The sequence below is a fragment of the Rhodoferax ferrireducens genome (assembly GCF_031458075.1).
Lineage (GTDB): Bacteria > Pseudomonadota > Gammaproteobacteria > Burkholderiales > Burkholderiaceae_C > Rhodoferax_B > Rhodoferax_B ferrireducens_A.
The window spans coordinates 225,635-279,949 of sequence record NZ_JAVDXT010000004.1; the positions used below are offsets into that span (position 1 = coordinate 225,635).

The window sequence follows — 54,315 nt, forward strand, 5'->3', positions numbered from 1 at the left end:
GGATGGAAAACCCGGCCTGGCCGCTGCGTGTGGGCAGCAGATTGCGCTCGCCAAACACCTGCAGCGCTATCGCCGTGCTGGACAAAGCCAGGCCCAGCGCCGCCACCAGAGCGATGCGCCAGGGCGCGCCGGCCGCCATGCCGACCACCAGGATCACCGCCGCGCAGCCCAGCACCTGGGCCGAGCCCCAGCCGAAGATCGGCCGGCGCAGGCTCCAGAGTCGCTTGGGCTCCAGCTCCAGGCCGATCAAAAACAGCATCAGCACCACGCCGAATTCGGCGAAATGCAGGATGTCCTGCACCTCGGTGACCAGGCCCAGGCCCCAGGGGCCGATGACGATGCCGGCCGCCAGGTAGCCGATGATGGAGCCCAGGCCCAGGGCTTTGCTCAGCGGCACGGCGATCACCGCGGCGCTGAGGTAGATGAAGCTGTTGGTCAGCCAGGTGGGTGCGTGTTCCATGCGGTCAGGTGCTCAGGTGTTCAGTTCGGGCCAATGGGGGTAGCTCTGCAGCCGCTGGCGAAAGCTGTCGATGTGGGTGGTGACCTCCTGCTTGCCCGCGCTGTGCGCGGCGTGCAGCACCAGCGGCGGCAAGAAGCGCATGCCGCACAGCGCGGCGGTCTGCTCGTAGGGCGGCAGGAAGTTGTCGAACGGGTGCCGGTGGTCGTTGCCCGGCTGGTACGAGCCCTCTTGCCCGCCGGTGGTCAGCACCAGCCACAGCGCCTTGCCGCGCAGCGCCGTGCCGGGCGTGCCGGCCGGGGCCACATCCAGGCCCTCGGCCGATACCGCGCCGTAGGCCCAGCCGTAGGTCAGCACCTCGTCGAACCAGAGCTTTTGCAGCGCCGGCATCGCGTACCACTGGATGGGGTGCAGCAGCACCAACAGGTCGGCGGCCTCCACCCGGGCCTGCTCGGCGGCCACGTCGATGTCGTAGTCGGGGTAGTTGGCGTACAGGTCTTGCACCTCGATCTGCGGACCGTCGGCGCTGGCGGTGAGGGCCCGGGCGGCGGCCAGCAGGCGTTGGTTGACGAGGGAGGCGCGCCAGTTGGGATGGGCGGCTAGAAGGTAAATGCGGGGTGGGGAAGTTGGGGAAGGTGTGGGAGGACTCGGATCGTGCATGCCGCTAACATAGCAAAATTTTCCGCAGTTTCCTCATTTAGGAGCCATCTATGCCCATCGTCGTTGTTGCCAGCCCCAAAGGCGGTGTCGGCAAGTCCACGCTGTCGACCCAGATCGCCGGCTATTACGCCTCGCGGGGTCACCACGTGGTGCTGGGCGATGCGGACCCGCAGCAGTCTTCGGGCCTGTGGCTGAGCCTGCGCCCGACCTCGGCCGCGCCCATCGGTGCCTGGGACGTGGAGGCCGACGAGATCGACAAGCCGCCCAAAGCCGGCAAGGACACCACGTACGCGGTGCTGGACACCCCGGCCGGCCTGGAGGGCAAGCGCTTCAAGGACGTGATGAAGCTGGCCGACAAGATCATCGTGCCGCTGCAGCCCAGCGTGTTCGACATCTTCGCCACGCGCAAGTTTCTGGACCGGCTGGCCGAGCACCGCCGCATCGACAAGATGCAGGTGGGCCTGGTCGGCATGCGGGTCGACGAGCGCACCCTGGCCGCCGAGCGCCTGCACGATTACCTGGAAGGCCTGGAGCTGCCGGTGCTGACCTATCTGCGCAACACCCAGAACTATGTGCACCTGGCCGCCAGCGGGCTCAGCCTGTTCGACGTGCACACCAGCCGGGTCGAGAAAGACCTGGAGCAATGGCAGCCGCTGAGCGCCTGGCTGGATGCCTGAAGCCGTGCGCAGCTTCGACCGCTTTGCCGACCTGGCCGCGGCCGTGGGCAGCGAGATCGCCGTCAGCGACTGGACCCTGATCACCCAGCAGCAGGTCAACCAGTTCGCCGACGCCACCGGCGACCACCAGTGGATCCATGTGGATGTGGAGCGGGCCAAAACCGGGCCGTTCGGTGGGCCGATTGCCCACGGCTTCCTCACGCTGTCGCTGCTGCCGCGGCTGTTCGATGCCTCGTTCGGCATAGTCGAGTCGCGCATGGCGGTGAACTATGGGCTGAACAAGCTGCGCTTCATCAGCCCGGTGCCGGTGGGCAGCCGGGTGCGCGCGCGGCTCAAGCTGCTGGCCTGCACGCCGCTGCCGCCAGACACACCCGGCGTGCAGCTCACGCTGGAGGCGACGATGGAGCTGGAAGGCCAGGCCAAACCGGCCTGCGTCGCCGAGTCCTTGGTCCGGCATTACGCCTGAATTTACAAGAAATCAGGCTCTAGCGCATATTCCACCTGCGCAAGCAGCTATTAATTCAGTAGCTATTCAAAACCGCACTGGCGCCAGGCTTCGAACACCGTCACTGCTACTGCATTCGACAGGTTCAGGCTGCGCTGCCCGGCTCGCATCGGCAGCTTGAGGCAGCGCTCGGGCGTGAAGTCGGCGCGCACGCGGTCCGACAACCCCTTGGTTTCCGAGCCGAACACCAGCCAGTCGCCGGCGGCGAAGTCGGTGTGGAACACATTGCCGGTGCCGCGCGTGGTCAGGGCGAACATGCGCTGCGGGTCGGGCAGGGCGCTGGTCAGAAAGCTGGGCCAGTCGGCATGCCGGGTCAGCGTGGCGTACTCGTGGTAGTCCAGGCCGGCGCGGCGCATGTGCTTGTCGTCCATGGAGAAGCCCAGCGGCTCCACCAGGTGCAGATGGCAGCCGGTGTTGGCCGCCAGGCGGATGACGTTGCCGGTGTTCGGCGGGATTTCGGGTTCGACCAGGACGATGTGAAACATGGGCGGGATTATCCGGGATGCGCTGTAGGCCGCTGCCGACGCGGCGGCGCGGCCTGGTCCGGGTGACATCGCCGGCCAGCGGGGCCAAGATGGCAACGTCCACCAGGAGCCACCATGTCCATCCATTTGCACAAACCCCACCGCCCGCACGACGATGTGCCGGACGGCCCGGAACCCGGCGGCTTGCCGGTCGAGCCCGATGCCGGCGCGCCGCAACCGGCTGCGCCACAAGACCCGGGAGACGGCGGCTTGCCAGACCCCGCGCCCTGACGGACCACGCAAAGCCGGCTCTAATAGCGGCTGTTTTCACTTCCTGTGTTTCCATGAAAACCATAGACCTGCGCAGCGACACCGTGACCCGCCCCAGCCCCGCCATGCAAGCCGCCATGGCCGCAGCCCCGCTGGGCGACGACGTATATGGCGACGACCCCACGGTGAACCGGTTGCAGGCCACGCTGGCCGAGCGCCTGGGTTTTGCCGCCGGGCTGTTCTGCCCCAGCGGCACCCAGAGCAATCTGCTGGCGCTGATGGCGCACTGCCAGCGCGGCGACGAGTACATCGTCGGTCAGGAGGCGCATTGCTACAAATGGGAGGCCGGCGGCGCCGCCGTGCTGGCCAGCATCCAGCCCCAGCCGCTGGACCACGCGGCCGACGGCTCGCTGCCGCTGGAGCGCATCGCCGCGGCCATCAAGGCCGATGACTTCCACCATGCGCGCACCCGTTTGCTGGCGCTGGAGAACACGATTGGCGGCAAGGTCCTGCCGCAAGACTATGTGGAAGCCGCCACCGCGCTGGCCCATGGCCGGGGGCTGCAATGCCATCTGGATGGCGCGCGCTTTTTCAATGCAGCGGTGGCCTCGCAGCGGCCCCGCGAGTCGCTGGCCCAGGCCGAGCGCCGGCTGGTCGCTGGTTTCGACTCGGTCAGCATCTGCCTGAGCAAGGGCCTGGGCGCGCCCGTGGGTTCGGTGCTGCTGGGTAGCCAGAGTCTGATCGCCGATGCGCGGCGCTGGCGCAAGATGCTGGGCGGCGGCATGCGCCAGGCGGGTGTGCTGGCCGCGGCCGGCCTGTATGCGCTGGAGCACAACGTGGCGCGCCTGGCCGACGACCATGCCAACGCCCGCTTGCTGGCCGAGCTGCTGGCCGGCGTGCCGGGACTGCGGGTCGACCTGGGGCCGACGAATATGCTGTTCATGCAGATCGCGCCCGAGCAGGCCGATGGCTTCATGGCCCATTTGCAGGCGCAGCAGGTGCTGGCCTCCGGCCGCTACACGCTGCGCCTGGTCACCCACCTGGACGTCAGCGAGGCCGACGTGCGGCGCGTGGCCCAGACCATCCGCGCGTTCTTCTAGCCGTCGATCTTGATGCCCTTCTGGGCGATCAGGTTGCGGTAGACCGCGGTGTCGGCCTGGATGCGCTGGGTCAGCGCGGTGGGCGATGGGTCCTGGTCCTTCCAGCCTTGCAGTAGCAGTTTTTGCCGGATCTCGCGGCTGCCGAGGATCTTGGCCAGCTCGCTGGCCAGCCGCGCCTGGTGGGCAGCCGGCATGCGGGCCGGGGCCATCACCGCGTTCCAGACTTCGATGTTCACGCCCTTGGCGCCCAGTTCGTCCATGCTGGGCAGCTCCGGTGCCAGCGGGCTGCGCTGCGCCGAGGTCACGGCCACGGCGGCCAGCTTGCCGGCCTGCACCAGCGGCATCACGGTGGCCGCGGGCAGCAGGGTCAGCTGCACCTGGCCGCCCATCATGGCGTTCAGGATCGGCGGGCCGCCGTTGAACGGCACGTGCAGCGCCTTGAAGCCCAGTGCCTGCTTCACCAGCTCCATGCCCAAGTGCCCGCCCGAGCCCGGGCCAATCGAGCCGTAGGCCAGGCGCTCGCCATCGGCGTGCACGGCCTTCAGGTAGGCGGCGGTGCTGCCCGGGTATTCGGCCTTGGGCACCACCCAAACCAGGGGCGCGCTGCCGATCAGGGCGATGGGGGCGAAGTCTTTGTGCGGCTGGTAGGGCAGCTTGGCGTAGAGAAACGGCGAGCTGGTCAGCGGCCCGTTGCCGATCACGCCGATGGTGTGGCCGTCGTCGGCCTTGGCCAGCGCGTCGGCGCCGATGTTGCCGCTGGCGCCGGGCTTGTTCTCCACGACCACCGCCTGGCCCAGGGCCTTGGACAGCGGCTCGGCCAGCATGCGCGCCTGGATGTCGGGCGAGGAGCCGCTGGGGTAGCCCACGATGATGCGCAGCGGCTTGCTGGGCCAGGCGTCGGCCGCCTGGGCCTGTAGCGCCAGGCCGCTGGCGAATACGAGGGCGGTGTGGATAAATCTGCGTTTGTTCATTTTGTGTCTCCGTTGGGGTGGAATTGTGCGAATACATCCATGCGCGGCGCCAGCCGGGGGGGGGTGTCCAGCGCGTCGTGGCGGGTGTGGCTGAGCAGGCCGAAGGCCTCGGGGGCGATGACTGTGCTGCTGTAAGGGGCCAGCTCGGCGCCGAGCTGCTGGGCCTGTTCCAGCAGCCGGGGCGGGTCCACGCCTTGCAGCATCAGCACATGGCGGTGCGCGCCCTGGGCCAGGGCGTTGGAGGCCTGGTTGCCCAGGCCGGCCACCGGGTAGGTGCCCATGTCGGCCAGCTGGCCCCAGTGGGCGCAGACTATGTGGTGATTCAGGGCTCTGGCGCTTATTCTTCCTGCGCAGGCAGCTATGTTTTCAGGAGTAATGTCCAAGACTGTGACCACCAGCTGGCTAGCGCTGGAGACACCCGCCGCGCCGCGCAGCGTGCATGGCAGACGCACAAAGTCGCGCAGCGCCGGGCGCATGCGGGCCGACCAGGGGCTGGGCTGGGCCATCACCTCGTGATAGCCGGGCGTGTCCAGCGCGGCCAGGCCATCCAGCGCATAGCAGGTGAAGTAGCGCAGCGGGTCGTGCAGCGCGCGGTAGCGCCAGGCCTCGACAAAGCCGGGCAGGGCGGTGCGCTCGGGCACGTGCTCCAGGCTGTGCCATGCCTCGTACTCGGCCTGCACCTCGGGGGCCACGCTGTTCCACAGGGCCAGAAAGGCTTGCATCATGCGGCCTCGGCCTGCGGCTGGATCAGCACCTTGGTGGCGGCCTTGTTGTGCGCCAGCGCAAAACCGTCCAGCGCCTGCGCCAGTGGGAAGCGGTGGGTGATCATGTGTTGCAGCAACGCGTGGTGCGTGCGCATGAAGTCCATCACCAGCGGCCAGTGCGCCTCGGGCGCGCGGTAGCTGCCGCGCAGCTGCTGGTGATTCCGCACCAGGGCCGTCAGGTCGATGGGCACGGGCTGGGCGTGGATGCCGGTGATGACCAGCACGCCGTGGGTCTTGAGCGCGGCCAGTGCGGGGTTGATGACAGCGGCAGCACCGGTGGCCTCGATCACCACGTCGAACTTGCCCTGGGCCAGGTAGGGAGCGAGGGCTTGGGCCATGGGCTGCTCGGCAAAGTCCAGCAGGTCGGTAAAGCCCATGGTCCGCAGCACGGCAAAGCGCGCCGCATCGTCATAGCCAGCCACCACCACCTGGGCGGCGCCCGCGGCGCGGGCGAACAAGGCGATGCCCTGGCCGATATTGCCCGGCCCCAGCACCAGCACCCGGTCGCCGGGCTGCACGCCGCCCATGCGCACGGCTTCGTGGCTGACGGTCAGCGGCTCGGCCAGCGCCGCCACATCGGCGGGCACCTCGGCAGGTACGGCCACGCAGTTGCGCGCCGGCACCACGACCCAGGGCGCAAAGCCGCCGTCGCGCAGCACGCCGATGCCGCGCCGCTGAGTGCAGGCGTCGAAGTCGCTCTTTTGGCAGGCCGGGCATTGGCCGCAGACGGTGGATGGTCGCACCGCCACCCGGGTGCCGGGCGGCAGGTCGGTCACCGCGCTGCCGCAGGCTGCGACCTCGCCGCTGAATTCGTGGCCCACGGTGACTGGCAGTGCAGCGGCCAGAAAGTGGTAGCTGGCGGTCCAGGCGTCGATGTGCAGGTCGGTGCCGCAGACGCCGGCGGCCTGCACCTGGAGCAGCACCTCGTGCGGGCCGGGAGCGGGTGGCGGGGCGACGGTCTGGAGCTCCAGGCCGGGGCCGGTATGGGTTTTTTGCAGTGCTTGCATGGTCATGCTTTTGGTGGGGATGGCTGGCAGTGTGCCGCCGGCTGTGCCATACGTCCAAGACCGATGGAGTATGTGCGGCATACTTGAAAGTTATAGATGGAGGCGGCGATGGAACTACGGCATCTTCGATATTTCGTGGCGGTGGCCGAGCAGGGCAATGTGAGCCGGGCCGCGCAAAAGCTGTTCATTGCGCAGCCCGCGCTGTCCACCCAGATCCGCCAGCTGGAGGAGGAGGTCGGCGCGCCGCTGCTGGTGCGCGTGCCGCGCGGCGTGCAGCTGACAGCGGCGGGCACGGCGTTTCTGGAGGACGCGCGGGCGATCCTGGCGCGGGTGCAGCAGGCCACCGTGCATGCGCGCGCCCATGGCGTACAGGAGCGTAGCGTGCGCATCGGCCTGGTGCCGTCGGCCACGCATTCGCTGCTGCCGGGCCTGTTGCAGCGCCTGCAGCAGGCCGGTACCGGCACCCAGCTGCAGGTGCGCGAGATGATCAGCTCGCAGCAGCTCAAGGCCATGCAGAACGACGAGATCGACATCGGCCTGGCCCGGCCGGCCGAGCCGCTGCAGGATGATGCCTATGTGCACATGGCTGCGCAGATCACCGACCCGTACTGCCTAGCCCTGCCCGCGCAGCATCCGCTGGCGGCAAAGTCGGGCGTCGTGGCCTTGAAACAAGTCGCGCATGCGGAGTTCGTGGCGTTCTCGCGCTACCAGGACCCGGCCTACTTCGACCGCACGGTGGCGTTGTGCATGGAGGCGGGTTTCAGCCCGCACATGCGGCACGAGGCGGGGCAGTTCATCAGCGTGCTGGCGCTGGTGGGCAGCGGCCTGGGGGTGGCGATCGTGCCGGCCTCGCTGGCGGGGCTGGTACATCCGCAGGTGGTGTTTCGGCAGCTTGCGGCCTCTGGCTACACCAGCCGCCTGGCCGTGGTGTGCCGCAAGGCCTGGCTGCAGACCGAGGGCGCGGCAGCGGTGCTGGCGCTGGCTGTGCAGGAGCTGCAGCTGCTGGGCCAGCGTTTGTCGGTTTAGTCCGCCGGGGTGCGCGCCACCACCAGGCCGGTGATGTGTGCGGCGCCGGCCTGGCGCAGCACGGCGGCCGCGGCAAACAGCGAGGCGCCGCTGGTCATCACGTCGTCGACCAGCACCAGGCGCTGGCCGCGCAGGCTGGCGGCCCGCAGGGGCTCGACGGCAAACGCGCCCTGCACATTGCGCAGGCGCTCGGCCCGTTTCAAGCTGGGCTGGGGCGCGGTATGCCGGGTGCGCAGCAGCAGTTGGGCCTGGGTTTTGTGCGGCGCCAGCTGGCGGGCCAGCTCCAGCGCCTGGTTGTAGCCGCGTTCGCGCAGCCGTTCTGGCGACAAGGGCATGGGCAGCACGGCGTCGCATTGCTCCAGCGCCGGTTCGACCCAGGGGCTGTGGCGAAGCAGCTCTGCCAGGGTGGCGGCCCAGCCCACCTGCTGGCGGAATTTGTACTGGGCGATGCACTGCGACCAGGGGTAGGCGTAGGGCACAGCGGCGAAGCAGGCGTCTAGTGCCGGCGGGTTCAGCAGGCAAGTACCGCACTGCGCCACGCCATCGGGCAAGGGCAGGGCGCAGGTGCGGCAGCGTGGCACCGGTTGGGCAAAGCGGCTCACGCAAGCGCCGCACACCGGCTGGCTGGGCCAGGCACGGCAGACCGCGCACTGGCTGGGTAGCAGGGTTGTAGCCTTGTGCAAGAGCGCGCGGAACATGGGCTCAATATACTCGTGGGCTAGCCTATGACGACCCAACTCCCGCCCACTATCGACCCCGTTGCCGCCGCCCATTGGGCTCAGCGGCGCACCGCCACCTCACCCTGGCTGCACGAAGAAGTCGCTCGGCGTATGGAGGACCGTCTGCAGTGGATCAAGCTGCAGCCCCAGGCCTGGGCCCATTGGGAGCCGGTGCGCGGCGGCCAGGAAGCCCATGCCAAGCTCACGGCGCGCTATCCCAATTCTGAGTGTTATGTGGTTGAAGCGCATGCAGAACAAGCGCAGGCAGCTATTCAATCTGTAGCAAAGCCGTGGTGGAGCCCGGGCCGTTGGAGCGCTGCTGCCCAGCACGCCCAGCTGCCGCCCGACGGCAGCGTGCAAATGCTGTGGGCGAACATGCTGTTGCATTCGGCCGCCGATCCGCAGGCGCTGATCGCCCAGTGGTACCGGGCGCTGGCGGTGGACGGGTTTCTGATGTTCTCCTGTCTGGGGCCGGACACGGTGCAGGAGCTGCGCGGCGTCTACCAGGCGCAGGGTTGGCCGGTCCCCGGCCACCAGTTCACCGATATGCACGACTGGGGCGATATGCTGGTGCATGCGGGGTTTGCCGAGCCGGTGATGGACATGGAGCGCATCCGCCTGACCTACGAGAGTCCCGCGCGTCTGCTGCAAGACCTGCGCGAGGTCGGCCGCAACCTGCATCCGCAGCGCTTTGCGGGCCTGCGCGGCCGGCAGTGGCGGGCCCGGCTGGAGCAGGCGCTGGCCACGCAACTGGCCGATGCCGCGGAAAACGGGCGCCTGCCGCTGACCTTTGAGCTGATTTACGGCCATGCGCTCAAGCCCCAGCCCAAACTGCGCGTCAGCGCCCATAGCGCGGTATCGCTGCGCGATATGCGGGACATGCTGCAGCGTGGTAAACAGGGTGGTGTTTGACAGTCTTTACGGGTTAACGCGTGGTAAAGCCCGGCTACAATTCGCGGTTAGAAAAACATATGGGTATCTCCCCACGCAGTAAGGCAGATCGGTAGGCGACAAGCGCGTTGGCTGGTGTGCTGAATTTTGTGAGTGCCATTCGTGTCGAACCTGGTATTTCGCTTCGCCACAGTTTCGGGCCAGAACATCCACTGGTTTCTGAAGCGCAACTGCTCGGTCACGCCGGCCCAGTTGGGTTGGATGTATGCATCGATCTGTGTGGTGTCTCTTGCTATTGCGACGTTTTTCTGGGCCCAGGGTGCGACTTTGGTGCTGGGGTTTGCCTGGCTGGAGTTGGCGGCGGTAGGGACCGCCTTCCTGGTCTACGCCCGCCACGCGAGTGACGGCGAAAGAATTTCGCTGCAGGGCACGCAGCTGGTGGTCGAGCTGGAAAACGGTGGGCACCTGGAGCGGGCCGAGTTTCGCCGTGAATGGGTTCGTATCGAGCCCAAGACCGGTGACCGGTCTTTGATCGAGGTGTCGGGCCAGGGGCGGTCAGTTGAGGTGGGACGGTATGTGAGTCCAGAGCTACGGTCGGCTCTGGCACGTGAGATCCGAATGGCGTTGCGCAGTGCGTAGCGCGTGCCCATGGGCGCACTGGATGGCACGGCAAGATTGGTTCAATTGAGGTGTTGAATAAGTGAAAACGATGAAGATGATTCCTAACAAATTGGCTTCACTGCTGCCCGCGCTCGGCATCTGGGCGGGCGCATGGCTCAGCACCACGGCGCATGCCGTCAATGATCTTCCCGGAGGCCCTGCCGTACGGCAGCTGAATCTGCCACCGGCCGTCACCAAAATCGCCGCCGAGCAGCAGTCGCTGCACTGGTTCATGCTGATCGTCTGCACCGTCATCTTCCTGGCGGTGTTCAGCGTGATGTTCTATTCCATCTGGAAGCACCGCAAGTCCAAGGGCTACAAAGCGGCCAACTTCCACGAGTCCGTCACCGTTGAAGTGATCTGGACGATTGTTCCGTTCGTGATCGTGATCCTGATGGCTTTGCCCGCAACCAAGGTCGTGGTCGCCATGAAGGACACCACCAACGCCGACCTGACTATCAAGGCCACGGGGATGCAGTGGAAATGGGGTTACGACTACATCAAGGGCGAGGGCGAAGGCATTGGCTTTGTCTCCACCCTCGACAGCAGCCAGCGCGCCATGTCCAACAGCGGCGATGTGAGCAAGGCGAGCGACGACTACCTGTTGAAGGTCGACAACGCACTGGTAGTGCCGGTCAACAAGAAGATCCGCATCATCACCACGGCCGATGACGTGATCCACGCTTTCATGGTGCCGGCTTTCGGTATCAAGCAAGATGCGATTCCTGGTTTTGTGCGCGACACCTGGTTCCGCGCCGAAAAAGTGGGCAGCTACTACGGCCAATGCGCCGAGCTCTGCGGTAAAGAGCATGCCTACATGCCCATCCACGTGAAAGTGGTGTCGGCCGAGGACTATTCCAAGTGGGTCGATGGCGAGAAGAAAAAAATGGCCGCCAAGCTGGACGATCCCTCCAAGGTCTGGACCCTGGACGACATCCTGAAGCGCGGCGAAAAGGTCTATGCAGCCAACTGCGCAGCCTGCCACCAGGCCAACGGCAAGGGCGCTGGCCCGATCAAGCCATTGGATGGCTCGGCCACCGTGCTGGATGCCGACAAGAACAAGCAGATCCATGTATTGCTGAATGGTCAGAACAACGGTGCCATGCCCGCATGGAAGCAGCTGAGCGATACCGATATTGCGTCGGTGATCAGCTACACCAAGAACAACTGGTCGAACAAGACAGGTCAGCTGGTGCAGCCGGCCGATGTCTTGGCCCAGCGCGGCAAGTAAGCTGGCCTCGTAACGTACAGATCCCCTAGGAATAAAGATGAGTGCAGTTCTCCATCCCCACGACCACGACCACGCGCACGATGGGCACGACCACCACGCCCCTACCGGCTGGCGCCGCTGGGTGTTTGCCACCAACCACAAGGACATCGGTACCTTGTACCTGCTGTTCAGCTTCACCATGCTGATGGTCGGTGGCATTTTGGCGCTGTTGATCCGGGCCGAGCTGTTCCAGCCGGGCCTGCAGCTGATCAACCCCGAGCTGTTCAACTCCCTGACCACCATGCACGGCCTGATCATGGTGTTCGGCGCCATCATGCCGGCCTTTGTGGGCTTTGCGAACTGGATGATTCCGCTGCAGATCGGCGCGTCCGACATGGCTTTTGCCCGCATGAACAACTTCAGCTTCTGGCTGATGATTCCTGCGGCGCTGATGCTGGTGTCTTCGTTCTTCATGCCAGGCGGCGCACCGGCTGCCGGCTGGACGCTGTACGCACCGCTGACGCTGCAAATGGGCCCCTCCATGGATGCCGGCATTTTTGCGATGCACATCCTGGGCGCCTCGTCGATCATGGGTTCGATCAACATCATCGTGACCATCCTGAACATGCGCGCTCCCGGCATGACCTTGATGAAGATGCCGATGTTCTGCTGGACCTGGCTGATCACCGCCTACCTGCTGATCGCCGTGATGCCCGTGCTGGCCGGCGCCATCACCATGACGCTGACCGACCGCCATTTTGGTACCAGCTTCTTCAACCCCGCCGGTGGTGGTGACCCGGTGATGTACCAGCACATCTTCTGGTTCTTCGGCCACCCTGAGGTGTACATCATGATCTTGCCGGCCTTCGGCATCATCAGCCACATCGTGCCGGCGTTTGCGCGCAAGAAGCTGTTCGGCTATGCCTCCATGGTCTACGCCACGTCTTCCATCGCCATCCTGTCGTTCATCGTCTGGGCCCACCACATGTTCACCACCGGTATGCCGGTGACGGGCCAGCTGTTCTTCATGTACGCGACCATGCTGATCGCCGTGCCCACCGCTGTGAAGATCTTCAACTGGATCGCCACCATGTGGCAGGGTTCGATGACCTTTGAAACCCCGATGCTGTTCGCCGTGGGCTTCATCTTCGTGTTCACCATGGGGGGCTTCACCGGTCTGATTCTGGCGGTTGCGCCTATCGACATCCAGCTGCAGGACACTTACTACGTGGTGGCGCATTTCCACTATGTGCTGGTGGCCGGCTCCTTGTACGCGATGTTCGCCGGCTTCTACTACTGGTGCCCCAAGTGGACCGGCGTGATGTACAGCGAAACCCGCGGCAAGATCCACTTCTGGTGGTCGCTGATTGCGTTCAACGTGACCTTCTTCCCCATGCACTTCCTGGGTCTGGCCGGTATGCCACGCCGCTATGCCGACTACCCCATGCAGTTCGCCGACTTCAATGCGATCGCCTCGGTAGGCGCATTTGCCTTCGGTATTGCCCAGGTGTACTTCTTCCTGTTCATCGTGGTGCCCGCCATGCGCGGCATCGGTGAAAAAGCCTCTGCCAAGCCTTGGGAAGCTGCCGAAGGCCTGGAGTGGGAAGTTCCGTCGCCTGCGCCTTTCCACACCTTCGAGAATCCTCCCAAGCTGGATAGCACGGCCACCCGTGTCATCGGCTAAGGCGCGGCCATGCTGACGCCCGCCCAAAAGAAAAACAATCTGCGTACCGGCCTGATTCTGGCGTCGGTCGCAGTGGCTTTTTTTGTCGGATTCCTGGTCAAGATGGTTGTGCTGAGCCGGCACTGAGCCGGTTCTAGTCTTCATGCAAGTGCGCAGCGAAAATATCAAAATGGTGGGCAAGCTGGCCGTCGTGGCCTTTGGCATGTTCGCCTTTGGCTACGCACTGGTGCCGCTGTACAAGGCCATCTGCGAAATGACAGGCATCAACATTCTGGCGCTGGCCGAGCGCCAGGTGCCGGGTGTGGGTTCGGCCGGCGTGGATGCCAAGCTGCCGGCGAATACACAGGTCGACATGAGCCGTACCATCACGGTCGAGTTTGACGCCAATGCCCGTGGGCCCTGGGAGTTCAAGCCGGCCAAGAGCTCTGTGCAAGTACACCCTGGCGAGCTGACCACGGTGATGTACGAGTTCCAGAATACGCAAAACCGGCGCATGGCGGCGCAGGCCATACCGAGCTACGCACCGCGCCAGGCGCAGGCGCATTTCAACAAGCTGGAATGCTTTTGCTTTAACCAGTACACGCTGGACCCGGGCGAGAAGAAGCAATGGCCGGTCGCCTTCGTGATCGACCCCAAGCTGTCGAAAGACGTTACGACGATTACCTTGTCGTACACCTTCTTCGAAGTGGGTGGCAAGACGCCGCCCGCGCCGACCTCGACGGTCGATGCGGGTCGTCTGGTCGGCACCGGTCAGGGTTCATGAGCGCGCCGGCCAAAAGCTCGTTTTTGCGCACGGTGAAGGCCGTCGCCTGGTCGTTTGTAGGTATCCGCAAGCGGAGTGGTTTTGAAGACGACCTGGCCAAGATCAGCCCGCTGCATGTGATTGCAGTCGGCCTGGTAGCGGTATTGCTGATCGTGCTGGGTTTGGTGGTTTTTGTTAATTGGGTGGTGGCAAAGTGAGCTGTTTTTGCCATGTTGGGTTCAAGAAAATGAGAAGAGAGTAAGGAGCTGAAATGAGTTCAACTGCACACGCTGCGACACCGTACTATTTTGTACCGGGCCCATCGCGCCATCCGGCCATGGCCGCCTTGGGTTTGTTCTTCGTCATCCTGGGTGCCGGCCAGTGGGTCAATGGCGCTGACTGGGGCAAGTACTCTCTGGCTTTCGGCATGCTGTTCTGGTGGGGCGTGCTGTTCCAGTGGTTCCGCGATGCCATCAACGAAAGCGAAGGCGGCCTGTACAGCTACAAGATTGACCTGTCGTACCGCTGGAGCATGAGCTGGTTCATCTTCTCCGAAGTGATGTTTTTCGGCGCGTTCTTCACCGCTTTGTGGTGGGCGCGTGCGCACTCCGTGCCAGCCCTGGGCAGCTTGGAAAATGCTTTGCTCTGGCCCGATTTCAAAGCAGTCTGGCCTAGCCTGGCGGCCGGTGTAACCGCATCGCCCGCGAACATCATCGAGCCGTTCACGACCATGACGCCGTTCTGGTTGCCCACCATCAACACCGGCTTGCTGCTGAGCTCGGGCGTGACCCTGACCATTGCCCACCATGCGTTGGTCAAGGGCGAACGCGGCAAGACCATCGCCTTCATGTGGGTGACGGTTTTGCTGGGCACGGTATTCCTGTTCGTGCAAGGCTATGAATACGCCCATGCTTACAGCGAAATGAACCTGAAGCTGAGCTCGGGTGTCTACGGCTCCACCTTCTATATGCTGACCGGTTTCCACGGTTTCCACGTGCTGGTCGGCATGCTGATGCTGTTGTTCATCACCCTGCGTTTGATGAAGGGCCACTTCACCCCTAGCAAGCACTTTGGCTTTGAAGGCGCGGCCTGGTACTGGCACTTTGTCGACGTGGTCTGGCTGGGCCTTTACGTCATCGTGTACTGGATGTGATGGCGTAGTGCAGAATCCGCCCATAAAAAAGCGCCTACTGGCGCTTTTTTATTGTGAGTCGCTGTTTACTTGCCTGCTGGGATGCCTGTGGGATGCAAATAGCCGAGTTTCCAGCCCACCAGAATGCAGATGAACAGCAATACCGAAAACCCGATCCGAAACGCCAGCGCCTTGGCCATGCGTCCGGCCCGGGGCGCATTGTCGGTATCGGACTTGCCGCCCTTCAGCATGAAGTACAGGGCGGCACCGAGGCTGGCGAGTATGGCCGCAAAAGCGGCGAGGGCGAGGTAGGTCATGGACGGCATTATCCCGTGAGCCCGAAAACCCGTTTTGGCCTGTTGACGCTGGCGGCGCTGCTGGGCGTGGCCCTGACTTTCTCGCTGGGGCGCTGGCAGCTATCGCGTGCCGCGCAAAAGGAAGCCTTGCATGCGGCTATCGAGTCCCAGCATCTGCGCCCCCCTATCGGCCCCGCAGACCTGCTGGGGACGAGCTTGCCCGACGATCTGGTGCACCGCCAGGTGCGCCTGCAGGGACGCTGGCTGCCGGAGCGAACCGTTTTTCTGGACAACCGCCAGATGCACGGGCAGACCGGCTTCTTTGTGGTCACGCCCTTGCAGCTGGCCGACAGCCAGGCGGTGATTTTGGTGCAGCGGGGCTGGGTGGCGCGCAATTTTCTGGACCGTACCCAGCTGCCGCAGGTTGACAGCCCGGCGGGCCTGGTCGAGGTACAAGGGCGTATGGCCCCGCCACCGTCCAAACTTTATGCGTTCCAGGCCGCCGAGCAAGGCCCCATCCGGCAGAATCTCGACCTGGCGGCTTTTGCTGCGGAGACGGGCTTGGCCCTGCTACCCCTGTCGGTGCTGCAAACCGGGCCCGCCGTGAGCACTTCCGGCAACCCTCTCCAGCGCGATTGGCCTCCCGCCAATACCGGTGTGGAAAAACACTATGGCTACGCATTCCAATGGTTTGGGCTCAGCGCCCTGATCGCAATTCTTTATGTCTGGTTCCAAATTGTCCGACGCTTCTTCCTTCCGCCAAAACGGCAGTCTTGATGACCACCCGCTGGGTTTGACCGTGCACACTCTGCCCACGCCCCAGGAGGCTGTGGATGGATCGGCCCGCCGTACGGTGCTGGGGCGCTGGAAGATGCTGGCGGTGTTGCTGACCTGCGCCGCGCCGGTGATCGCCTCGTATTTCACCTACTACGTGGTACGCCCCGAGGGCCGCCGCAACTTTGGCGAGCTGGTGGACCCGCAGCGCCCCTTGCCGGACCAGGCCGTGGTGGGCGTGGACGGCACACCGGGCAATCTGCGCAACCTCAAAGGCCAGTGGCTGCTGGTCAGCGCGGCGGGCGGTGCCTGTGACGATGCCTGCCAGAAGCACCTGTACCTGCAGCGCCAGCTGCGCGAAACCCTGGGCAAGGAAAAAGACCGCGTCGACTGGGTCTGGCTGGTGACCGACGACGCACCGATTCCCGACGCCCTGCGCCCGGCCTTGAAGGGCGCGACCGTGCTGCGCGTGGGCGAGCTGCAGCTCTCCCAGTGGCTGTCGCCGGCCGTCGGCCAGCTGCTGCAAGACCATTTGTACGTGGTGGACCCGATCGGCAACTGGATGCTGCGCTTCCCGGCGCAGCTGGACCTGGCCAATGCGGCCAGCGCCAAGCGCGACCTGGACCGCCTGCTGCGCGCCTCGTCGTCCTGGGATGAAGCAGGCCGCTGATGGAGCCGCAAGCCTTGTACGACCTGTCGCCCGCGCTGCAGATGATGCTGGTGGGCACGGTGATTGCCTTGGGCCCGCTGGCCTGGGTCTGGCTGCGCAATGCCAAGGCATCCACCCCGCGCCGCTTGCAGGCGCTGACGGTGCTGACCCTGTTCCTGACCTTTGACCTGGTGCTGTTCGGCGCCTTCACCCGGCTGACCGATTCCGGCCTGGGCTGCCCGGATTGGCCGGGTTGCTACGGCAACGCCAGCCCGCTCGGGGCGGCCGCCGAGATCACCCATGCCCAGACCACCATGCCCAGCGGCCCCGTGACCCATAGCAAGGCCTGGGTGGAGATGGTGCACCGCTACCTGGCGACGGCAGTTGGTGTGTTGATCCTGACGCTGACTGCGGGCAGCTGGTGGGCGCGCAAACGCGGCCTGGCCGATATCCCGGTCAACCCCTGGTGGCCCACCGCCACCCTGGTGTGGGTCTGCCTGCAGGGCGCCTTTGGCGCGCTGACGGTGACCATGAAGCTGTTCCCGGCCATCGTCACCCTGCACCTGGTTGGTGGCCTGGTGTTGCTGGCTTTGCTCTGTGCCCAGGCCGTGGGCTATTCGCGCTGGGGGCGTGAACATGCGGCGCTGCAGCTGTCACCGGCGGTCCGCCGCTGGGTGCTGGCGGTGTTCGCCCTGCTGGTGCTGCAGATTGTGCTGGGCGGCTGGGTGAGCACCAATTACGCGGTGCTGGCCTGCGATACCTTTCCGCTGTGCCAGAACAGCTGGTGGCCGGTGATGGACTTTCGCCAGGCGTTCCAGATCTGGCGTCCGTTGGGCCAGCTGCAGGACGGCAGCTACCTGGGTTTTGCCGCGCTGACCACCATCCACTACAGCCATCGCCTGGTCGCCTATGTGGTGCTGCTGGCCCTGCTGGCTCTGGCCTGGCGCTTGTACCGCCACCCGGCCACCCGGCGCCAGGCCCGCTGGCTGGCCGCCTTGACCCTATTACAGTTCGCTACCGGCCTGAGCAATGTGGTGCTGGGCTGGCCGCTGCTGGCCGCCGTATCCCATACCGGTGGCGCAGCCGCACTGGTGGTGGTGATGACCTGGACGGTCTGCGCCCAGCGCCACGCCCGTCCCTCTTCTAGACCGAGATTGCCTGCATGAGTGTTGTTGAATCCCTATCCCCCCCGACTGCTTCCATGCCGTCGCGCCTGCGCCAGTTCAATGCGCTGACCAAGCCGCGTGTGATCCAGCTGATCGTGTTCTGTGCGCTGATCGGCATGGTGCTGGCCGTGCCCGGCGTGCCCTCCTGGGCCGAGGTGCGCCTGGGGCTGATCGCCTGCCTGGGCATCTGGCTGGTGGCCGGTGCCGCCGCCGCCTTCAACTGCCTGGTCGAGAAGGGCATAGACGCCAAGATGAAGCGCACTTCCTGGCGGCCCACGGCGCGCAACCAGCTGCAGGACTGGCAGACCCTGCTGTTCTCCGGCCTGCTATGCACGGCCGGCTCGGTGCTGCTGTATGTGTGGGTGAACCCGCTGACCATGTGGCTGACCTTTGCCACCTTTGTCGGCTACGCCGTGGTCTACACCGTGATCCTCAAGCCGCTGACGCCGCAGAACATCGTCATCGGTGGCGCTTCCGGCGCCATGCCGCCGGTGCTCGGCTGGGCCGCCATGACCGGCGACGTAGCGCCCGAGGCCTTGATCCTGTTCCTGATCATCTTCCTGTGGACTCCGCCGCACTTCTGGGCGCTGGCGCTGTACCGGGTCGAGGACTACCGCAAGTCCGGCCTGCCCATGCTGCCCGTGACCCACGGCAACGAATTCACCCGGCTGCAGGTGCTGCTGTACACCCTGGTGCTGTTTGCCGCCTGCCTGATGCCCTTCATCTACGGCATGAGTTCCTGGTTGTACCTGGTCGTGGCGATTGCCCTGAGCATAGGCTTCTGCGGCTACGGCTTTGCGCTGTGGCGCAACTACTCGGACGCGCTGGCGCGCAAGACCTTCCGCTTTTCACTCATCCACCTGAGCGTGCTGTTTGCCGCGCTGCTGGTCGACCACTACCTGATTTGACCCCATGCATAAACGTGATGCTATTAAAAAAATAGCTGCCAGCGCTCTAGTCATAAGCGCTAGCGGCCTGTTTGTTGCCTGTTCCGAGCCCGCGCCCAAGTTTGCCGCGGTGGACGTGACCGGCGCCGACTACGCCAAGGACTTCCAGCTCAGCGACCACAACGGCCAGCCGCGCAGCCTGAAGGACTTTGCCGGCAAGCTGGTGGTGGTGTTCTTTGGCTACACCCAGTGCCCGGATGTCTGCCCGACCTCGATGGCCGAGCTGGCCGAGGTCAAGAAGACCCTGGGCGCCGATGGCGACAAGCTGCAAGGCATCTTCATCACCGTTGATCCGCAGCGCGATACGCCGGAGATCCTGAAGGCCTATATGGGCAACTTCGACCCCAGTTTCCTGGCCCTGGTGCCCACGCCCGAGCAGCTGGCGGCCCTGGCCAAGGACTACAAGGTCTACTACAAGAAGGTCGACGGCAGCACGCCCACCAGCTACACCATGGACCACTCGGCCGGCAGCTATGTCTACGACACCCAGGGCCGGCTGCGCCTGTACGCGCGCTACGGCAGCGGCGCGCCGGCGCTGGCCGGCGATCTGAAGCTGCTACTCAAGCAGAAGACGTAAAAAAGGGACCGCGAGGTCCCTTTTGTATAGCTGCGTACCGCCCACTTATGCGTAGTCGGTTAGCGCCTTTTTCATCTTCTTCATGGCCGCGGTTTCGATCTGGCGGATCCGCTCGGCGCTGACGCCGTAGTCGGCTGCCAGCTCGTGCAGCGTCATGCCGCCAGAGCCGTCGTCCTGCACCTTCAGCCAGCGCTCTTCCACGATACGGCGGCTGCGGTCATCCAGGCCGTCCAGCGCGGTCCGGATACCGTCGCTGGCCATGGTGTCGCGGGCGCGGGCTTCCAGCAGGGCGGTGGGCTCCTGGTGGGTGTCGGCCAGGTAGGCGATGGGGCCAAAGCTGTCTTCGCCGTCGTCGCTTGGGCCGGGGTCCAGCATCACGTCGCCACCCGACAAGCGGGTTTCCATCTCGATCACGTCTTCGCGCTTGACCTTCAGCTGGGTCGCCATGGAGTCGATTTCTGCCGCGCTCAGCGTATCGCGGTGGGTATCACCGTCAATGGCTGCCGAATCGGACTTGAAACCTTGCTTCATGGACCGCAGGTTAAAGAACAGCTTGCGTTGGGCCTTGGTGGTCGCTACCTTGACCATGCGGCAGTTCTTCAGGATGTACTCATGCATTTCGGCCTTGATCCAGTGCAGCGCATAGCTGACCAGGCGCACGCCCTGGTCGGGGTCGAAGCGCTTCACGGCCTTCATCAGGCCGACATTGCCTTCCTGGATCAGGTCGCCGTGCGGCAGGCCGTAACCCAGGTATTGGCGGGCCACGGAGACCACCAGGCGCAGATGCGACATCACCAGCTTACCGGCGGCGTCCACATCGTTGTCGTTCTTGAGTTGGCGGGCAAACTGCTGCTCTTGCTCCAGCGTGAGCATAGGCATGCGGTTGACCGCGGAAATATATGCGTCGAGGTTGCCCAGCGGCGGCACCAGCGACCAAGGATTCGGAGCGGCAAGCGCTGTAGACATCGTTCCAGTTTGAATATTCATACCAGATTCCTTTTCTCTAAGCTTGAATATTAGCACTCTACAAAGAAGAGTGCTAAGACCTGGCCAGTTCAAGCCTACTGTGCCTGGGGTGTTGGTAGGAGTCGGCTATGGGCACACAAGTTCCTGCTAGGAGTCTGGGCGGCAGAAGGCATCGAAGCGAAAAGCGACCCCGGCGAGGACAGTTTTTGCCGGATTTGCAGGCCCATAGCCGTAGCTATGGGGCAAAAAGGCGGTGAAAAATGGACCGCTGCGGTTGTTTTGCAGCCGATGCATCTTCTGCCGCCCAGGCTCCTAGTGCCTGGTCGGGCCATTTCCCTGGGATACAGTGCGTTTTCTCGCATTTTTGAGGAATTCCATGCCCATCCAAGCCCGCCTGCACCGCGCCCACGGCGCCTTGACCAGCCTGAGTAACGGCCGCCACGCCTGGAGCGCCGACGTGGACAAAACCCTGGGCTCGGACGATCTGGCGCCCGATCCGCATGATTTATTGGACTCGGCGCTGGCGGCCTGCACCACCCTGACCCTGGAGATGTACATCCGCCGCCGCAAGCTGGCCGTGACCGGCCTGCGGGTGGAGATCAGCCACACCGAGAGCAAGACCGAGGACGGCAAGGTCCGTTACGCGTTGCAGCGCAATTTACATATCGAGGGTGATATCACGCCCGAGGACCGGGCCAAGCTGCTGGAGATTGCCAACAAATGCCCGGTGCACCGGGTACTGACCGGCGAAATCAGCGTCGCCACGACGCTGGCCGATTGATACTATTGTTTTTATAGCTGCTAGCGCAGGTAGTATCTGCGCTAGAGGCTTATTTCATGCATAAACCATGGCGGTGTCCAGTACTTCCACCCAGTGCTTGACCGGCGTGGCCGTGCCGCTCTGCAGATGCTGGATGCAGCCAATGTTCGCCGAGACGATGGTCTGTGCGCCCAGCGGTTCCAGGTTTTGCAGCTTGCGATCCCGCAGCTGGTAGGCCAGCGTGGGCTGCAGCACCGAATAGGTGCCGGCCGAGCCGCAGCACAGATGGCTTTCGCTGCCGGCCACCTGTACCTTGAAACCCAGCGCACCCAGGTGCATCTCGACCCCGCCGCGCAGCTGCTGGCCGTGCTGCAGCGTGCAGGGCGGGTGGAAGGCCAGATGGCTGGCGGCGCCGGGCCGCACCTTGCCCTGCAGCTTGTCCACCAGCTCGGGCAGTAGCTCACTCAGGTCGCGGGTCAGGTCGCTGATGCGCGCCGCCTTGGCCGCATAGGCCGGGTCGGCGGCCAGCGCGTGGCCGTAGTCCTTGACCATCACGCCGCAGCCCGAGGCGTTCATCACGATGGCCTCGACCGCGTTTGCCTGGACCAGCGGCCACCAGGCGTCGATGTTGCGGCGCATATCGGCCAGGCCGCCCTCGTGGTCGCCCAGGTGGCTACGCAATGCGCCGCAGCAGCCGGCGCTGGCAGCGACCAGGGTCTGGATGCCGGCGGCGTCCAGCACCCGGGCGGTGGCGCTGTTGATGTTGGGCATCATGGCCGGCTGCACGCAGCCGGTCAGCATCAGCACCTTGCGCGCGTGTTCGCGCGTTGGCCAGGGCTTGGCAGGCGTGGTGGCGGGCACCTTGTTCTTCAGCGTCTTGGGCAGCAGCGGGCGCAGTGCCTGGCCGAGCTGCATGGCCGGGGCGAACAGCGGCGAGGTCAGGCCTTCCTTCAGTAGCCAGCGGGCGGCCTTTTCGGTGGCCGGGCGCTCCACCCGGGCGTCGACGATGCGCCGGCCGATGTCCACCAGCGCGCCGTATTCCACGCCGCTGGGGCAGGTGGATTCGCAGTTGCGGCAGGTCAGGCAGCGGTCCAGGTGCTGCTGGGTGCTGCGCGTGACTTCCGCGCCCTCCAGCACCTGCTTCATCAGGTAGATGCGGCCACGCGGGCCGTCCAGTTCGTCGCCCAGCAGCTGGTAGGTGGGGCAGGTGGCGGTGCAGAAGCCGCAGTGCACGCATTTGCGCAGAATCGCCTCGGCGGCCTGGCCGTCGGCGGTGTGCTGGAATTCGGGGGCGAGATGGGTTTGCATGGTTCAGAAATCTCGGTACAGGCGGCCGGGGTTGAAAAGGCCCTTGGGGTCGAAGGCGTGCTTCAAGGCCTTCTGGATGCGCAGCAGCGGGGCCGACAACGGTGTAAATACCTCGCTGCGCGGCGTGCCGGCGCGGAACAGCGTGGCGTGGCCGCCGGCCTGGGCCGCAGCGGCGCGCACCTGCTTGGCCGGCGCATGGCCGCGCAGCCAGCGCTGGGCACCGCCCCATTCGATAAACAGGTTGCCCGGCAGGTCCAGCGGGGCGGCGGTGGCCGGCAGCGAGAGGCGCCACAGTGTCTCACCGCGGGCCAGCTGGCTGCTGTCGAAGTGGAAGAACGCATGCTGGTGGTCGCGCACGCTGTCCCACCAACTGGCGGCGATTTCCGGCTCGACCAGGCTACCGCCGAGCTTGCTGCATGCCGCCTGCACCGCCGCCTGGGCTCCCGCCAGCCGCAAATGCAGCTGGCCGTGGTACCAGGCGCTGGCGTTGATCGGCAGCGGCTGGCCGGTCCAGGCGTTCAGCTGCTGCAGCGCCTGGGCCTGGTCCACGGCAAACACCAGGGTGGCGCTGGCCGGCGCGCTGGGCAGCACCTTCAGCGACACCTCGCAGATCACGCCCAGCACGCCCAGCGAGCCGGCCATGACCCGCGACACGTCGTAGCCGGCCACGTTCTTGATCACCTGGCCGCCAAAGCTCAGCAGCTCGCCCTGGCCGTTCAGCAGGGTGGTGCCCAGCACGTAGTCGCGCACCATGCCCACGCTGGCGCGCGACGGGCCGCTGAGCCCGGAGGCCACCATGCCGCCAACCGTGCCACCGGCGGCGAAACGCGGCGGCTCGAACGGCAGGCACTGGCCTTTGTCCGCCAGCACGGCTTCCAGCTCGGCCAGCGGCGTGCCGGCGCGTACCGTGACCACCAGCTCGCTGGGCTCGTAGCTGCTGATGCCGGCCAGCGGCCGCAGGTCCAGCACGTCGCCATGCGGCATTTCGCCGTAGAAGCGCTTGGTGTTGCCGGCCTGGATGTCGAAGGGCTTGTGGGCGCTGCGCACCTGGTCGATCAGGCGCTGCAGCACAGGGTCTTTGGATGGCATCAAAACCTCGGCAAATGGGGGAAGGGCAGCATGCCGCGCAGCACGGTCAGCTTGCCGTATTCGGCGCAGCGCTGCAGGCTGGGAATGACCTTGCCGGGGTTCAGCAGCTCGGCCGGGTCGAAGGCCCGCTTGACGGCAAACATCTGTTCGCGCTCCGGCGCGCTGAACTGCACGCACATGGAGTTCAGCTTCTCCACGCCCACGCCGTGCTCGCCGGTGACGGTACCGCCCAGGTGCACACTGGTTTCCAGAATGTCGGCCCCAAACAGTTCGCAGCGGTGCATCTGGTCGGGGTCGTTGGCATCGAACAGGATCAGCGGGTGCAGGTTGCCGTCGCCGGCGTGGAACACATTGGCGCAGGCCAGGCCGTATTGCTGCTCCATGGCTTCGATGGCGCGCAGGATCTCGGCCAGCTTCTTGCGCGGAATCGTCGAGTCCATGCACATGTAGTCGGGGCTGATCCGGCCGGATGCGGGGAAGGCGTTCTTGCGGCCGCTCCAGAACTTCAGGCGCTGGGCTTCGTCGCGGCTGACGGTGCAGCGGGTGGCGCCGTTGGCCTGCAGCACGGCCTCCATGCGGGCGATTTCTTCCTCCACCTCTTCGGGTGTGCCGTCGCTTTCGCACAGCAGGATGGCGGCGGCGTCCAGGTCGTAGCCGGCGTGGACGAAGTCTTCTACCGCGGCGGTCATGCGCTTGTCCATCAGCTCCAGCCCGGCGGGGATGATGCCGGCGGCAATCACGCCGGCCACCGCGTTGCCGGCAGCCTCTACCGTGGCGAAGCTGGCCATGATGCAGCGCGCCAGCTGGGGCTTGGGGATCAGCTTGACGGTGACTTCAATGGTCACGGCCAGCATGCCTTCGCTGCCGATGACCAGGGGCAGCAGGTCCAGGCCGGGTGTGTCCAGGGCTTCCGAGCCGAACTCCACTTCTTCGCCCTCCACGGTGTAGCCGCGCACGCGCAGCACGTTGTGCAGGGTCAGGCCGTATTTCAGGCAGTGCACGCCGCCCGAGTTCTCGGCCACGTTGCCACCTATGGTGCAGGCGATCTGGCTGCTGGGGTCGGGCGCGTAGTACAGGCCGTGGGGCGCGGCGGCCTCGCTGATGGCCAGGTTGCGCACGCCGCACTGTACGGTGGCAGTGCAGGCCAATGGGTCGATCTGCAGGATGCGGTTGAACTTGGCCAGCGACAGGGTCACGCCCAGGCGGTGCGGCATGGCACCGCCGGACAGGCCGGTGCCAGCGCCGCGGGCCACGATGGGCACTTGCAGGGCGTGGCAGATCCTCAGCACCGCGGCGACCTGGGCCTCGGTCTCGGGTAGCACCACCACCAGCGGCTGGGCGCGGTAGGCGGTCAGGCCGTCGCATTCATAGGGCGTGGTGTCTTCGGGGCGTGACAGGATGGCGTGGCGGGGCAGGGCGGCAGCCAAGGCGGCGGCGACCTCGGCGCGGCGGGCCAGCAGCTGCGGGCGGTCTTCGGTGTGGGCAGTGTTCATCGTGGGGCAGAGCGGCGAATCGCTCACTATAAGCAGCTGCCGGCCTGGCCGGGCGTGAAATTTCCGGTGCCGTTGCGTGCAGAAATCTACGCCACTGCCTTGGCTGAGCCCCACCAAGCCGGAGCATGCATACCCAGCTTTTACTCCTGAATTGCTAGCTGCTCCCGCAGGATATATATGCGCTAGCCACTATTTTTATGCGTAGTTTTTACTGCAAAAAGCAGAGCAAACCCGAATCAGCTGCCGTTGGACGCGCTGGGCTGCGCGCTGGGGGCTGCAGGCGCTGATGTGCTGGCGCCGGGGTGGCCCCACCAGTCGCGGGCGTCGGTAAACGTGACCCGGCAGCCGGTGCAGCGGTAGACCCCGGTGGGCATCAATGCGCCGGTGGCATCGCGGCCGATCACGGGTTGGTAACTGGTCGCCCCACATCTACCGCATTTGTAAATTGTTTTGTACTGAGTCATGTTCCGGGTAATGTAAATGCATACAAGCTGACTCGTCCTAGTGCAGTTGTAAATCCTTGTTCAGCCAGGCAGTACCGGTACGAAGGGGGCAAACTTGGCGCGTTTCAGGCTGAAGAAGGCCTTGACGTTGCGCACATTGGCGTCGCTGGTGAATAGCCGTTGCGCTAGCGCCAGGTAGCCGGGCATGTCGCGCGCAAACACCACTAGGCAGAAGTCCGGCCCCGGTGACACGCGGTAACACTGCTGCACCGCGTCATCGGCGGCCACCCGCAGTTCGAAGGCGGCCAGCCGTTCTTCGTCCTGCCGGTCCAGGGTGATTTCCACGATGGCGGTCAGGCCGTGGCCTTGTTTTTCGGCCAGTTTGTCGGCATTCAGCACCGCGATCTGCCGCTCGATCAGGCCCGCATCGACCAGCCGCTTGACCCGCCGCAAGCAGGTCGGCGCCGATACATGGACCAGCTCGGCCAGCGCCTGGTTGCTGAGCGAGGCGTCGTGCTGCAGCTGGGTGAGCAGGCGCAGGTCGGTGGCATCAAGATCTATTTGTTCCATATATTTATTTTAAATGAAATATTATTTCTTGGTATTTTTTCAAAGAAATAATATTTCAAATAGTGTGAAATATTGAAGCACTTTGCGCGAATCACAGGCTTAACATCCGGGCACAAACAACCCCTCTGGAGTTTTCTATGTGTGGCATCGTCGGCGCAGTCTCTACCCGCAATATCGTTCCCATCCTGGTCCAGGGCCTGCAGCGGCTGGAGTACCGGGGCTACGACTCCTGCGGCGTGGCCATCCAGGCTAACGGGCCGGATGCCCAGCACACCGGCGCCCTGCGCCGCGCCCGCAGCACCTCGCGTGTTGCCGAGCTGATGGCCCAGGTCACCGAAGACAAGATCGAAGGCGGCACCGGCATCGCCCATACCCGCTGGGCTACCCACGGCGCGCCAGCCGTGCACAACGCGCATCCGCACTTCAGCCACGGCCCGGGCGCGGATGCGGCCGAACGTGCTGGCCGTATCGCCCTGGTGCACAACGGCATCATCGAAAACCACGACGAGCTGCGCGCCCAGTTGCAGGCCAAGGGCTATGTGTTCAGCAGCCAGACCGATACCGAAGTCATTGCCCACCTGGTCGACAGCCTGTACAACGGCGACCTGTTTGAAGCCGTCAAGGCCACCGTGCTGCAGCTGCGCGGCGGCTATGCGATTGCGGTGTTCTGCAAGGACGAACCGCACCGCGTGATCGGCGCGCGTGCCGGCTCGCCGCTGATCCTGGGCGTGGGCCAGGGCGAAACCTTTCTGGCCAGCGACGCCATGGCCCTGGCCGGCGTGACCGACCAGATCGTCTATCTGGAAGAGGGCGATGTGGTCGATGTGCAAATGGGCAAGTACTGGATCGTCGACAAGGCGCACAAGCCGGTTACCCGTATGGTCAAGACCGTGCACGCCCACAGCGGCGCCGCCGAGCTGGGCCCGTACCGCCATTACATGCAGAAGGAAATCTTTGAGCAGCCGCGCGCCATCGGTGACACGCTGGAAGGCGTGACCGCCATCGTGTCCGGCCTGTTCGACGGCCCGAACAACCCGGAGGGCGGCGCTGCCGACAAAGTGTTTGCCGAGATCGACTCGGTGCTGATCCTGGCCTGCGGCACCAGCTACTACAGCGGCTGCACCGCCAAGTACTGGCTGGAGAGCATCGCTAAGATTCCAACCCAGGTGGAGATTGCCAGCGAATACCGTTACCGCGACTCGGTGCCGAATCCCAAGACCCTCGTGGTCACCATCACCCAGTCCGGCGAAACAGCAGACACCCTGGCTGCTCTGCGCCACGCCCAGAGCCTGGGTATGCCGCACACGCTGACGGTGTGCAATGTGTCGACCTCGGCCATGGTGCGCGAGTGCAGCCTGGCCTACATCACGCGCGCCGGTGTGGAGATCGGCGTGGCATCCACCAAGGCCTTCACCACCCAGTTGGGCGGCCTGTTCCTGCTGACTTTGGCGTTGGCCAAAACCAAGGGCCGCCTGACCGCCGAAGAAGAAGCTGGCCACCTCAAAGCCATGCGCCACCTGCCCGCCGCCCTGCAAGCCGTGCTGGCGCTGGAGCCGCAAATCATCGCCTGGGCCGAAGACTTCGCACCCAAGGAAAACGCGCTGTTCCTGGGCCGCGGCCTGCACTACCCGATCGCTCTGGAAGGTGCGCTCAAGCTCAAGGAAATCACCTACATCCATGCCGAAGCCTACGCCGCCGGCGAGCTCAAGCACGGCCCGCTGGCCCTGGTCACCAGCGAGATGCCAGTGGTCGCCGTAGCCCCGAACGACACCCTGATCGAGAAGCTGAAAAGCAATCTGCAGGAAGTCCGCGCCCGCGGTGGCGTGCTGTACGTGCTGGCCGATGCCGATTCCCACATCACCAGCGGCGAAGGCCTGCACGTGATCCGCATGCCCGAACACTACGGCGCGCTGTCGCCCCTGCTGCACGTGGTGCCGTTGCAATTGCTGGCGTACCACACGGCATGTGCGCGGGGGACGGATGTAGACAAACCTCGGAACCTCGCAAAAAGCGTCACTGTGGAGTGAGTGTTGACGCCAACTGCAGATATTTATTATTCCGTGCAATTAAAGTCGTAAACTGTTTAATAAAGTCGTAAACAGCGCCCCAGCATTCATGCGGGCTTGCGGGGTGTTGGATTTTAGAGACGGTTTTTTAAAGTCGTAAACACTCGGGTAAACCGTTGTTGCGACAGGTCGCTATGCAGCGGTTGCCTTCAGCCGAGTCCACAGCTTGAACTCACGCTGTCGGCCACCTTGCAGTCGTTCAGACTCTCCGCGCGACGGCTGCTCGACGTCCGGTGATGGATGAGCTGCTGACATAAGCTGCTGCGGCGACTACAGGCCCATGTCGACCAGTCGGATGTCCCCTGCTCTTGCCGACGACTTCACGCATCCGCCCCGATGGAGACATCACTCATCATCCTTGTCCTCAACGACAGGAAGCAGGACCAAACGCCAGGAGAACTCCATTTCTGGCTTGACGTCTCGCTGAAATTCTCTCAAAGCCGCAAACTCGGGAAAGTTTTCGCAGGCCATTGCCAAGTAGGTCAACGCCTTTGTCCAATCGTCACCCCGACGATATCGTTCGGCCAGCTCCATTAGCATTGCAGCGTCAAGCCGCCGCGGAAGGCGCAATCCATTCTTCTTTGCTCGCCTCTGCAAGTGATCCAGCAGCGTCTTCGTTTGCTGCTCGATGCTCCATGGAGGGACGATGCTGGCAAGGCAGTAAAGCACTAGCGCCTCGGGGAAAGTTGCTGCTGAATCCATTCGCCACTTCTTCAGGATCGAAGGAGTCTTGGTGGGCTGAAACTGCGCTGGCAAAAGGGAATGCACCGCGTTGAGCAAAGCCACGTAGCCTCGTTTGCTCTCGGGGGGGACCTTTCCTTGTTGAGGAAGCTCGTCTAGCCTGTCCAACGATTCTTGCAGTCCGACCATCGTTGGCTGCTTGGCTCCTAAGACGCCTCGGTCATACAGGTCTAGGAACCCTTCAAACCATTCGCGCCCGGCTTCCAGCTTGACTGCATGAGGCCCCATCCAAGCGCTTGGATCCAACTGCACCCGTTGAACGCTCCCGGTTTCATAGAGGTATTCGTGTGGCTCCTTGTCAACTTTCGGCTGGCGACGAACGAACTCGATGATGGCAGCACGTGCCACTCGGAAGAGTCCTTGGAACGTAATCGCCGTCCTACGATCCAGCAGCAATATCTGCTCCGCAAAGCCTCGCGGACCAGTCAGCTCCTGTGGGAGTCGCTCAAGCGCGTGAACATATTTGGAGCGGATCTCGTAAGCGACGTCAAGGGCACACGCCTAGTGACGCCTTTGGATCTGCTGCAAGAACATCGCCTGGATCGCCGCTGGTTACAGGCGCAATTGGCTATTGAATTTGAGGGGCCAACCGTGGTGGTCACACACCATGCACCGCATCCACTGTCCATTGCAACCCGATACGCCGACGATTGGGTCACCACCGGTTTTGTGAATGCGTTGCCGGATGCGTTTTTTGAGGTTCCCAAACTTTGGATCCATGGGCATACGCATTCGCGGTTTGACTACCAGGTCGGCAACTGCCGGGTGGTGTGCAATCCGCGCGGATACAAGATGCGCGATGGAAGCTTCGAAGTTCCAGACTTCGATCCTGGGTTTGTGATCGAGGTGTCGCAATGAGTGGCCGAGCATCGATGCGACTGGTTAGCGTCGTGAATATCTCGAAAACCATCGGTATTGCATCGACGCAACCGCTGCGCCCGATGACGGTCAAGACAGCCAAGAAATCCGACATACCGGCAGCCTTGAACTAGCCGCCCCGCGCCAGCTGTGAGCCGGGATGTGGAGTGCGGTCTTTACGACTTCACCAGCAAATCATCAAGAGTCTTGCCACTCTCCAATGCAGCTTTGAACCAGCGCGGCCGCATGCCGTTTCCGGTCCAGGCGTTACCAGCTTCGTCCCGGTATTTGATGACGCCCTTCGACTTCGCCTTCTTGCCGGTGGCTGCGCGGACGGGTGTGCCGGTAGTCGTCTTGCTCTTGCGTTTGCTGACCGCCCGCGGAACATTCCCGAAGAGGTCTTCTGCGGTGAGTCCATAGAAACCAATGGCGACCTTGATCCGCTCGATAACACCCCCGACTTCCTTCTCCCGGATGGATGCGGCTTCTTTTTGCAGCTTGTCGATTTGCTTTTGGATACTGAGCAGAGTCTTTGTCATAGATTTTCCTGAAGAAGAATGTTGAAGCATAAGAGAAAGGACGCACAGGGCGTCCTTTGCTCGGGTCAAACTCCCTGTTCCGTATGCCGCTAGCCTACGAAGCAGAGGGGCAACCGGTTTAAATCGCCGCGTCCTTGAGCTTCTTGAAGAAAGTCGCGCGGAGCTTCACCGTGGCAGGCTTGGCTTTGAAGACCTGTTCTTCCTTGGTAAACGGATTGATGCCTTTGCGGGCCTTCTTGGCCGGCACCTGGATGGCAGCGACGCGCACCAAGCCTGGAATGGCGAATTCGCCAGCACCCTTCTTGTGCAACGATGCCAGCATGGTCGATTCCAAAGCGGCCAGCACGGCACGTACGCCCTTGAGTTCCACACCAGAGGCTGCTGCCAGATGCGCAGTCAGTTGAGTCTTGTTGAGCTTGTCTTTGAAAGGCTTGGCCTTGACCGGCTCGGCAGCTGCTTTGACCGCAACCGCTTTAGCCGGTGCTGCTTTCTTGGTCACGGTGGTTTTCTTGACGGGTGCCGCGGTTTTGGCGGGCGCTTTTTTGGTGGTTGCCATGTAATCTCATTCGTTGTTTAGGTACGCAGACCCGGTTGGGTCGCTGAATTATTTTAGAGCTAACGAAATGCGCGCCTGCTATGGTGGTCAACACACTGCGCAAGGTAGCTGCAGCTACGGGTCCATCGCGGTGTATCTGACGATGGTCGGCCGTAAACTCAACTTGTCGTAAACAAGAAAACCTACCTGTGAAGATTCTCAATTCCGTCATGACCGTTATAGGCTGGACCGTAACCATCGCTGCTTTGTTGGCCGCACTGGGCTTTGGCTATATGCGCATGCACTATGGACCTATCGACTTTCGCTTGCCTGTTCACTCGCGATAGGTCACCCGGGTAGTTCCGTCAAGGTAAAAAGCTGCACTCAAGCCACCACCAAAATCCTCCGTGCCGCGAAGGATCAACTTGCTCGTTGCATTAGTGCCGCTGACTTCAGAGTTGACCGCTCTCCGTGATCCGTTGCGGACCTGTCGAATGGCGACGTCCACCACTCCTGAAATAGTGACCGACGATTGCGCCATCACTGAAAAACAGGTCACTCCGAGGCCAACATTTCGCTCGAGGCAAAGCTGGTATGTGCAGCCCTGAGATTGGCGTATTGACAACGCAACCATCCAGGGCCCAAGCGGTCCTGATCTAATTTTCCCAAGTACTCCGCCGACTGAATATTCGGAGGAGGTACACCGCAGACTCACGGCTTTTTTGGGGTTGTACCCCATAGCGGGCCGAGGTGGTCCCACATCGAGAAAACCGTCTTCTTACAGAAAATCGGCCGCTAAAGCACGGGGGCCTTTCTTTCCTCCCGAGCTTTTCATATCTTCTGAGACTTTGAACAGGTTTTGAGAAAGCATCACACCAGCAGGTCGCACAAGCTGCGGGCAATGACCTTGGTGGCCCTGCGCAGGTCTTCCAGGTCAAGCCGTTCATCGGCGCGCTTGGCATGCGACTCCAGCACGGTGCGCGGGCCCGCGCCGTAGATCACACCGGGAATACCTGCTTCACAGAACAGGCGAACGTCGGTGTACAGCGGCGTACCCAGGGCGGGAATGTTCTCGCCAAATACGATGCAGCCATGTTTTTGAATCGCATCCACAAGCGGCTTGTTCCCTGGCAGGGGCTGCATGGCATTGCACAATAGCAGGCGTTTGATCTCCACGCTGATACCCGGTTGCCGGGCTGCAGTGTCGGCAATGATTTGGCGCAGCGTGGCTTCGACTTCAGCCGGGTTTTCCTCTGGAATCATGCGCCGGTCGAGTTTGAAGCTGACGCGTCCGGGAACCACATTGGTGTTGGTGCCGCCTTCGATCATGCCCACATTTAAATAGGGATGGTTGATGCCCTCCACGGCGGACGTGACCTGTTGGTACACCGTGTTTTGCTGGTACAGGGCGCCGAGAATGCGCACCGCGGCTTGCATGGCGTCTATGCCGGATTCGGGAATCGCCGCATGGGCCATCTTGCCGTGGACGGTGACTTCCATTTGCAGGCAGCCGTTGTGCGCGGTCACCACCTGGTAACTGAAGCCGGCGGCGATCATCAGGTCGGGCTGGATGATCTTGTGCTTGAGCAGCCAGGCCGGGCCGACTTCGCCGCCGAATTCTTCGTCGTAGGTGAACAGCAATTCGATACTGCCGGCCCGCGGCTTGGCCACGGCTTCCAATGCCTGCAATGCAAAGGCAAAGGTGGCGAAGTCGCATTTGCTGACGGCTGCCGCACGGCCATAGATCTTGCCGTTGTCGATTTCACCGCCGTAGGGGTCTTTGGTCCAGCCTTCGCCGGGGGGAACCACATCGCCATGGGCGTTGAGCAGTATGGTTTTGCCAGGACCGTAGCGGCGGCGTACCACCAGATTGGTAATGCTCGCCAGGCCTGCGGCCCGCACTTCGGCTTCGGGCACCACATGTTTTTCGGCCTCCAGGCCAAAGCCTTGCAGCAGTTCGGCCGTGCGCTCGGCATGGGGCGTGTTGTTGCCCGGCGGTGTGTCGGAAGGCACGCGGATCAGCTCTTGCAGAAAGCGGACTTGCTCGTCGAAGTGGGTGTCGATCCAGGTGTCTATGTGTGCGTAGGTGGTCATAAAAAACTCGTTTGATGAGAAAGAGAAAAGATTCGGCTCGTACTACGCCCCGGCAAAAGCCTGCGGCCTTTGCCGTAGCGCTCGTATCCGGCTTAAACGGTGGCGGCGAGTTGATCGAGCAGCGCGGAGAAAGCCTCCACCGCCAGCTGCATGTCGTCGCTGGTGGTGGATTCCAACGGGTTGTGGCTGATGCCAGCGTTTTCCCCGCGCACGAACAGCATGGCTTGGGGCATGATTTCGTGCAGCTTCATGGCATCGTGGCCGGCACCGCTGGGCATGCGGTACAGGGGTACGCCCAGGGTTTCGACGGCCTTTTCCCAGCGCTGCTGCCAGGCGGGGGCGCTGGGGGCGGCGGCGGCACACATGGTTTCTTCCAGCTTGAACTGCAGGCCGCGGCGTTGGCAGATCTGCGCCAGTTCGGCGCGCACGTCGGCGGCACAGGCATCACGCACGGCGTTGGTGGTGGCGCGGATGTCCAGGCTGAATTTGCAACGACCTGGCACCACGTTGATGGAACCATTGGGTACTTCAAGCATGCCGACAGTGGCCACCAGATGGGGCTGGCTGCTGCCGCGTTTTTCGACATACAGGGCCAGCTCGGCGGCGGCAGTAGCGGCATCGCGGCGCCGGTCCATAGGCGTGGTACCGGCATGGCTGGCGGTGCCAACAATCTCGCCTACGTAGCGCAGGCTGCCGTTGATGGAGGTCACGATGCCCAGCGGCACGTCGATCTCGTTGAGCACCGGCCCTTGTTCGATGTGCACCTCGACGAAACCCAGATAGCGGGACGCATCGCGTTGCAGCTTGCCAATATCGTCAATGCATAGGCCGGCGTGCACCATTGCCTCGCGCATAGTGATGCCGTCGGCATCTTTCTGCTCCAGCCAGCCCATATCGAATTGGCCGGTCAAGGCGCCCGAGCCGAGGAACACGGCTTTATAGCGTTGTCCTTCTTCCTCGGCGAAGCCCACCACTTCAAAGCCAAACGGCAGACGCCGGCCCTGGGCGTGCAGCTGGCGGACACAGGCCATGGGCACCAGGATGCCCAGCCGTCCGTCGTACTTGCCGCCATTGCGCACGGTGTCATAGTGGCTGCCGGTCAGCAAGCGGGGGGCATTGCGGTCGCTGCCGTGGTAGATACCGACCACGTTGCCGACGGCATCGATCTCGACTTCATCAAAGCCGCAGTCGGCACGCATCCAGTGCGACAGGCGCTGGGCTACGGCGCGGTGCGCATCGGTGAGATAGGTGACGGTGAGTTCGCCGCGCTCCGCATAGCCGGGGTCGCTATGGATGGCCAACCGCTCGGACCAGTCCCAAACCTCATTGCCCTGCGCGGGCTCGGTATCGAAGCGTCGGTTCAGCTCCATATCGACCATGCGGTGGACATTGCGCAGGCACTCGGCCCATTCGAACTCGGGGTGGTTGTCCAGGCGACGCTGTAGGGTTGCGTTGATGTCCACCTGGCTCAACCCCAGGCCACGCGGACCGCAGGCCGCAAGCACGGGCGGAAAACCAAACCTGTCCTGGTAAGCCGTGATCAGCAGGCTGAGCGGACTGGGCCTGTAAGCGGATGGGGATGAAGATGGGGTGGGGCGCACAGCGTTACCCGGCGAAACGGCCGCGGCATGGACCAGCGGCAACTGCGCATTGCGCTCTGCCGAGGCCACCAGGCGTGCCAGTGCATGCTTCAAATGGGCGAGCGAGGCATATGGCCTTGCATTCAGTGCTTGCTGTGCCACCCAGGGGGAATCTGCGTACAAACCTTCCAGTAATTTTGCTGCCTCTGCCAAAGGCGCATGGTTGAGATATTCCAAAGTCGGAGTCATGATCTAACTTTCAGGCGCGGTGGGCGTTTGCCCTCGCGCAGACAAAGGTGTCAGCGATGCGCGCAAGCGCTCGTCTGGGGTGTTGAGCGCGGTGGACGAGTCCACCAGCGCGCTGTTGACGTTGCCAATGTGGATGGCCATCAGCTTTTCAGCTTTTGGCAGATCTCCCATTGCCATCGCGGCGACGATCGCTTCATGCTCATCGCATGACTGGCTCGCGTCGTGTGTAGATTGGTACAGCGTGGCGACCAATGTTGTACGCGCAGTCAGGTCGCGTATGACATTGACCAGCAGCGGATTGCCAATGCACCGTGCCAGGCAGACGTGGAAGTCCGCCAACAAAAATGAACGGGTGGCCGCATCTGTCGAGTTGAGCGCTTCCCGCTCCTGCGCCACATGCTGGCGCAGCTCCCGTATGACCGACTGAAGTGGCTTGCCTGCGTTGCGCAATATGCCGGTTTCGACAGCACGCCGGGCATCGAAAGCCTGGCGTGCCTCTTCAAACGATGGTTCGACCACGTACCATCCTTTGCGCGACCTCACCTCGACAAAGCCGCGTGCCTGCAATTGCATCAACGCTTCCCGAACCATGGTTCGGCTGACATTGAACAAATCCGCAAGTTGCTGCTCGCCCAATCGCTCGCCCGGGGGGAGCTTTTGCGCAAGAATGGATTCGACAACTTGTTGGGTGATTTCATTTTGATTCGCCATAGCGAGCCACTTTAGCCGATGCGTAGTTCAGGACAGGGCGGCCACAGGGACGGTGTCGGTGCTGCTGTCGTCCTCGGTCAAGCGACCATCCAGCACGGCATGGGCACGCTCGCGGTCTATGTCACCCTCCCAGGCGGCAATCGCCACGGTTGCCACGCAGTTGCCGATCAAATTGCCCAGCGCCCGGGCAATGCCCATGAACCAATCCACCGACAAAACCAGCACCAGGCCGACGGCCGGGATTGCTGGAATGGCTTGCAAGGTGGCCGCCAGCACCACAATTGCCGAGCCCGGTACGCCATGTGCGCCCTTGGAGGTGACGAGCGAGATCGCCAGGATGGTGAGCAGGTCGGTCATGGAGATCGGGGTATTGGTCGCCTGGGCGATGAATACCGCCGCCAGGGTGATGTAGATCGAGAACGCATCCAGATTGAACGAATAGCCGGTGGGGATCACCAGGCCGACAGTCGAGTCACGGATCCCCATATTCCGGAGCTTGGCCATGATCTGGGGCAGCACGCTGTCGGACGAGGTAGTGGCAAACACTACGGTCAATTCTTCGCGCAGGTACCGCAGCAGTTTGATGAGGGAAAAGCCCGAGATCCGCATGATGGTGCCCAGCACCACAAAGACGAATAGCAGTACCGCGGCGAAATACAGGACCACCAGCATGCTCAGCTGTTTCAGCGATCCAATGCCGTATTTGCTGATCGTGAACGCAATCGCACCGAGCACCCCCAGGGGGGCGAGTTTGATGATGATGCCCATGATCTTGAACAACACATGGCTCAGCGTGTCGATAAAGTCGGCCACCGGCGCGCCGCGTGCGCCCAGCATGGACAGCGCACAGCCGAACAGCACGGCGAACAGCAGCACCTGCAGTACGTCGCCCGTGGCGAAGGCGCTGACTACCGTGGTCGGTATCAACTTCATTAGGAACTCCACGGTGCCGCCGCTGGTCAGCTTGCCAGCGTTCTCGACATAGGCGCCCATGGCTTTCGCATCGAGCGTACTCGCGTCGACATTCATGCCGACACCGGGCTCGAAGTAGTACGCCAATGCCAGGCCAAGCAGCAAGGCAATCGAGGTGATGGCTTCGAAGTAAATCAGTGACTTGATGCCTACGCGGCCTACGCGCTTCAGATCACCGGCACCGGCAATGCCATGCACCACCACGCAGAACACCAAGACCGGAACGACCATCTTGATCAGCTTGATAAAGCCATCACCAAGAGGTTTGAGCTTGAGCGCGGTTTCCGGCCACATGAAGCCGATGACGACGCCAAGAAGCAGTGCAAGCACTACCTGACCGAATAAAGAACGGAAGAATTTCAACATGTTGTCTCCTGGGTTAAGCAAGTCTTTTGTTGTCCATCAGCTTGCATGCAAGCAATGTAGGCAAATAAAAACTAGCTTTCTATGCGCGTATTCCCTCAGATTAGGCGTGTTTTAGTCATAACTAAATTGCCCTGCGTGCTGGGGAGAAACCATGTCTCCGGGGGCGGTGGCCCCCCTGCTTGCAGGGGTTCCCGAGCGAGCTACAACCTGTCTGGGAACAGGCGTTCAGTTCAGCTTGAAGGACGCGACCGTACGCGACAGGTTGCGCGCCTGCTCATTTAATACCGAGGAGGCGGCTGTGGATTGCTCCACCAGCGCGGCATTTTGCTGGGTGGATTGGTCCATTTCGGTCACGGCCTGGTTGATCTGGCTGATACCCACGCTCTGCTCGGTCATGGCGCCGTTGATTTCGCTGATGATTTGCGCCACACGCTGGATGCTGTCCACAATTTCCCCCATGGTTTCACCGGCAGCCTGTACCCGTTCAGTGCCGGTCTTGACGCTGCTTTCCGAGCTTGAGATCAAGGCCTTGATCTCCTTGGCGGCCGCAGCGCTACGGTGTGCCAGGCTGCGCACTTCGCTGGCCACGACGGCAAAGCCGCGGCCGTTTTCGCCTGCCCTGGCTGCTTCCACCGCCGCATTCAGCGCCAGGATATTGGTCTGGAAGGCAATGCTGTCGATCACACCGATGATTTCGCCAATCTTGTGGGATGAACGCGCAATATCGTCCATGGTGCTGACGGCACCCGCCACCACTTCGCCTCCCCTGGCCGCAGCCTCACTGGCCGATGCTGCGAGCCGCGTAGCTTGCACCGTGGATTCGGCCGATTGCTTCACGGAGCTAGTCAGCTGCATTAGAGATGCCGAGGTTTCCTGCAAATTGCTGGCCGAGGTTTCTGTCCGGCTGGACAAATCCTGGTTACCCACCTCGATTTCGTCCGTGGCGACCTTCATGGACTCTGCACCACTGCGAATGTCCAGTAGCACCGCGCCGATTTTCTCGACAAAGGCATTGAAAGACGTAGCGATCTGCGCTACTTCGTCCTGCCCCACCACCGGCAGGCGTTGGGTCAGGTTGCCATTGCCGCTGCTGATTTCGTCCATGGCATCGCGCACTTGCGACAAACGCCGAAACGAGTGCGCGGTGAAGATGGCGCTGATGACGGCGGCCGCAAAAGCCAGCAACACGATGGCGATGGCCGAGGTGCGCAGCACGCTTTGCAGGCCGGCCGCAGCTTCGGCTTTGTCCAATGCCACCACCAGATACCAGTCGGTGCCCGGCACGGCCTGGGCCTTCAGCAGTTTGCGGGCTCCTGCCAGTTCCAGTTCCAGGGGCTTGCTGGCGTCGATGAGCGTGGCCACCAGCGTTGGAGTCAGCGCTTCGGACAGCTCCGCGGCCGGCTTCAACAAGAACTTGGCATCTGGATGGGCCAGCACCAGCCCGGTCTTGTCGATCACAAAACCCAGGCTGCTGGGCGTCGGATGTACCGCGGCCACCACATCGCGGACGCCTTGCAAGGGCACCGCGCCGCTGACGGCGCCCTTGACCACGCCATCGCGCAGCATCGGTGCAGCAAACGACACGAAAGGCACGCCCGTAGCGGCGTCGCCATAAGGCCTGGTGACCACCAGCTTGCCGGTCTGCACGGCCGTCTTGTACCAGGGGCGGGCAGTGGGGTCGTAATCCTTGGGGGTCGATGTGCTGCTGGAGATAAAGCTCTTGTCTTCCCAGCCCACGGTGGTGACGGGGAAGCCATTGGCCTTGTTCATGTGCAACACAATACCCTGCGGGTCGCCCGGGGCGACGGCCTCGGCCGCGGCCGAGACCGCCATGGCCTTGCTGGACACCCATTTGTCGATGGCCAGCGTGTTCCCTGCCGTGATGGCGTCCAGGTTTTGTTCTATGGTCTCCAGCGTATTGCTGCGCACGATCGAGTAAGTGGCGGCGCCGGTCAAGGCCAGAGCACTTACGACGATGGAAGTGGAGATAAGCAGTATCCGGGTGCGGATGGAGGTGATCATGGTGGCTGCCTCATGGTTAGGCCTGTCGACAATGCGCAGCCTTTGCGGGACGACCTGGATCCCGCTCGGCAGGTGGACAAGACCCGCGGACAGTTCAAACGGTTAGCAACTTCGTCTTGTCCACGAATCTTGAATACAAGAATTGTAGGCAGAAAAAGGGAGTGTGTGAAAAATTCTGGCGCGTGCGGGAGCCTGCTAGGCTTTGGGCAGGTTTTCCCACCAGCGCGGGCCGAAATGCCCTTGCAGGTAGGTGATGAACGTGGACACCTTGCCGGGCACCAGCTTGGGAGAAGGAAACACGGCATGGATTTCCTGTTCGGGCAGCACATGGTCTTGCAGCACCTCCAGCACATGGCCGCTGGCCAGCGAGTCGGCCGCCACATAGCGCGGCATGGCGGCCAGCCCCATGCCGTTGCGTGCAGCGGCCAACACGGCGGACAGGTTGTTCGAGCGCAATCTGCCGTTGACTGCCGCACTGACTGTGTGGCCGGTAGGCGCGAGCATGCGCCAGACATCATCACCCTGGACGCTGCTGTAGACCACGGCGGCATGCTGTGTCAGATCCGCCGCGGTTTTCGGCGCTCCATGCTTGCGAACGTACTTGGGCGATCCGACGATGACCCAGGGATTACTGCCTAAAAACCGCGCCCCCAGCGAAGAGTCAGCCAGCTTGCCCATGCGGATGGCCACGTCCATGCCCTGCGCTACCAGGTCCACATAGCGGTCCTCGAAGCTCAGGTCGAGCTGCAGCTGCGGATGCTTGGCCATGAAGTCCAGTGCCAGCGGCAAGATGACCCGCCTGCCGAAGGCCACCGAGGTACTGACCCGCAGCGTGCCTTGCGCCTGCGTCTGGCTCAGCTGGGCCACGTTTTCCGCCTCATCGGCTTCGCGCACGATGTTCTTGCACTTTTCGAAATACAGCGCGCCGGATTCGGTGAGGCTGAAGCCGCGCGTATTACGGTTCAGCAGCCGCACCTTCAAACGGGCTTCGGTTGCGGCCAGCATCTTGGTCACGGTGGGTTGGGTGGTACCAAATTCCTGGGCCGCCTTGGAGAAGCTGCCGGTTTCCACAACCCGCACAAACACCTGCATGGCCAGCAATCTATCCATGACACGTCTCCTATTTATTCGTCCACGGAATATATGTTATGGACGCCCGCTACCTTCCGCCATGGCACGCAAGTTTCTACATTCAATCTGTCAAAGCAACAACACACCAGGAGCAAGTGCATGGCAAGAATGAGAGCGATAGAAGCAGCCGTTTGGGTGATGGAAAAAGAGGGTGTGACACAGGCCTTCGGCGTGCCGGGGGCCGCCATCAACCCCTTGTATGCAGCTCTGCGCAAGCAGGGCTGCATTGCCCACATCCTGGCCCGCCACGTAGAGGGCGCGTCCCATATGGCCGAGGGCTACACCCGCGCAGTTGCGGGCAATATCGGCGTCTGCATCGGCACCTCCGGCCCGGCGGGCACCGACATGATCACCGGCCTGTACTCGGCCCAGGCGGATTCGATTCCGATTCTGTGCATCACCGGCCAGGCACCACGGGCCCGTTTGTACAAAGAAGATTTCCAGGCGGTCGATATCGAGTCCATCTCTAAGCCGGTCACCAAATGGTCAGTGACCGTGCGCGAGCCGGCCCAGGTGCCGCGCGTGTTCCAGCAGGCTTTCCACACCATGCGTTCCGGCCGCCCCGGTCCTGTACTGATCGACCTGCCGTTCGACGTGCAGATGGCCGAGATCGAATTCGACCCCGACACCTATGCACCGCTGCCGGTCTACAAGCCTGGCGCGACCCGGGCGCAGATCGAAAAGGCCTTGACTATGCTGAACGCGTCGGAACGGCCGCTGATCGTTGCAGGCGGCGGGGTGATCAATGCCGATGCCTCGGAGCTGCTGGTGCAATTTGCCGAGATCACGGGCATCCCCGTCATCCCTACCTTGATGGGCTGGGGCAGCATTCCCGACAACCACCCTCTGATGGCGGGCATGTGCGGCCTGCAAACCAGCCACCGCTATGGCAACGCCACCATGCTGGCATCCGACTTTGTGCTGGGCATAGGCAACCGCTGGGCCAACCGCCATACCGGCTCGCCCGAGGTGTATTGCAAAGGCCGCAAGTTCATCCATGTGGACATCGAGCCCACCCAGATCGGCCGCGTCTTCTCGCCTGACTACGGTATTGCCTCCGATGCCAAACTGGCGCTGCAGCTGTTTGTTGAAGTAGCGCTGGAGTGGCAGGCGTCAGGCAAGCTGGCCGAGCGCGGCGCCTGGGTACGCGACTGCCAGCAGCGCAAGGGCACCTTGCTGCGCAAGACCAATTTCGAGTCGGTGCCCATGAAGCCGCAGCGCGTCTACCAGTGCATGAACAATGCTTTCGGCGAAGACACTTGCTACGTCAGCACCATCGGCCTGTCGCAGATTGCTGGCGCCCAGTTTCTACACGTCTACAAGCCGCGCCACTGGATCAACTGCGGCCAGGCCGGGCCGCTGGGCTGGACCATATCTGCCGCCCTGGGTGTGAAGGCGGCCGACCCGTCGCGCAATGTGGTGGCCTTGTCGGGCGACTACGACTTCCAGTTCATGATCGAGGAGCTGGCGGTGGGCGCGCAGTTCAAGCTGCCCTACATCCACATGGTCGTGAACAACTCCTACCTGGGGCTGATACGGCAAAGCCAGCGCGGCTTCGAGATGGACTACTGCGTGCAGCTCGCGTTCGACAACATCAATACCGACAACGACCCCCTGGTCCAGGGCTACGGCGTGGACCACCTGAAAGTGGTCGAAGGTCTGGGCTGCAAAGCCATCCGCGTGCACCGGCAGGAAGAAATCGCCGGCGCCATCCAGCAAGCCAAGGCCTGGATGCAAGAGTTCCAGGTGCCGGTGGTGATCGAAGTCATCTTGGAGCGGGTGACCAATATCGCCATGGGCACCGAGATCGACAACATCGTCGAGTTTGAAGACCTGGCGGGCTCGCCGGCCGATGCGCCCACTGCTCTGGCATCCATGCTGGACTGACCCCAAACGTAAAAAATACCATGCCTAAATTTGCCGCCAATTTGACGATGCTCTTTACCGAGCTGCCTTTCATGGATCGCTTCGCTGCCGCCAAGGCTGCAGGTTTCGACGCCGTGGAATACCTGTTTCCCTATGCCTACAGCCCGCAGGATTTGGTGCAGGCGCTGCACACCCACGGTTTGCAGCAGGTCTTGCACAACCTGCCCGCAGGCGACTGGGATGCGGGCGAGCGTGGCATCGCCTGCCACCCGGACCGGGTGGCCGAGTTCCGCGACGGTGTTGGCCAGGCCATAAGCTACGCCACCACGCTGGCCTGCCCGCAAGTGAATTGCCTGGTCGGAAAACTCCCCAGTGGCGTAGACCCAGCCAATGCACACCGCACCCTGATCGCCAACCTGCAATATGCGGCCGCCCGGCTCCAGGCGGCCGGCATCCGCCTGCTGATCGAGCCGATCAACACCTTCGACATACCGGGGTTCTTCCTAAGCCGCACCGACCAGGCCGCGGCCATTCTGGACGAGGTGGGCGGCGACAACCTGTTCATCCAGTACGACATCTACCACGCACAGCGCATGGAGGGTGAACTGGCTAACACCCTGCAGAAGCAGTTGGCGCGCATCGGCCACATCCAGCTGGCCGACAACCCGGGCCGCCACGAGCCTGGCACGGGCGAGATCAACTACCCGTGGCTGTTCCAGCATATCGATGCCCTGGGCTACACCGGCTGGATAGGCTGCGAATACAAGCCCGCTACCAGCACCGAGGTCGGCCTGGGCTGGCTCCAGCAACTGGGCCAGTGATGGGCCCGCCACTACCACACACCAACGAAAGCATTCAAGCCATGACATCGTCTTCTCTCAAAATTGGTTTTATCGGCCTGGGCACCATGGGTGCGCCCATGGCCTCGCATCTGATCCAGGCAGGCCACCACCTATACGTCTACACCCGGGGCAAGACACCAGACGCGATTGCCACCAGCAGTGCCACCCAATGCCTGAGCGCCCGCGGCGTGGCCGAGCGCGCCGACATCGTCTTCACCATGGTGCCCGACACGCCGGATGTGGAAGCCGTACTGTTTGCCGAGGACGGTTTGGCGGCCGGGCTGAGTGCGGGCAAAGCGGTGGTCGATATGAGTTCGATCTCGCCTATCGCCACCAAAATCTTTGCCCAGAAAATCAATGCCCTGGGCTGCGACTACCTGGATGCGCCCGTGTCCGGGGGCGAAGTCGGTGCCAAGAACGCGACCCTGTCCATCATGGTCGGCGGCCCAGACGCGGTGTTCGAGCGGATCAAGCCGCTGTTTGAATGCATGGGTAAGAACATCACCCTGGTCGGTGCCAACGGCGACGGCCAGACCGCCAAGGTAGCTAACCAGATCATCGTGGCGCTGAACATCGAGGCCGTGGCCGAGGCCTTGCTGTTTGCCGCCCGCGCTGGCGCCGATCCGGCGCGGGTGCGCCAGGCACTGATGGGCGGCTTTGCTTCTTCCAGAATTCTGGAGGTACATGGCGAGCGCATGGTTAGGCGCACGTTCAACCCCGGCTTCCGCATCGGGCTGCACCAGAAGGACCTGAACCTGGCCTTGAGCAGCGCCCGCGCGCTCGGCGTGGCCTTGCCCAATACCGCTACCGCGCAGGAGCTGTTCAATTCTTGCGCTGCCCATGGCGGCCAAGCCTGGGACCATTCCGCCATGGTGAAGGCACTGGAAAAAATGGCCAATTTTGAAATCGGACAAACAGCCGCGTAGTCAACGCTGGAGATCAGCAGCCATGCAGTCCTACCCCAAGCCCAATTGCGGCGCACGTTCGATGCGGCGGTCGCCAGAACCCAACCCGCGTTGACTATGCTGCCGCACCTGCCTGCACCACAGTCGCTTGGTCCTAGGGACTTGTGGCGCCGGCAAAGCCGCGGACATTGGAAGACTACTAGGCCGGACCGGTGTCTGACCTGGTCGTCACCCAATAGGTATCACCCTGGATGGCGATACGCGTATCTATGCAACAGGAGAGCACGCGTAGGAAACCCAGGCCCGGGCTCGAAGACCTGTAGAGGTGCTCTGCGCGGTGCTGAATCTGCTCAGGAGCGGCTGCCAACGGCACATGCTGCCCGATCCGTTTCCCAAGTGGTAGGCCTCCAGCTAGTGCTTGGCAGTTTCGCCATGCAGCCATGCCAAAAATGCCTCAACAGGCTTTCGCTTTGCATGGCGGAGCGGATAGACCGCGAAGTGTGCCTTCACCCGGATGGCTTTCTCAAGTCCAAAAACGGGTCTCAGCTTACGTTCGGCAATGTGTCTTCCCGCTATCGTTGCACTCTCCAGTGCAACGCCAAGCCCCTGTGTTGCGGCGTCAAGTGACATCTGTGCCCGGTCGAAGCGGATGGAAAAACGTTCCGGTGCGCGGTACTCGGTGAACTCGGCGAACCAGTCAGACCATTGCACCACGCTCACATTGCTTTGTATGAGCTTGACTTTAAGCAAGTGCTCTGGACGTTTCAGGCTGTGTTCCTGGAGGAAGGCAGGACTTGCAAGAGGGACGATTTTTTCCTCGAACAGCGGCTCCACCACCAGGTCGGGCCAGTTGGGCACCCCATAACGGATATCAATGTCTGAGCGACCGAGCTCAAAATCGCTGTGCGTATGCGCGGCTGACAAATTCAGTGCGATATCGGGATACGCATCCGCAAACCCATGCAGTCGCGACATTAGCCAAAGGCTGGCGAAGCTTGGAGCCGAATGCACATACAGACTGTTGCTGACCCCTTCGCGCAAATCCTCCGTCGCGGCTCCGATCGCGGACAACGCGCCGCCAACCCGGGCTAAATACAACTCGCCAGCAACGCTGATGCGCACTCCATGTGCGCTGCGCTCAAACAGACGGACACCGAGGAGCGCCTCCAGCCGTGCTACCTGGTGGCTAACCGCCGAGGCCGTAAGGTGAAGTTCGGCCGCCGCCAAGGCGAAACTGCGCCGCCGCGCAACTGCTTCAAAGGCCTGCAAGTTGGTGATGGGGGGGAAAGCAGCCATAGGGTCAACCCTGTCGTTAAGTGATGGATCATCATCTTAGGCTGAAATAACATCGCTTGATGTCATGAGCTGTAGCAACGAAGATTTACCCCACACCCGGAGACAGGCCCAAGCGTCAGCCAAGGCCCTTGCTTGAAGAGGCCAAATCAGCCTCTTCACCCAGCATTGCTGTATTTGTCTCCCGGTGACTATGGAACCCACACTCTGGAGACTCTTGAGATGCTATTGAAAGACAAAGTTGCCATCATCACCGGTGGTGCAGGTATCAACGGCCTGGGTTTTGCCACTGCGCGGTTGATGGCGTTACAAGGCGCACGCGTTGCCGTTCTCGACCTGGCACGCGCCGAGCCGGGCGAAGCTGCAACTCAGTTGGGCGATGGCCACCTGGGCGTGGTGACCGACGTGACCGACAAGGCATCGTGCGAAGCCGCTGTCGCGGAGGTGCTGAAAACCTTTGGCCGCGTTGACGCACTGATAAATAACGCCGGCATCACACAGCCGGTCAAGACACTGGAGATCACTGGTGCCGACTACGACCGAATCCTGGACGTCAGTCTGCGCGGCACTTTGTACATGTCACAAGCCGTGCTTCCTGCGATGCGAACCCAGCAAAGCGGGTCTATCGTTTGCATCTCCTCCGTCTCTGCCCAGCGCGGCGGCGGAATTTTCGGTGGACCGCATTATTCCGCAGCCAAGGCGGGGGTGCTAGGTCTTGCCCGCGCGATGGCACGCGAATTTGGCCCGGAAAACATCCGTGTCAACTGCATTGCTCCCGGTTTGATCGGCACCGACATCATCAAGGGCAAGCTCACCGAAGAGAAGAAAGCCGAGATTGCCGAAACGATTCCGCTCGCCCGCCTGGGCCGTGCCGATGACATTGCCGGAGCCTGTGTTTTTCTGGCAAGTGAACTGTCGGCCTATTGCACAGGCATCACGCTCGACGTCAACGGTGGCATGCTGATTCACTGACACCGCGGCAGCTTCGCACAACCATTACCCCAAAATCAAAGGAGACAAAGTCATGCAACGCAAATCTTTCCACCGCATCGCCGGAGTGCTGGCTATGGCCGCCCTGTTGACCCCGTGGTTCGCCCGGGCGCAGGCGGTCAAACTGACACTGGGCCACGGTGCCGCCCCCGGCAATCCACGCCACGAGGCTGCGGTCAAATTCGCAGATCTGCTTAAAGCCAAGACCGCCGGTCGCATCGAGGTACAGGTCGCACCGTCGGCGCAGTTGGGTGACGATGCGGCTATGCTGACCGCGCTGCGCACCGGCGCACTCGACATGTCAGCAAACTCGCAGGGGGCGGTATCCGCCGCAGTCCCGGAATATGCCGCTTACGGTATGCCCTTCATGTTTTCGACGCCAGCCCAGGCGTTTCAACTGCTTGACGGCCCCCTAGGTCAGGAACTCAGCGAAAAGACGGCGGCCAAAGGCATGGTCGTTTTGGGTTACTGGGACAACGGGATTCGTCACATGACCAATGGCAAGCGTCCGATCACCAAGGTTGAAGATATGAAGGGACTGAAGATGCGCACCCCGCCCGACGCGGTGCTGGTGGACATCATGCAGGCTTTGGGCGCTGACGCGCAGCAAATCAAGTTCGCGGAACTGTATGTGGCATTGCAACAGGGTGTGGTGGATGGACAGGAAAATCCGCTCGTCAACATGTACGCCAGCAAGCTGTACGAAGTGCAGAAGCATCTGGCGCTGACCAGCCATATGTTCCAGATGACACCGTTCCTGATGAGTAAGCGCAGTTGGGACCGATTGTCCGAGGGCGACCGAAAGGCCGTGCAGGAATCGGCTGCTGAGGCGACGACGCTGCAACGCAAGATGTCTCAGGAGGCCGATGACAAGCTGCTGGCTGAACTCAAAGCCAAGGGCGTGCAAGTAACTACCGTCGACAAGGCCGCATTCGCCAAGGCAACCGCATCGGTCACCGACAAATGGGTCGCGACCCCCATCGGACCATATTTGAAGAAGGTCATCGCCGCCACCCGCTGAGCCGGTCGTCCATCCACCTACAGCCAGGCGCGACCCGTCGCGCTGGCGGGAGCATATCTTGAACACTTTCATCGATCTGGTGCAGCGCGCTGTCGGACTGTCGTGTCGCACCGTCCTCTATGTCACCCTTACCGTCACTTTCCTTATTCTTAGCATCAACGTTGGCTTGCGCTATGCAATGGGCTCCAGCCTTTCCTGGGCGTCGGAGCTACCCGAACTGTTGTTCCCTTGGATCATCATGTCGGGCGTGGTGTTGGCCACCCAGCACCGCTCGCACATCGCTGTCGTCATCATCACGCAGAAGCTAGGTGCCTCGCGGCGTTGGATACTGGCTGCAGGCGCCGTCGTCGTCGCGGCGTTGTACCTTGGCTTGTGCGTGGCGGCATGGCCGCTGCTGGAGATATCGGCTGATGAGTTCACGCCGATCCTGCAAGTACCTGGCTCTGTGACGGTCGCTTGTCTGATGGCTGGATTTGCGTTGTTGGCTATTGTGACCCTCTGTCACATTCCCTCTATCCTGCGGGATGAACAGCATGATGCGTTTTCTGCCGAAGTCGAACCGGTCGTGGGAGTGTCGTCATGACCGCACTCATCATCGGCCTGTTCATCGTTGCTGCGCTGGCGTCGATTCCGATCGCCCACGCTCTTGTGCTCGCCTCGGTCAGTGCTCTGCTGTTGATGGGACGTATTCCGGTGGACCTCGCCGTCCAGCAGATGATTTCGCAGGTGCAAAGCTTTCCTCTGATCGCCATTCCGTTCTTTATGATGACAGGGGCTTTGATGGTCAGCGGCCGACTCGGCCAGAGCCTAGTCAATCTGTTATCGATGATGATCGGCCGCGTGCATGGCGGACCGGCGCAGGTGGGGGTACTGTCGTCCACTATCTTCGGTGGCGTCTCCGGGTCGGCCGTTGCCGATGCATCTGCCATCGGCTCGATGCTCATTCCATGGCTGAAGAAACTGGGTTATCCGGCACCGTTTGCCGCCGGAACCCTGGCTGCAGCGGCCACAATCGACATCCTGATTCCGCCATCGATTCCAATGATCATCTATGCGCTGGTATCGGGCGCGTCTATCGGCGCCTTGTTCGTAGCGGGCATTCTGCCGGGTCTTTTGATGTGTGGCGGCTTTATGCTGGTCTGCTACATCCAGGGTCGACGGCGTAATTTTCCGCGCGACACCACGCCATTCCGGTGGGATGCGTTCAGCAAGCAACTGCTCCAGGCAGGCCCAGCCTTGATGATGCCGGTGCTGATCATCGTATTTCTGCGTTTCGGTATCGCTACCCCCACCGAAGTCAGCGTGATGTCCACGCTCTATGCATTGTTGGTATCGGGGGTGGTGTACCGTGATCTCACGCTACAAAAACTGCGGCACGCCGCAATCGAGTCCGGGATTTCCACCGGTGTGGTGTTATTGATCATTATGGCGTCCAGCATCGTGGGCTGGATAGTGACCTATGAGCAGTTGCCGGCGTTGTTCACCCGTTTTGCAACGGAGACGCTCCAGTCACCTTGGTTAATCATCCTCGCGATGAACTTGATCATGTTGGCGATTGGCATGTTCATAGATCTGCCTGCAGCCGTCCTGCTGCTTACGCCGATGTTTGTGCCCCTCGCGTCCGCAGTGGGTATGGATACGGTGCAGCTGGGCATCATGATGATCGTGAACCTCTCGATCGGGCTGTACCACCCGCCTATCGGTACCACTCTATTCATTACTGCATCCATTGCCAAAGTGCGGATTGGCGATGTGGTGGTGGAACTGATTCCTTTCTACGTCGTCGCCGTCGGCTTGTTGTTGGGCTTTGCCTACCTACCTTGGCTGACGATCCACTGAGTCCTAAATCAGGAGAAACCGCATGTCCCATATTGAAGAAAAGCTCCATAAGTCTGCCTACCGAATTCGCAGATTCGCGTTGCGCATGGGTGAAGTCCAAGGCCAGGGCTACATCGGCCAAGCCCTCGGTTGGGCCGATGTTCTGGCAGTAGCCTACCGCCACGCTCTCAATTACCGTCCGAGCGAACCTGAATGGGACGGGCGCGACCGTTTTCTTTTGTCGCATGGACACTATGCGATCGCGTTCTATGCGGCGTTGATAGAAGCCGGAATCATCGAGGAAAGCGAACTGGACACCTACGGAAGTGACGACAGCCGTCTGCCCATGTCAGGAATGGCTACCTACACACCTGGCATGGAAATTTCGGGTGGATCGCTCGGCCAGGGGCTCCCTATAGCCGTCGGCATGGCGCTGGCCCTGCGGCAAAAGAAGAATCCTGCCTTCGTCTATAACTCGATGTCCGACGGCGAACTCGACGAGGGCTCTACCTGGGAAGGTGCCATGGGTGCGGCCCACCATCAATTGGGCAATTTGATCTGCTTGGTCGACGTCAACAATCAACAAGCCGACGGGCCCTCGTCCAAAGTATTGGGGTTCGAGCCGCTGGTGGATAAATGGGAAGCATTCGGCTGGCATGTGCAGCGTGTCGACGGAAACGACCTGTCGGCCGTGCTGCAGGCATTTGATAACGCGAGGAATCTGGTTGAGGCCAAGCCGCGCGTGATTCTGTTTGACACGTTAATGGGCAAGGGCGTGCCTTTTCTCGAAAAACGCGAGAAGAACCATTTCATCCGTGTAGACCCTCCGGAATGGCAACAAGCACTCGAAATCCTGGACCAATCGCAAAACCAAGGAGCCCAAGCATGAATATGGAAGTACAGAAAAAGCCGCGCCTAACCACCTCCGCAATGATCGCCTCTATCGCTACCGAGGGGCAACGCGTCAAAGCGGCGCCATTTGGCAAGGCACTGGTTGAGCTCGCGGCTCAAAACCCCGCCATCGTCGGCATAACGGCCGATCTAGCCAAGTACACCGACCTGCATTTGTTTGCCCAGGCTTATCCCGAACGTTTTTATCAAATGGGCATGGCCGAGCAGCTATTGATGGCCGCTGCGGGAGGAATGGCAAAAGAGGGTTTGATTCCCTTCGCGACCACCTACGCAGTATTTGGTACGCGCCGCGCTTACGACTTCATCCACCAGGTCATCGCGGAAGAAAACCTGAATGTCAAGATGTGTTGTGCTTTGCCAGGTTTAACGACAGGCTATGGCCCTAGCCATCAGGCGACGGAAGACCTGGCCATGATGCGCGGTATCCCGGGACTGACCATCATCGATCCTTGTGACGCCCTGGACATCGAACAGGCCGTGCCCCAGATCGCTGCGCACAAGGGGCCGGTGTACATGCGACTGGCCCGCGGCAACGTGCCACTTGTGCTTGATGAATATGACTACAGTTTTGAAATCGGCAAAGCCAAGGTATTGCGAGAAGGCGGCGAGGTGCTGGTCATCTCCAGCGGGTTCATGACGATGCGGGCACTTGAGGTTGCAGACACATTGCGCGACGACAATATCAGTGTGGCGGTGCTGCACTGCCCCACTATTAAACCTCTTGACGAGGCGGCGATCATCCAGGCGGTCAAATACAAACACCGTCTCGTGGTCATTGCAGAAAACCATTCGGTCATAGGTGGGCTCGGCGAGGCCGTAGCCAGCGCACTGCTGCGCCACCGAGTGCAGCCTGCGAGCTTTCAACTGGCTGGGCTCCCAGATGCATTTCTCGATGCCGGAGCGCTGCCAACGTTACACGATCGCTACGGCATCAGTCGGGAGGCTCTGGCCCGCAGAATCAAAGAATGGCTGATTTGATTCGATGGAAAGCCATATCTGTCGGATGTCGACATCTCGACTGCTGGGGCGGGAGTTACTTCTTATCCTTGGAAGGAGGCAATGCCGGCACACGATAGATGATCTGATGGACTCGAGCAAGAACATGTGAAGGAATAGGTGTGCTTGTTAGAACGAGGGGCAGCATGTACCTGCAAGGGGAGTCTCATTTCTGGGATGCTCTGGACCTTGTTGCCGCTTCGATTCGAGAGTCAGAGTCCAAAGCTGCAATGCGTCCTGGAGTGGCGTCCGCAGCGAATCCATCAACGCACGTTACCTTCGTCGGGGACACGGCATTATTGATTGGTCTCAATGGGGGTATGCGTGTGGTGCCCGAGCTTTGCGAAAGCGGCGCTTGCCAACACAAGCAGTACGCCTGCGAACACGACTGCGTTCTCATAGTGGCCTGACGCATCATGCAGTAGCCCGAACGTCAATCCGCCTAACGCGATACCGAGGTTGAAAAAAATGGAGGCACAGCCGTAGATCTGACCGTAGTGCCGTACGCCGAAGTGCCGTGCGCAGAAGAAGGACAGGAAATCCAGCTCGGCGCCAATGGCGGTGCCGATCAGCAGCGCAGCGACCAAGGCCAGGCCGGTCGAGGCGCCGGAAAACCACCACACGGAGAACCCCGACGCCGCCACAAGCAACGCCAGTGAGGCGATACGCTGGGGCGGAAATCTATCCAGCATCGATCCCACAACCAGACGGCTCACCAATACGGCGAATGAAATTGTGGAGATGAGTTGTGGTGTGCTACCAGCGGGAAGTCCGCGCTCTTCTACGATGGATTGCAGGTGGGACACAAAACCAAACGCGGCTGTGCTGATTAAAAGCACGCCTACGCACAATACCCAAAATGGTGTAGTGCGTACTGCCTGCCGCAACGTAAGTCCCTCGAGGCGGGCAGTTCCCTCGCCACGCTGCACCGGATCGCGAATCAAGGCAAATGCCAACCCGCCGCCGACCAATGCAAGCACCGCGAGCAATTGAAAACCGCCCCGCCAGCCCCGCTGTGCCATCACCCCTGCCAGCAACGGCGGCAACAGCATGGCTGCCATGGAAGTGCCGATCAAGGCTAGCGCTAGCGCAGACCCGCGATGGGTCTGGAACGAGGCTGCGATGTTGCGTGTGTAAGCGATAGGACCGGTAGCGCAGCCAAAGACCATCATTGCTAGAAAAAGTCCGTAGAACACGCTGAGTGAGCCGTTCATCATGGATAACAGCAGCAAGCAAAGGGCTAGCGTTATCGCCGACGCCAACGCTGGCCGTCGGACTCCGTAACGATCTAGTAGGCCGCCCACCAAGGGCAGCGCCAGCGCCATCAGCGGCAGCGCAAGCAGCGAGGCCGCCGCCGCGGTCTTGGTCCAGCCGAACTCTCGCTCGAGTTGGCGTAAGAACATGCTCGACACCGGCGCGTAGGCGTTGACACCGCATGCCAGGCCGATGGCGCTGCCCAGAAGCGGCCAGCGGTTGTGCCGGAACTCAGCGGGTATAGGTTTCACAGTTCTTGTCTCCGTTCTGCCCATGTTTTCTATCGAACTATGCAGCCAACTGCGGCCGGATATCAGGCTCCCAGTTTCTCACCGGCCAACCAAGACGCTCCGCGTGTATAGAGCTGTTCGACCTCAGTGCCGGTAAGTTGCGGCATGTCCAGTTTGACCGCATAGCCGATCTGCGTCTGGATATAGGCTAGATGCCGATAGCCTTTGGGAAACGTTGCCATAGCAGCTTGGTCGAGGTGGAGCTTCGCCATTGGATCGAGAGGGTCGACGCGGTCCTTTTCGTAGATGGGCTGGCGCAGAACCAGGCCCCAGCGGCCGTTTCGCTTCTCGACGAAGTCATAGAACCGGCCAGTGCACACCACGTCGCACAGCACACCTTGAACGTCGCCGCGTTGCGAAATGGTCATTTTGGTCTGCACAATCGCGCGGTCGCCAACCAGGTCGATGGACGTGCCTCCGAGGAAGTGCAGGATGCTCACACCCTTGTCCCAGCCCTCCTGTGTCACGCGGATGAACTCGCGGGCGGGGCCTTGGAACCAGGTGGCCATCATCACACCATCGTCGTGCCAGACGGTGGCGAAGCGCTCCCAGTCGCCGGCGTCACGCCAAAGGGCCCAGTTCTCGATGAGGTCGCGTATGGTGAGGCGGTCCAGCAGGTCTTGGGTCATTGTCTTCTCCATGTAGTTGAATGCTTAGAAGCGCGTGGAGGGCATGGCTTTTTTAGCCTGCCGCATAGAAAAACGGATAGCCGGTAGTTAGTCGCCAAGTGGGTAGTCGACCTGATGCCGAGCCACCCGAAGGTCGCCGAGCTCGGCGCGCACCCGCAGATGCTCAGGATGCGAGGCGTAGGCCGCCAATGCGCTTGGGCCGTCAAAGTCAGTGACGAGCACGACGTCACAGGCGTAGTCAACGCCGCTGATGTCCAGACCGACTTCCAGCGACAGCAAGCCCGGAATGCGGCCACGCAAGCTTTCGAAGGCATGCTTGACCTGCGCGCGGCCGGCAGCACGCTCCGCAGCGCTATCCCCCCGAAGCCGCCACATCACGATGTGGCGGATCATTGCGTGGCCTTTGCAGGATGGCGGGCGAAATCGCAGTTCACTACGGATGGCGGCCGAGCGCTCAGCGTCTCCCTGATGCAGGCCTGCGTAAGTATTACTGCCCAACGGCCCGAGTGCAGGTGTTGCACCAGGCTGGTCATGAAGGTGATCGTATCTTCAGCGATGTTGCGCATAGCGCGGTCTCCGTATTGTTTTGAGGGCGCCGTATACCGCCGCCTTCTGATCATCCTAAACTTCCACCCATAGAAGATAAACAGAAAATCAGGAAAACTCTTTTCCGACAAGTGGAAGAATCAGCATGGGAATAGACCGCCTCACTCAGATGGAGCTTTTCATCCAGATCGTCGAACTGGGCAGCATTGGCCGAGCTGGCGAGAAATTGGGGATTTCGAATCCCGCGGCTAGTCGCTACCTGACCTCGTTGGAGGACCGGCTCGGTGTCCGTCTCATTGAGCGCACAACACGGCGGCAGTGGTTGACTGAAGCAGGGCGGCGTTATCACCAGAGCTGCCTGGCGATACTGGGGGAAGTGGCAGAGGCAGAGGCCTCGCTGAACGAGTCGGTGGTTGATCCGAAAGGCACGCTACGGGTGACCAGCTCCGTGTCATTCGCAATGCTGCACATCGCCCCGTGTTTGCCCGAGTTCAACCTGCGCTACCCCAACTTGGCTGTGGAAATTGTGGCAGCGAATCGGTACCCGGATTTCATAGAGGCAGGCATTGACGTGGCCATTCGCACGCGGGAGCATGAAGCCGACTCCGGTATTACGGCGCGTCGCCTGGTTGAAACCACGCGCGTGCTGGCTGCCTCCCCTGGCTACCTCGCCAGCCATCCCAGACCGCTGGTACCCGAGGATCTTGCCGACCATCGGATGCTCGTCTACAACCTGGCCAACCATCCGTTCACACTGAACTTCAGCCGCGGCAGAGAAAACCGGTCCATCGCGATCCAAAGCATGTTGCAATCGAACGAGGGACAGGTCATTTGTTCTGCGGCACTTGCCGGCCATGGCATTCTGATTCAGCCGCTCTATATCGTCCATGGCGACATTACCGCAGGCCGCTTGGTGCCGGTGTTAACTGACTGGGATTTACCTCGCTTAACGGTGAACCTGGCTTACCAAAGTCGCAGAAATCAGCCCGCCAAAATTCGGGTGTTCAGCGAATTCATGGTGAATCGATTCAAACGGCTTGACCTCGAAAAAATGGACGGCTTGACTAACGCCAGTACAAATATTTAGCGCGCTGCTCATCTAAGAGCCCCAA

At 62.1% G+C, this 54,315-nt stretch carries 60 protein-coding genes and 1 pseudogene (1 of these 61 running past the window's edge); 32 read left to right on the top strand and 29 right to left on the bottom strand.

The genetic code is table 11. From position 1 onward, the window contains the following. Nucleotides 1-460: the 5' end (the start) of a glutathione-regulated potassium-efflux system protein KefC gene (gene kefC, locus J2X19_RS19510; RefSeq protein WP_310375697.1), read on the bottom strand. It extends 1,385 nt beyond the left edge of the window; only the first 460 of its 1,845 coding nucleotides appear in the window; its start codon is at nucleotides 458-460; its stop codon lies beyond the left edge, outside the window. Between the two features lie 12 nt (nucleotides 461-472). Next, nucleotides 473-1,117, bottom strand: coding sequence for a glutathione-regulated potassium-efflux system oxidoreductase KefF (kefF, locus tag J2X19_RS19515; RefSeq protein ID WP_310375699.1), 645 nt, complete (start codon nucleotides 1,115-1,117; stop codon nucleotides 473-475). Between the two features lie 50 nt (nucleotides 1,118-1,167). Between kefF and J2X19_RS19520 the strand changes: the two genes are divergently transcribed. Together J2X19_RS19520 and J2X19_RS19525 are read left to right on the top strand one after the other, a co-directional pair. After that, entirely contained in the window at nucleotides 1,168-1,794 is a 627-nt protein-coding gene (locus tag J2X19_RS19520; protein WP_310375702.1) for a ParA family protein, read from the top strand. After that, nucleotides 1,787-2,260, top strand: a complete 474-nt coding sequence (locus J2X19_RS19525; RefSeq protein WP_310375705.1) for a MaoC family dehydratase — start codon at nucleotides 1,787-1,789, stop codon at nucleotides 2,258-2,260. Before J2X19_RS19520 ends, J2X19_RS19525 begins: the two co-directional genes overlap by 8 nt. Before the next feature lie 62 nt (nucleotides 2,261-2,322). On the opposite strand, the gene J2X19_RS19530 is transcribed toward J2X19_RS19525, so the two are convergent. Continuing rightward, on the bottom strand, nucleotides 2,323-2,784 hold the full coding sequence (locus J2X19_RS19530; RefSeq protein WP_310375707.1) for a tRNA (cytidine(34)-2'-O)-methyltransferase: 462 nt from the start codon (nucleotides 2,782-2,784) through the stop codon (nucleotides 2,323-2,325). A 114-nt stretch (nucleotides 2,785-2,898) separates the two neighbouring features. Between J2X19_RS19530 and J2X19_RS19535 the strand changes: the two genes are divergently transcribed. Next, nucleotides 2,899-3,054: a hypothetical protein gene (locus J2X19_RS19535; protein WP_310375709.1), complete on the top strand. Its 156-nt coding sequence runs from the start codon at nucleotides 2,899-2,901 to the stop codon at nucleotides 3,052-3,054. A gap of 53 nt (nucleotides 3,055-3,107) precedes the next feature. Further along, on the top strand, nucleotides 3,108-4,133 hold the full coding sequence (gene ltaE / locus J2X19_RS19540) for a low-specificity L-threonine aldolase (RefSeq protein ID WP_310375711.1): 1,026 nt from the start codon (nucleotides 3,108-3,110) through the stop codon (nucleotides 4,131-4,133). On the opposite strand, the gene J2X19_RS19545 is transcribed toward ltaE, so the two are convergent. The 3 genes from J2X19_RS19545 to J2X19_RS19555 are packed head-to-tail and all read right to left on the bottom strand — an operon-like array spanning nucleotide 4,130 to nucleotide 6,875. Further along, complete coding sequence (locus tag J2X19_RS19545) at nucleotides 4,130-5,104, bottom strand: Bug family tripartite tricarboxylate transporter substrate binding protein (protein WP_310375713.1); 975 nt, start codon at nucleotides 5,102-5,104, stop codon at nucleotides 4,130-4,132. The genes ltaE and J2X19_RS19545 overlap by 4 nt on opposite strands. Beyond that, complete coding sequence (locus tag J2X19_RS19550) at nucleotides 5,101-5,829, bottom strand: DUF4286 family protein (protein WP_310375716.1); 729 nt, start codon at nucleotides 5,827-5,829, stop codon at nucleotides 5,101-5,103. Before J2X19_RS19550 ends, J2X19_RS19545 begins: the two co-directional genes overlap by 4 nt. Continuing rightward, entirely contained in the window at nucleotides 5,826-6,875 is a 1,050-nt protein-coding gene (locus tag J2X19_RS19555; protein ID WP_310375718.1) for a zinc-dependent alcohol dehydrogenase, read from the bottom strand. Before J2X19_RS19555 ends, J2X19_RS19550 begins: the two co-directional genes overlap by 4 nt. 108 nt (nucleotides 6,876-6,983) lie before the next feature. Between J2X19_RS19555 and J2X19_RS19560 the strand changes: the two genes are divergently transcribed. Beyond that, nucleotides 6,984-7,901 carry a LysR substrate-binding domain-containing protein gene (locus J2X19_RS19560; RefSeq protein ID WP_310375720.1) on the top strand — a complete coding sequence of 306 codons (918 nt, stop codon included), beginning with the start codon at nucleotides 6,984-6,986 and terminating at the stop codon, nucleotides 7,899-7,901. On the opposite strand, the gene J2X19_RS19565 is transcribed toward J2X19_RS19560, so the two are convergent. Then, on the bottom strand, nucleotides 7,898-8,599 hold the full coding sequence (locus J2X19_RS19565; RefSeq protein WP_310375722.1) for a ComF family protein: 702 nt from the start codon (nucleotides 8,597-8,599) through the stop codon (nucleotides 7,898-7,900). The two genes, J2X19_RS19560 and J2X19_RS19565, sit on opposite strands and share 4 nt — an antisense overlap. 27 nt (nucleotides 8,600-8,626) lie before the next feature. Here J2X19_RS19565 and J2X19_RS19570 point away from each other — a divergent pair, with 27 nt between their 5' ends. From J2X19_RS19570 to J2X19_RS19605, 8 genes are all read left to right on the top strand, one after another. After that, a complete protein-coding gene (locus tag J2X19_RS19570; protein WP_310375724.1) occupies nucleotides 8,627-9,532 on the top strand; it encodes a class I SAM-dependent methyltransferase in 906 nt (301 codons plus the stop codon). Nucleotides 9,533-9,673: 141 nt separating this feature from the next. Next, nucleotides 9,674-10,150 (top strand): DUF2244 domain-containing protein, encoded by a 477-nt coding sequence (locus J2X19_RS19575; RefSeq protein ID WP_116607456.1) that lies wholly within the window; start codon nucleotides 9,674-9,676, stop codon nucleotides 10,148-10,150. 70 nt (nucleotides 10,151-10,220) lie between these two features. After that, a complete protein-coding gene (gene coxB / locus J2X19_RS19580; protein WP_310375726.1) occupies nucleotides 10,221-11,402 on the top strand; it encodes a cytochrome c oxidase subunit II in 1,182 nt (393 codons plus the stop codon). Between the two features lie 37 nt (nucleotides 11,403-11,439). Continuing rightward, nucleotides 11,440-13,065, top strand: coding sequence for a cytochrome c oxidase subunit I (gene ctaD, locus J2X19_RS19585; RefSeq protein WP_116607192.1), 1,626 nt, complete (start codon nucleotides 11,440-11,442; stop codon nucleotides 13,063-13,065). 9 nt (nucleotides 13,066-13,074) lie between these two features. Then, the gene (locus J2X19_RS19590; RefSeq protein ID WP_310375729.1) at nucleotides 13,075-13,191 is read left to right on the top strand and encodes a cytochrome oxidase small assembly protein; all 117 of its coding nucleotides are present in this window, start codon (nucleotides 13,075-13,077) and stop codon (nucleotides 13,189-13,191) included. Between the two features lie 16 nt (nucleotides 13,192-13,207). Beyond that, nucleotides 13,208-13,828: a cytochrome c oxidase assembly protein gene (locus J2X19_RS19595; RefSeq protein ID WP_310375731.1), complete on the top strand. Its 621-nt coding sequence runs from the start codon at nucleotides 13,208-13,210 to the stop codon at nucleotides 13,826-13,828. Beyond that, nucleotides 13,825-14,025 carry a DUF2970 domain-containing protein gene (locus J2X19_RS19600; protein WP_116607190.1) on the top strand — a complete coding sequence of 67 codons (201 nt, stop codon included), beginning with the start codon at nucleotides 13,825-13,827 and terminating at the stop codon, nucleotides 14,023-14,025. The genes J2X19_RS19595 and J2X19_RS19600 overlap by 4 nt, the downstream gene beginning before the upstream one ends. Before the next feature lie 53 nt (nucleotides 14,026-14,078). Next, entirely contained in the window at nucleotides 14,079-14,960 is an 882-nt protein-coding gene (locus J2X19_RS19605) for a cytochrome c oxidase subunit 3 (RefSeq protein WP_092759399.1), read from the top strand. A 65-nt stretch (nucleotides 14,961-15,025) separates the two neighbouring features. On the opposite strand, the gene J2X19_RS19610 is transcribed toward J2X19_RS19605, so the two are convergent. Then, the gene (locus tag J2X19_RS19610; RefSeq protein WP_310375734.1) at nucleotides 15,026-15,256 is read right to left on the bottom strand and encodes a twin transmembrane helix small protein; all 231 of its coding nucleotides are present in this window, start codon (nucleotides 15,254-15,256) and stop codon (nucleotides 15,026-15,028) included. 15 nt (nucleotides 15,257-15,271) lie between these two features. Between J2X19_RS19610 and J2X19_RS19615 the strand changes: the two genes are divergently transcribed. From J2X19_RS19615 to J2X19_RS19635, 5 genes are read left to right on the top strand one after another with little or no spacing between them, the layout of a single operon-like run. Next, nucleotides 15,272-16,012 carry an SURF1 family protein gene (locus J2X19_RS19615; protein ID WP_310375736.1) on the top strand — a complete coding sequence of 247 codons (741 nt, stop codon included), beginning with the start codon at nucleotides 15,272-15,274 and terminating at the stop codon, nucleotides 16,010-16,012. After that, a complete protein-coding gene (locus J2X19_RS19620) occupies nucleotides 15,957-16,679 on the top strand; it encodes a hypothetical protein (protein WP_310375738.1) in 723 nt (240 codons plus the stop codon). Before J2X19_RS19615 ends, J2X19_RS19620 begins: the two co-directional genes overlap by 56 nt. Continuing rightward, the gene (locus J2X19_RS19625) at nucleotides 16,676-17,824 is read left to right on the top strand and encodes a COX15/CtaA family protein (protein WP_310376217.1); all 1,149 of its coding nucleotides are present in this window, start codon (nucleotides 16,676-16,678) and stop codon (nucleotides 17,822-17,824) included. The genes J2X19_RS19620 and J2X19_RS19625 overlap by 4 nt, the downstream gene beginning before the upstream one ends. Beyond that, nucleotides 17,821-18,732 carry a heme o synthase gene (gene cyoE, locus J2X19_RS19630; protein ID WP_116607187.1) on the top strand — a complete coding sequence of 304 codons (912 nt, stop codon included), beginning with the start codon at nucleotides 17,821-17,823 and terminating at the stop codon, nucleotides 18,730-18,732. Before J2X19_RS19625 ends, cyoE begins: the two co-directional genes overlap by 4 nt. A 4-nt stretch (nucleotides 18,733-18,736) precedes the next feature. Further along, a complete protein-coding gene (locus J2X19_RS19635; protein WP_310375740.1) occupies nucleotides 18,737-19,348 on the top strand; it encodes an SCO family protein in 612 nt (203 codons plus the stop codon). A gap of 45 nt (nucleotides 19,349-19,393) precedes the next feature. On the opposite strand, the gene rpoH is transcribed toward J2X19_RS19635, so the two are convergent. Next, nucleotides 19,394-20,335: an RNA polymerase sigma factor RpoH gene (gene rpoH / locus J2X19_RS19640; protein ID WP_092759387.1), complete on the bottom strand. Its 942-nt coding sequence runs from the start codon at nucleotides 20,333-20,335 to the stop codon at nucleotides 19,394-19,396. Between the two features lie 355 nt (nucleotides 20,336-20,690). On the opposite strand from rpoH, the gene J2X19_RS19645 reads away from it, so the two are divergent. Then, entirely contained in the window at nucleotides 20,691-21,095 is a 405-nt protein-coding gene (locus J2X19_RS19645) for an OsmC family protein (protein WP_310375743.1), read from the top strand. A gap of 54 nt (nucleotides 21,096-21,149) precedes the next feature. Here J2X19_RS19645 and glcF read toward each other — a convergent pair whose 3' ends face one another. From glcF to J2X19_RS19670, 5 genes are all read right to left on the bottom strand, one after another. Continuing rightward, entirely contained in the window at nucleotides 21,150-22,382 is a 1,233-nt protein-coding gene (gene glcF, locus J2X19_RS19650) for a glycolate oxidase subunit GlcF (protein ID WP_310375745.1), read from the bottom strand. 3 nt (nucleotides 22,383-22,385) lie between these two features. Beyond that, the gene (gene glcE, locus J2X19_RS19655) at nucleotides 22,386-23,471 is read right to left on the bottom strand and encodes a glycolate oxidase subunit GlcE (protein ID WP_310375747.1); all 1,086 of its coding nucleotides are present in this window, start codon (nucleotides 23,469-23,471) and stop codon (nucleotides 22,386-22,388) included. Next, entirely contained in the window at nucleotides 23,471-24,964 is a 1,494-nt protein-coding gene (locus J2X19_RS19660; RefSeq protein ID WP_310375749.1) for an FAD-linked oxidase C-terminal domain-containing protein, read from the bottom strand. The genes glcE and J2X19_RS19660 overlap by 1 nt, the downstream gene beginning before the upstream one ends. 236 nt (nucleotides 24,965-25,200) lie before the next feature. After that, nucleotides 25,201-25,368 carry a hypothetical protein gene (locus J2X19_RS19665; RefSeq protein ID WP_165830856.1) on the bottom strand — a complete coding sequence of 56 codons (168 nt, stop codon included), beginning with the start codon at nucleotides 25,366-25,368 and terminating at the stop codon, nucleotides 25,201-25,203. Between the two features lie 120 nt (nucleotides 25,369-25,488). Beyond that, nucleotides 25,489-25,977 (bottom strand): Lrp/AsnC family transcriptional regulator, encoded by a 489-nt coding sequence (locus J2X19_RS19670; RefSeq protein ID WP_116607182.1) that lies wholly within the window; start codon nucleotides 25,975-25,977, stop codon nucleotides 25,489-25,491. 137 nt (nucleotides 25,978-26,114) lie between these two features. Between J2X19_RS19670 and glmS the strand changes: the two genes are divergently transcribed. Beyond that, nucleotides 26,115-28,004, top strand: coding sequence for a glutamine--fructose-6-phosphate transaminase (isomerizing) (glmS, locus tag J2X19_RS19675; RefSeq protein WP_310375754.1), 1,890 nt, complete (start codon nucleotides 26,115-26,117; stop codon nucleotides 28,002-28,004). Between the two features lie 384 nt (nucleotides 28,005-28,388). Here glmS and J2X19_RS19680 read toward each other — a convergent pair whose 3' ends face one another. Beyond that, complete coding sequence (locus J2X19_RS19680; protein ID WP_310375756.1) at nucleotides 28,389-29,132, bottom strand: hypothetical protein; 744 nt, start codon at nucleotides 29,130-29,132, stop codon at nucleotides 28,389-28,391. A gap of 12 nt (nucleotides 29,133-29,144) precedes the next feature. On the opposite strand from J2X19_RS19680, the gene J2X19_RS19685 reads away from it, so the two are divergent. Further along, nucleotides 29,145-29,642, top strand: coding sequence for a metallophosphoesterase family protein (locus J2X19_RS19685; RefSeq protein WP_310375758.1), 498 nt, complete (start codon nucleotides 29,145-29,147; stop codon nucleotides 29,640-29,642). Between the two features lie 176 nt (nucleotides 29,643-29,818). On the opposite strand, the gene J2X19_RS19690 is transcribed toward J2X19_RS19685, so the two are convergent. From J2X19_RS19690 to J2X19_RS19730, 9 genes are all read right to left on the bottom strand, one after another. After that, the gene (locus tag J2X19_RS19690; protein ID WP_310375759.1) at nucleotides 29,819-30,181 is read right to left on the bottom strand and encodes an H-NS histone family protein; all 363 of its coding nucleotides are present in this window, start codon (nucleotides 30,179-30,181) and stop codon (nucleotides 29,819-29,821) included. A 118-nt stretch (nucleotides 30,182-30,299) separates the two neighbouring features. After that, on the bottom strand, nucleotides 30,300-30,737 hold the full coding sequence (locus tag J2X19_RS19695; protein ID WP_310375761.1) for an HU family DNA-binding protein: 438 nt from the start codon (nucleotides 30,735-30,737) through the stop codon (nucleotides 30,300-30,302). Between the two features lie 313 nt (nucleotides 30,738-31,050). After that, entirely contained in the window at nucleotides 31,051-31,455 is a 405-nt protein-coding gene (locus J2X19_RS19700; RefSeq protein ID WP_310375763.1) for a porin, read from the bottom strand. A gap of 131 nt (nucleotides 31,456-31,586) precedes the next feature. After that, on the bottom strand, nucleotides 31,587-32,810 hold the full coding sequence (locus tag J2X19_RS19705) for a M20 family metallopeptidase (RefSeq protein ID WP_310375764.1): 1,224 nt from the start codon (nucleotides 32,808-32,810) through the stop codon (nucleotides 31,587-31,589). A 92-nt stretch (nucleotides 32,811-32,902) separates the two neighbouring features. After that, entirely contained in the window at nucleotides 32,903-34,639 is a 1,737-nt protein-coding gene (locus J2X19_RS19710; RefSeq protein ID WP_310375766.1) for a hydantoinase/carbamoylase family amidase, read from the bottom strand. Between the two features lie 3 nt (nucleotides 34,640-34,642). Continuing rightward, entirely contained in the window at nucleotides 34,643-35,350 is a 708-nt protein-coding gene (locus J2X19_RS19715) for a GntR family transcriptional regulator (RefSeq protein WP_310375768.1), read from the bottom strand. 27 nt (nucleotides 35,351-35,377) lie between these two features. After that, nucleotides 35,378-36,688, bottom strand: coding sequence for a C4-dicarboxylate transporter DctA (locus tag J2X19_RS19720; RefSeq protein WP_116607174.1), 1,311 nt, complete (start codon nucleotides 36,686-36,688; stop codon nucleotides 35,378-35,380). 225 nt (nucleotides 36,689-36,913) lie between these two features. Next, nucleotides 36,914-38,710, bottom strand: a complete 1,797-nt coding sequence (locus J2X19_RS19725) for a methyl-accepting chemotaxis protein (RefSeq protein WP_310375771.1) — start codon at nucleotides 38,708-38,710, stop codon at nucleotides 36,914-36,916. A 195-nt stretch (nucleotides 38,711-38,905) separates the two neighbouring features. Continuing rightward, complete coding sequence (locus J2X19_RS19730) at nucleotides 38,906-39,820, bottom strand: LysR family transcriptional regulator (RefSeq protein WP_310375774.1); 915 nt, start codon at nucleotides 39,818-39,820, stop codon at nucleotides 38,906-38,908. A 120-nt stretch (nucleotides 39,821-39,940) separates the two neighbouring features. On the opposite strand from J2X19_RS19730, the gene gcl reads away from it, so the two are divergent. The 4 genes and pseudogenes from gcl to J2X19_RS19750 all read left to right on the top strand — a co-directional run. Next, complete coding sequence (gcl, locus tag J2X19_RS19735) at nucleotides 39,941-41,728, top strand: glyoxylate carboligase (RefSeq protein ID WP_310375776.1); 1,788 nt, start codon at nucleotides 39,941-39,943, stop codon at nucleotides 41,726-41,728. A 20-nt stretch (nucleotides 41,729-41,748) separates the two neighbouring features. Beyond that, nucleotides 41,749-42,528, top strand: coding sequence for a hydroxypyruvate isomerase (hyi, locus tag J2X19_RS19740; RefSeq protein WP_310375778.1), 780 nt, complete (start codon nucleotides 41,749-41,751; stop codon nucleotides 42,526-42,528). A 41-nt stretch (nucleotides 42,529-42,569) separates the two neighbouring features. After that, complete coding sequence (gene glxR, locus J2X19_RS19745) at nucleotides 42,570-43,475, top strand: 2-hydroxy-3-oxopropionate reductase (protein WP_310375780.1); 906 nt, start codon at nucleotides 42,570-42,572, stop codon at nucleotides 43,473-43,475. Between the two features lie 257 nt (nucleotides 43,476-43,732). Beyond that, nucleotides 43,733-43,854, top strand: a pseudogene (locus J2X19_RS19750) (IS5/IS1182 family transposase); the annotation flags it as partial. Between the two features lie 11 nt (nucleotides 43,855-43,865). Here the strand turns inward: J2X19_RS19750 and J2X19_RS19755 are convergent. Then, nucleotides 43,866-44,750, bottom strand: coding sequence for a LysR substrate-binding domain-containing protein (locus tag J2X19_RS19755; protein ID WP_310375782.1), 885 nt, complete (start codon nucleotides 44,748-44,750; stop codon nucleotides 43,866-43,868). Between the two features lie 219 nt (nucleotides 44,751-44,969). On the opposite strand from J2X19_RS19755, the gene J2X19_RS19760 reads away from it, so the two are divergent. The 6 genes from J2X19_RS19760 to J2X19_RS19785 are packed head-to-tail and all read left to right on the top strand — an operon-like array spanning nucleotide 44,970 to nucleotide 50,466. Further along, nucleotides 44,970-45,719, top strand: a complete 750-nt coding sequence (locus J2X19_RS19760; RefSeq protein ID WP_310375784.1) for an SDR family NAD(P)-dependent oxidoreductase — start codon at nucleotides 44,970-44,972, stop codon at nucleotides 45,717-45,719. A 52-nt stretch (nucleotides 45,720-45,771) separates the two neighbouring features. Beyond that, complete coding sequence (locus tag J2X19_RS19765; RefSeq protein WP_310375786.1) at nucleotides 45,772-46,758, top strand: TRAP transporter substrate-binding protein; 987 nt, start codon at nucleotides 45,772-45,774, stop codon at nucleotides 46,756-46,758. A gap of 58 nt (nucleotides 46,759-46,816) precedes the next feature. Continuing rightward, nucleotides 46,817-47,341, top strand: a complete 525-nt coding sequence (locus tag J2X19_RS19770; protein WP_310375788.1) for a TRAP transporter small permease — start codon at nucleotides 46,817-46,819, stop codon at nucleotides 47,339-47,341. Continuing rightward, entirely contained in the window at nucleotides 47,338-48,597 is a 1,260-nt protein-coding gene (locus tag J2X19_RS19775) for a TRAP transporter large permease (RefSeq protein WP_310375790.1), read from the top strand. The genes J2X19_RS19770 and J2X19_RS19775 overlap by 4 nt, the downstream gene beginning before the upstream one ends. A gap of 22 nt (nucleotides 48,598-48,619) precedes the next feature. Beyond that, a complete protein-coding gene (locus tag J2X19_RS19780) occupies nucleotides 48,620-49,465 on the top strand; it encodes a transketolase (RefSeq protein ID WP_310375792.1) in 846 nt (281 codons plus the stop codon). Further along, on the top strand, nucleotides 49,462-50,466 hold the full coding sequence (locus J2X19_RS19785; RefSeq protein ID WP_310375794.1) for a transketolase family protein: 1,005 nt from the start codon (nucleotides 49,462-49,464) through the stop codon (nucleotides 50,464-50,466). Before J2X19_RS19780 ends, J2X19_RS19785 begins: the two co-directional genes overlap by 4 nt. Before the next feature lie 314 nt (nucleotides 50,467-50,780). Here J2X19_RS19785 and J2X19_RS19790 read toward each other — a convergent pair whose 3' ends face one another. The 4 genes from J2X19_RS19790 to J2X19_RS19805 all read right to left on the bottom strand — a co-directional run bounded on the left by J2X19_RS19790 (nucleotide 50,781) and on the right by J2X19_RS19805 (nucleotide 53,223). After that, nucleotides 50,781-51,989: an MFS transporter gene (locus tag J2X19_RS19790; RefSeq protein ID WP_310375796.1), complete on the bottom strand. Its 1,209-nt coding sequence runs from the start codon at nucleotides 51,987-51,989 to the stop codon at nucleotides 50,781-50,783. 62 nt (nucleotides 51,990-52,051) lie between these two features. Next, a complete protein-coding gene (locus J2X19_RS19795) occupies nucleotides 52,052-52,657 on the bottom strand; it encodes a nuclear transport factor 2 family protein (protein ID WP_310375798.1) in 606 nt (201 codons plus the stop codon). Between the two features lie 87 nt (nucleotides 52,658-52,744). Then, complete coding sequence (locus J2X19_RS19800; protein WP_310375800.1) at nucleotides 52,745-53,050, bottom strand: Dabb family protein; 306 nt, start codon at nucleotides 53,048-53,050, stop codon at nucleotides 52,745-52,747. Continuing rightward, nucleotides 53,047-53,223 (bottom strand): hypothetical protein, encoded by a 177-nt coding sequence (locus tag J2X19_RS19805; protein ID WP_310375802.1) that lies wholly within the window; start codon nucleotides 53,221-53,223, stop codon nucleotides 53,047-53,049. Before J2X19_RS19805 ends, J2X19_RS19800 begins: the two co-directional genes overlap by 4 nt. A gap of 131 nt (nucleotides 53,224-53,354) precedes the next feature. On the opposite strand from J2X19_RS19805, the gene J2X19_RS19810 reads away from it, so the two are divergent. Then, nucleotides 53,355-54,290 carry a LysR family transcriptional regulator gene (locus tag J2X19_RS19810; RefSeq protein WP_310376219.1) on the top strand — a complete coding sequence of 312 codons (936 nt, stop codon included), beginning with the start codon at nucleotides 53,355-53,357 and terminating at the stop codon, nucleotides 54,288-54,290. Nucleotides 54,291-54,315 lie beyond the last annotated feature (25 nt).

Bases quoted from the DNA above. Each gene is read 5' to 3' on its own strand.
- glcF (WP_310375745.1), bottom strand. From the start codon at position 22,382: ATGCAAACCCATCTCGCCCCCGAATTCCAGCACACCGCCGACGGCCAG.
- glxR (WP_310375780.1), top strand. From the start codon at position 42,570: ATGACATCGTCTTCTCTCAAAATTGGTTTTATCGGCCTGGGCACCATG.
- J2X19_RS19605 (WP_092759399.1), top strand. From the start codon at position 14,079: ATGAGTTCAACTGCACACGCTGCGACACCGTACTATTTTGTACCGGGC.
- kefF (WP_310375699.1), bottom strand. From the start codon at position 1,117: ATGCACGATCCGAGTCCTCCCACACCTTCCCCAACTTCCCCACCCCGC.
- J2X19_RS19695 (WP_310375761.1), bottom strand. From the start codon at position 30,737: ATGGCAACCACCAAAAAAGCGCCCGCCAAAACCGCGGCACCCGTCAAG.
- J2X19_RS19700 (WP_310375763.1), bottom strand. From the start codon at position 31,455: ATGGGGTACAACCCCAAAAAAGCCGTGAGTCTGCGGTGTACCTCCTCC.
- J2X19_RS19720 (WP_116607174.1), bottom strand. From the start codon at position 36,688: ATGTTGAAATTCTTCCGTTCTTTATTCGGTCAGGTAGTGCTTGCACTG.
- J2X19_RS19600 (WP_116607190.1), top strand. From the start codon at position 13,825: ATGAGCGCGCCGGCCAAAAGCTCGTTTTTGCGCACGGTGAAGGCCGTC.
- J2X19_RS19550 (WP_310375716.1), bottom strand. From the start codon at position 5,829: ATGATGCAAGCCTTTCTGGCCCTGTGGAACAGCGTGGCCCCCGAGGTG.
- J2X19_RS19760 (WP_310375784.1), top strand. From the start codon at position 44,970: ATGCTATTGAAAGACAAAGTTGCCATCATCACCGGTGGTGCAGGTATC.
- J2X19_RS19535 (WP_310375709.1), top strand. From the start codon at position 2,899: ATGTCCATCCATTTGCACAAACCCCACCGCCCGCACGACGATGTGCCG.
- J2X19_RS19560 (WP_310375720.1), top strand. From the start codon at position 6,984: ATGGAACTACGGCATCTTCGATATTTCGTGGCGGTGGCCGAGCAGGGC.
- J2X19_RS19545 (WP_310375713.1), bottom strand. From the start codon at position 5,104: ATGAACAAACGCAGATTTATCCACACCGCCCTCGTATTCGCCAGCGGC.
- J2X19_RS19730 (WP_310375774.1), bottom strand. From the start codon at position 39,820: ATGGATAGATTGCTGGCCATGCAGGTGTTTGTGCGGGTTGTGGAAACC.
- J2X19_RS19590 (WP_310375729.1), top strand. From the start codon at position 13,075: ATGCTGACGCCCGCCCAAAAGAAAAACAATCTGCGTACCGGCCTGATT.
- J2X19_RS19645 (WP_310375743.1), top strand. From the start codon at position 20,691: ATGCCCATCCAAGCCCGCCTGCACCGCGCCCACGGCGCCTTGACCAGC.
- J2X19_RS19565 (WP_310375722.1), bottom strand. From the start codon at position 8,599: ATGTTCCGCGCGCTCTTGCACAAGGCTACAACCCTGCTACCCAGCCAG.
- J2X19_RS19805 (WP_310375802.1), bottom strand. From the start codon at position 53,223: ATGCGCAACATCGCTGAAGATACGATCACCTTCATGACCAGCCTGGTG.
- J2X19_RS19525 (WP_310375705.1), top strand. From the start codon at position 1,787: ATGCCTGAAGCCGTGCGCAGCTTCGACCGCTTTGCCGACCTGGCCGCG.
- J2X19_RS19710 (WP_310375766.1), bottom strand. From the start codon at position 34,639: ATGACTCCGACTTTGGAATATCTCAACCATGCGCCTTTGGCAGAGGCA.
- J2X19_RS19595 (WP_310375731.1), top strand. From the start codon at position 13,208: ATGCAAGTGCGCAGCGAAAATATCAAAATGGTGGGCAAGCTGGCCGTC.
- rpoH (WP_092759387.1), bottom strand. From the start codon at position 20,335: ATGAATATTCAAACTGGAACGATGTCTACAGCGCTTGCCGCTCCGAAT.
- glmS (WP_310375754.1), top strand. From the start codon at position 26,115: ATGTGTGGCATCGTCGGCGCAGTCTCTACCCGCAATATCGTTCCCATC.
- J2X19_RS19660 (WP_310375749.1), bottom strand. From the start codon at position 24,964: ATGAACACTGCCCACACCGAAGACCGCCCGCAGCTGCTGGCCCGCCGC.
- coxB (WP_310375726.1), top strand. From the start codon at position 10,221: ATGAAGATGATTCCTAACAAATTGGCTTCACTGCTGCCCGCGCTCGGC.
- J2X19_RS19610 (WP_310375734.1), bottom strand. From the start codon at position 15,256: ATGACCTACCTCGCCCTCGCCGCTTTTGCGGCCATACTCGCCAGCCTC.
- J2X19_RS19785 (WP_310375794.1), top strand. From the start codon at position 49,462: ATGAATATGGAAGTACAGAAAAAGCCGCGCCTAACCACCTCCGCAATG.
- J2X19_RS19795 (WP_310375798.1), bottom strand. From the start codon at position 52,657: ATGACCCAAGACCTGCTGGACCGCCTCACCATACGCGACCTCATCGAG.
- J2X19_RS19520 (WP_310375702.1), top strand. From the start codon at position 1,168: ATGCCCATCGTCGTTGTTGCCAGCCCCAAAGGCGGTGTCGGCAAGTCC.
- J2X19_RS19570 (WP_310375724.1), top strand. From the start codon at position 8,627: ATGACGACCCAACTCCCGCCCACTATCGACCCCGTTGCCGCCGCCCAT.
- J2X19_RS19725 (WP_310375771.1), bottom strand. From the start codon at position 38,710: ATGATCACCTCCATCCGCACCCGGATACTGCTTATCTCCACTTCCATC.
- cyoE (WP_116607187.1), top strand. From the start codon at position 17,821: ATGAGTGTTGTTGAATCCCTATCCCCCCCGACTGCTTCCATGCCGTCG.
- ctaD (WP_116607192.1), top strand. From the start codon at position 11,440: ATGAGTGCAGTTCTCCATCCCCACGACCACGACCACGCGCACGATGGG.
- J2X19_RS19715 (WP_310375768.1), bottom strand. From the start codon at position 35,350: ATGGCGAATCAAAATGAAATCACCCAACAAGTTGTCGAATCCATTCTT.
- J2X19_RS19620 (WP_310375738.1), top strand. From the start codon at position 15,957: ATGTCTGGTTCCAAATTGTCCGACGCTTCTTCCTTCCGCCAAAACGGC.
- J2X19_RS19530 (WP_310375707.1), bottom strand. From the start codon at position 2,784: ATGTTTCACATCGTCCTGGTCGAACCCGAAATCCCGCCGAACACCGGC.
- J2X19_RS19780 (WP_310375792.1), top strand. From the start codon at position 48,620: ATGTCCCATATTGAAGAAAAGCTCCATAAGTCTGCCTACCGAATTCGC.
- glcE (WP_310375747.1), bottom strand. From the start codon at position 23,471: ATGCCATCCAAAGACCCTGTGCTGCAGCGCCTGATCGACCAGGTGCGC.
- J2X19_RS19670 (WP_116607182.1), bottom strand. From the start codon at position 25,977: ATGGAACAAATAGATCTTGATGCCACCGACCTGCGCCTGCTCACCCAG.
- J2X19_RS19775 (WP_310375790.1), top strand. From the start codon at position 47,338: ATGACCGCACTCATCATCGGCCTGTTCATCGTTGCTGCGCTGGCGTCG.
- J2X19_RS19690 (WP_310375759.1), bottom strand. From the start codon at position 30,181: ATGACAAAGACTCTGCTCAGTATCCAAAAGCAAATCGACAAGCTGCAA.
- J2X19_RS19705 (WP_310375764.1), bottom strand. From the start codon at position 32,810: ATGACCACCTACGCACACATAGACACCTGGATCGACACCCACTTCGAC.
- J2X19_RS19765 (WP_310375786.1), top strand. From the start codon at position 45,772: ATGCAACGCAAATCTTTCCACCGCATCGCCGGAGTGCTGGCTATGGCC.
- gcl (WP_310375776.1), top strand. From the start codon at position 39,941: ATGGCAAGAATGAGAGCGATAGAAGCAGCCGTTTGGGTGATGGAAAAA.
- J2X19_RS19555 (WP_310375718.1), bottom strand. From the start codon at position 6,875: ATGCAAGCACTGCAAAAAACCCATACCGGCCCCGGCCTGGAGCTCCAG.
- ltaE (WP_310375711.1), top strand. From the start codon at position 3,108: ATGAAAACCATAGACCTGCGCAGCGACACCGTGACCCGCCCCAGCCCC.
- hyi (WP_310375778.1), top strand. From the start codon at position 41,749: ATGCCTAAATTTGCCGCCAATTTGACGATGCTCTTTACCGAGCTGCCT.
- J2X19_RS19755 (WP_310375782.1), bottom strand. From the start codon at position 44,750: ATGGCTGCTTTCCCCCCCATCACCAACTTGCAGGCCTTTGAAGCAGTT.
- J2X19_RS19635 (WP_310375740.1), top strand. From the start codon at position 18,737: ATGCATAAACGTGATGCTATTAAAAAAATAGCTGCCAGCGCTCTAGTC.
- J2X19_RS19800 (WP_310375800.1), bottom strand. From the start codon at position 53,050: ATGATCCGCCACATCGTGATGTGGCGGCTTCGGGGGGATAGCGCTGCG.